Source organism: Kordiimonas marina (assembly GCF_023006325.1).
GTDB lineage: Bacteria > Pseudomonadota > Alphaproteobacteria > Sphingomonadales > Kordiimonadaceae > Kordiimonas > Kordiimonas marina.
In genome coordinates, this window is sequence record NZ_JAINDF010000002.1 from 564427 (window position 1) to 620183 (window position 55757).

Annotated in this window: 55 protein-coding genes, 1 tRNA gene and 1 pseudogene (2 of these 57 only partly in view); 35 read left to right on the plus strand and 22 right to left on the minus strand. The window is 61.4% G+C overall.

What is annotated here, in order from left to right; all coding sequences use genetic code 11:
* Together K6118_RS05915 and K6118_RS05920 are read right to left on the minus strand one after the other, a co-directional pair.
* Positions 1 to 622 carry the 5' end (the start) of a TonB-dependent receptor plug domain-containing protein gene (locus K6118_RS05915; protein WP_247119304.1) on the minus strand. 1994 nt of this gene lie to the left of the window's left edge, so the window shows 622 of its 2616 coding nt (coding positions 1-622); it begins with the start codon at positions 620 to 622; the stop codon falls past the left edge of the window.
* A gap of 391 nt (positions 623 to 1013) precedes the next feature.
* Positions 1014 to 1940, minus strand: a complete 927-nt coding sequence (locus tag K6118_RS05920) for an N-formylglutamate amidohydrolase (RefSeq protein ID WP_247119305.1) — start codon at positions 1938 to 1940, stop codon at positions 1014 to 1016.
* A gap of 209 nt (positions 1941 to 2149) precedes the next feature.
* Between K6118_RS05920 and K6118_RS05925 the strand changes: the two genes are divergently transcribed.
* Positions 2150 to 2225, plus strand: a tRNA-Val gene (locus tag K6118_RS05925).
* An 80-nt stretch (positions 2226 to 2305) separates the two neighbouring features.
* Here the strand turns inward: K6118_RS05925 and K6118_RS05930 are convergent.
* Together K6118_RS05930 and K6118_RS05935 are read right to left on the minus strand one after the other, a co-directional pair.
* Entirely contained in the window at positions 2306 to 2869 is a 564-nt protein-coding gene (locus tag K6118_RS05930) for a hypothetical protein (RefSeq protein WP_247119306.1), read from the minus strand.
* Between the two features lie 90 nt (positions 2870 to 2959).
* Complete coding sequence (locus K6118_RS05935) at positions 2960 to 5590, minus strand: cation-translocating P-type ATPase (RefSeq protein WP_247119307.1); 2631 nt, start codon at positions 5588 to 5590, stop codon at positions 2960 to 2962.
* Positions 5591 to 5845: 255 nt separating this feature from the next.
* Here K6118_RS05935 and betI point away from each other — a divergent pair, with 255 nt between their 5' ends.
* From betI to K6118_RS05950, 3 genes are all read left to right on the plus strand, one after another.
* The gene (gene betI / locus K6118_RS05940) at positions 5846 to 6430 is read left to right on the plus strand and encodes a choline-binding transcriptional repressor BetI (protein ID WP_247119308.1); all 585 of its coding nucleotides are present in this window, start codon (positions 5846 to 5848) and stop codon (positions 6428 to 6430) included.
* Positions 6431 to 6685: 255 nt separating this feature from the next.
* Positions 6686 to 9013 (plus strand): TonB-dependent receptor domain-containing protein, encoded by a 2328-nt coding sequence (locus K6118_RS05945; RefSeq protein WP_247119309.1) that lies wholly within the window; start codon positions 6686 to 6688, stop codon positions 9011 to 9013.
* Between the two features lie 63 nt (positions 9014 to 9076).
* Positions 9077 to 10177, plus strand: coding sequence for an alkaline phosphatase D family protein (locus K6118_RS05950; RefSeq protein WP_247119310.1), 1101 nt, complete (start codon positions 9077 to 9079; stop codon positions 10175 to 10177).
* 199 nt (positions 10178 to 10376) lie between these two features.
* Here K6118_RS05950 and K6118_RS05955 read toward each other — a convergent pair whose 3' ends face one another.
* The 4 genes from K6118_RS05955 to K6118_RS05970 form a co-directional block, all read right to left on the minus strand.
* On the minus strand, positions 10377 to 11537 hold the full coding sequence (locus tag K6118_RS05955; protein ID WP_247119311.1) for an alkaline phosphatase family protein: 1161 nt from the start codon (positions 11535 to 11537) through the stop codon (positions 10377 to 10379).
* Positions 11538 to 11689: 152 nt separating this feature from the next.
* Positions 11690 to 12364 (minus strand): nitroreductase, encoded by a 675-nt coding sequence (locus tag K6118_RS05960; protein ID WP_247119312.1) that lies wholly within the window; start codon positions 12362 to 12364, stop codon positions 11690 to 11692.
* A 346-nt stretch (positions 12365 to 12710) separates the two neighbouring features.
* Entirely contained in the window at positions 12711 to 13523 is an 813-nt protein-coding gene (locus K6118_RS05965) for a ferredoxin--NADP reductase (protein WP_247119313.1), read from the minus strand.
* A gap of 327 nt (positions 13524 to 13850) precedes the next feature.
* Positions 13851 to 14273, minus strand: a complete 423-nt coding sequence (locus tag K6118_RS05970) for a MarR family winged helix-turn-helix transcriptional regulator (RefSeq protein WP_247119314.1) — start codon at positions 14271 to 14273, stop codon at positions 13851 to 13853.
* Positions 14274 to 14359: 86 nt separating this feature from the next.
* On the opposite strand from K6118_RS05970, the gene K6118_RS05975 reads away from it, so the two are divergent.
* Positions 14360 to 14938, plus strand: coding sequence for a class I SAM-dependent methyltransferase (locus K6118_RS05975; RefSeq protein ID WP_247119315.1), 579 nt, complete (start codon positions 14360 to 14362; stop codon positions 14936 to 14938).
* Positions 14939 to 14960: 22 nt separating this feature from the next.
* Here the strand turns inward: K6118_RS05975 and K6118_RS05980 are convergent, their stop codons facing one another.
* Positions 14961 to 16652 carry a monovalent cation:proton antiporter-2 (CPA2) family protein gene (locus tag K6118_RS05980; protein ID WP_247119316.1) on the minus strand — a complete coding sequence of 564 codons (1692 nt, stop codon included), beginning with the start codon at positions 16650 to 16652 and terminating at the stop codon, positions 14961 to 14963.
* Between the two features lie 91 nt (positions 16653 to 16743).
* Complete coding sequence (locus tag K6118_RS05985) at positions 16744 to 17325, minus strand: glutathione S-transferase family protein (protein WP_247119317.1); 582 nt, start codon at positions 17323 to 17325, stop codon at positions 16744 to 16746.
* 220 nt (positions 17326 to 17545) lie between these two features.
* On the opposite strand from K6118_RS05985, the gene K6118_RS05990 reads away from it, so the two are divergent.
* Positions 17546 to 18034, plus strand: a complete 489-nt coding sequence (locus tag K6118_RS05990; RefSeq protein ID WP_247119318.1) for an RrF2 family transcriptional regulator — start codon at positions 17546 to 17548, stop codon at positions 18032 to 18034.
* Between the two features lie 99 nt (positions 18035 to 18133).
* Complete coding sequence (locus tag K6118_RS05995) at positions 18134 to 19246, plus strand: SMP-30/gluconolactonase/LRE family protein (RefSeq protein WP_247119319.1); 1113 nt, start codon at positions 18134 to 18136, stop codon at positions 19244 to 19246.
* A gap of 11 nt (positions 19247 to 19257) precedes the next feature.
* Here the strand turns inward: K6118_RS05995 and K6118_RS06000 are convergent, their stop codons facing one another.
* The gene (locus K6118_RS06000; protein WP_247119320.1) at positions 19258 to 19626 is read right to left on the minus strand and encodes a hypothetical protein; all 369 of its coding nucleotides are present in this window, start codon (positions 19624 to 19626) and stop codon (positions 19258 to 19260) included.
* Positions 19627 to 19784: 158 nt separating this feature from the next.
* Between K6118_RS06000 and K6118_RS06005 the strand changes: the two genes are divergently transcribed.
* Complete coding sequence (locus K6118_RS06005) at positions 19785 to 20957, plus strand: pyridoxal-phosphate-dependent aminotransferase family protein (RefSeq protein ID WP_247119321.1); 1173 nt, start codon at positions 19785 to 19787, stop codon at positions 20955 to 20957.
* 73 nt (positions 20958 to 21030) lie between these two features.
* Here K6118_RS06005 and K6118_RS06010 read toward each other — a convergent pair whose 3' ends face one another.
* From K6118_RS06010 to K6118_RS06020, 3 genes are all read right to left on the minus strand, one after another.
* Entirely contained in the window at positions 21031 to 21219 is a 189-nt protein-coding gene (locus K6118_RS06010; RefSeq protein ID WP_247119322.1) for a hypothetical protein, read from the minus strand.
* A 123-nt stretch (positions 21220 to 21342) separates the two neighbouring features.
* Positions 21343 to 21558: a helix-turn-helix transcriptional regulator gene (locus K6118_RS06015; protein ID WP_247119323.1), complete on the minus strand. Its 216-nt coding sequence runs from the start codon at positions 21556 to 21558 to the stop codon at positions 21343 to 21345.
* Positions 21559 to 21560: 2 nt separating this feature from the next.
* Entirely contained in the window at positions 21561 to 22052 is a 492-nt protein-coding gene (locus K6118_RS06020; protein ID WP_247119324.1) for a hypothetical protein, read from the minus strand.
* 209 nt (positions 22053 to 22261) lie between these two features.
* Here K6118_RS06020 and K6118_RS06025 point away from each other — a divergent pair, with 209 nt between their 5' ends.
* A complete protein-coding gene (locus K6118_RS06025; RefSeq protein WP_247119325.1) occupies positions 22262 to 22906 on the plus strand; it encodes a glutathione S-transferase N-terminal domain-containing protein in 645 nt (214 codons plus the stop codon).
* 6 nt (positions 22907 to 22912) lie between these two features.
* Here the strand turns inward: K6118_RS06025 and K6118_RS06030 are convergent, their stop codons facing one another.
* On the minus strand, positions 22913 to 23350 hold the full coding sequence (locus K6118_RS06030) for a hypothetical protein (protein ID WP_247119326.1): 438 nt from the start codon (positions 23348 to 23350) through the stop codon (positions 22913 to 22915).
* Between the two features lie 2 nt (positions 23351 to 23352).
* The gene (locus tag K6118_RS06035; protein WP_247119327.1) at positions 23353 to 24477 is read right to left on the minus strand and encodes a fatty acid desaturase family protein; all 1125 of its coding nucleotides are present in this window, start codon (positions 24475 to 24477) and stop codon (positions 23353 to 23355) included.
* Between the two features lie 302 nt (positions 24478 to 24779).
* Between K6118_RS06035 and K6118_RS06040 the strand changes: the two genes are divergently transcribed.
* The 6 genes from K6118_RS06040 to K6118_RS06065 all read left to right on the plus strand — a co-directional run bounded on the left by K6118_RS06040 (position 24780) and on the right by K6118_RS06065 (position 31946).
* Positions 24780 to 25697, plus strand: a complete 918-nt coding sequence (locus K6118_RS06040) for a glutaminase (protein ID WP_247119328.1) — start codon at positions 24780 to 24782, stop codon at positions 25695 to 25697.
* A 177-nt stretch (positions 25698 to 25874) separates the two neighbouring features.
* Entirely contained in the window at positions 25875 to 27770 is a 1896-nt protein-coding gene (locus tag K6118_RS06045) for a hypothetical protein (RefSeq protein ID WP_247119329.1), read from the plus strand.
* Positions 27767 to 28966, plus strand: a complete 1200-nt coding sequence (locus K6118_RS06050) for a hypothetical protein (protein ID WP_247119330.1) — start codon at positions 27767 to 27769, stop codon at positions 28964 to 28966. The genes K6118_RS06045 and K6118_RS06050 overlap by 4 nt, the downstream gene beginning before the upstream one ends.
* Positions 28966 to 29424, plus strand: coding sequence for a hypothetical protein (locus tag K6118_RS06055; RefSeq protein WP_247119331.1), 459 nt, complete (start codon positions 28966 to 28968; stop codon positions 29422 to 29424). The genes K6118_RS06050 and K6118_RS06055 overlap by 1 nt, the downstream gene beginning before the upstream one ends.
* 189 nt (positions 29425 to 29613) lie before the next feature.
* The gene (locus K6118_RS06060; protein ID WP_247119332.1) at positions 29614 to 30813 is read left to right on the plus strand and encodes an acyl-CoA dehydrogenase family protein; all 1200 of its coding nucleotides are present in this window, start codon (positions 29614 to 29616) and stop codon (positions 30811 to 30813) included.
* A 14-nt stretch (positions 30814 to 30827) separates the two neighbouring features.
* Entirely contained in the window at positions 30828 to 31946 is a 1119-nt protein-coding gene (locus tag K6118_RS06065; RefSeq protein WP_247119333.1) for an acyl-CoA dehydrogenase family protein, read from the plus strand.
* Positions 31947 to 32020: 74 nt separating this feature from the next.
* Here K6118_RS06065 and K6118_RS06070 read toward each other — a convergent pair whose 3' ends face one another.
* On the minus strand, positions 32021 to 32341 hold the full coding sequence (locus K6118_RS06070; protein ID WP_247119334.1) for a cupin domain-containing protein: 321 nt from the start codon (positions 32339 to 32341) through the stop codon (positions 32021 to 32023).
* A 114-nt stretch (positions 32342 to 32455) separates the two neighbouring features.
* On the opposite strand from K6118_RS06070, the gene pdxR reads away from it, so the two are divergent.
* The 6 genes from pdxR to K6118_RS06100 all read left to right on the plus strand — a co-directional run bounded on the left by pdxR (position 32456) and on the right by K6118_RS06100 (position 37243).
* Positions 32456 to 33928, plus strand: coding sequence for a MocR-like pyridoxine biosynthesis transcription factor PdxR (gene pdxR / locus K6118_RS06075; RefSeq protein ID WP_247119335.1), 1473 nt, complete (start codon positions 32456 to 32458; stop codon positions 33926 to 33928).
* A 133-nt stretch (positions 33929 to 34061) separates the two neighbouring features.
* A complete protein-coding gene (locus K6118_RS06080; RefSeq protein ID WP_247119336.1) occupies positions 34062 to 34784 on the plus strand; it encodes a cytochrome c biogenesis protein CcdA in 723 nt (240 codons plus the stop codon).
* On the plus strand, positions 34781 to 35314 hold the full coding sequence (locus tag K6118_RS06085; protein ID WP_247119337.1) for a cupin domain-containing protein: 534 nt from the start codon (positions 34781 to 34783) through the stop codon (positions 35312 to 35314). The genes K6118_RS06080 and K6118_RS06085 overlap by 4 nt, the downstream gene beginning before the upstream one ends.
* On the plus strand, positions 35311 to 35817 hold the full coding sequence (locus tag K6118_RS06090) for a TlpA family protein disulfide reductase (RefSeq protein ID WP_247119338.1): 507 nt from the start codon (positions 35311 to 35313) through the stop codon (positions 35815 to 35817). Before K6118_RS06085 ends, K6118_RS06090 begins: the two co-directional genes overlap by 4 nt.
* Positions 35814 to 36347, plus strand: coding sequence for a TlpA family protein disulfide reductase (locus tag K6118_RS06095; RefSeq protein ID WP_247119339.1), 534 nt, complete (start codon positions 35814 to 35816; stop codon positions 36345 to 36347). The genes K6118_RS06090 and K6118_RS06095 overlap by 4 nt, the downstream gene beginning before the upstream one ends.
* A gap of 320 nt (positions 36348 to 36667) precedes the next feature.
* Positions 36668 to 37243 carry a PAS domain-containing protein gene (locus K6118_RS06100; RefSeq protein ID WP_247119340.1) on the plus strand — a complete coding sequence of 192 codons (576 nt, stop codon included), beginning with the start codon at positions 36668 to 36670 and terminating at the stop codon, positions 37241 to 37243.
* A gap of 62 nt (positions 37244 to 37305) precedes the next feature.
* Here K6118_RS06100 and K6118_RS06105 read toward each other — a convergent pair whose 3' ends face one another.
* Positions 37306 to 38223 (minus strand): type 2 periplasmic-binding domain-containing protein, encoded by a 918-nt coding sequence (locus tag K6118_RS06105; protein ID WP_247119341.1) that lies wholly within the window; start codon positions 38221 to 38223, stop codon positions 37306 to 37308.
* 750 nt (positions 38224 to 38973) lie between these two features.
* On the opposite strand from K6118_RS06105, the gene K6118_RS06110 reads away from it, so the two are divergent.
* From K6118_RS06110 to K6118_RS06125, 4 genes are all read left to right on the plus strand, one after another.
* Positions 38974 to 39462 carry a hypothetical protein gene (locus tag K6118_RS06110; RefSeq protein ID WP_247119342.1) on the plus strand — a complete coding sequence of 163 codons (489 nt, stop codon included), beginning with the start codon at positions 38974 to 38976 and terminating at the stop codon, positions 39460 to 39462.
* Positions 39463 to 39473: 11 nt separating this feature from the next.
* The gene (locus K6118_RS06115) at positions 39474 to 39716 is read left to right on the plus strand and encodes a DUF4926 domain-containing protein (RefSeq protein ID WP_247119343.1); all 243 of its coding nucleotides are present in this window, start codon (positions 39474 to 39476) and stop codon (positions 39714 to 39716) included.
* Between the two features lie 455 nt (positions 39717 to 40171).
* On the plus strand, positions 40172 to 40759 hold the full coding sequence (locus K6118_RS06120) for a LemA family protein (protein WP_247119344.1): 588 nt from the start codon (positions 40172 to 40174) through the stop codon (positions 40757 to 40759).
* Between the two features lie 115 nt (positions 40760 to 40874).
* Complete coding sequence (locus tag K6118_RS06125; RefSeq protein ID WP_247119345.1) at positions 40875 to 43775, plus strand: M16 family metallopeptidase; 2901 nt, start codon at positions 40875 to 40877, stop codon at positions 43773 to 43775.
* 30 nt (positions 43776 to 43805) lie between these two features.
* On the opposite strand, the gene K6118_RS06130 is transcribed toward K6118_RS06125, so the two are convergent.
* From K6118_RS06130 to K6118_RS06140, 3 genes are all read right to left on the minus strand, one after another.
* Positions 43806 to 44618: a type 2 periplasmic-binding domain-containing protein gene (locus tag K6118_RS06130; RefSeq protein WP_247119346.1), complete on the minus strand. Its 813-nt coding sequence runs from the start codon at positions 44616 to 44618 to the stop codon at positions 43806 to 43808.
* 226 nt (positions 44619 to 44844) lie between these two features.
* A complete protein-coding gene (locus tag K6118_RS06135; RefSeq protein ID WP_247119347.1) occupies positions 44845 to 45645 on the minus strand; it encodes a type 2 periplasmic-binding domain-containing protein in 801 nt (266 codons plus the stop codon).
* 91 nt (positions 45646 to 45736) lie between these two features.
* Entirely contained in the window at positions 45737 to 46549 is an 813-nt protein-coding gene (locus tag K6118_RS06140; RefSeq protein ID WP_247119348.1) for a substrate-binding periplasmic protein, read from the minus strand.
* A 261-nt stretch (positions 46550 to 46810) separates the two neighbouring features.
* Here K6118_RS06140 and K6118_RS06145 point away from each other — a divergent pair, with 261 nt between their 5' ends.
* Genes K6118_RS06145 through K6118_RS06160 form a run of 4 tightly spaced genes read left to right on the plus strand, consistent with a single transcriptional unit; the run spans position 46811 to position 49656 of the window.
* Entirely contained in the window at positions 46811 to 47710 is a 900-nt protein-coding gene (locus K6118_RS06145; protein WP_247119349.1) for a DUF6662 family protein, read from the plus strand.
* 29 nt (positions 47711 to 47739) lie between these two features.
* Positions 47740 to 48288 carry an FMN-binding protein gene (locus K6118_RS06150; protein WP_247119350.1) on the plus strand — a complete coding sequence of 183 codons (549 nt, stop codon included), beginning with the start codon at positions 47740 to 47742 and terminating at the stop codon, positions 48286 to 48288.
* Positions 48281 to 49105, plus strand: a complete 825-nt coding sequence (locus tag K6118_RS06155; RefSeq protein WP_247119351.1) for an FAD:protein FMN transferase — start codon at positions 48281 to 48283, stop codon at positions 49103 to 49105. The genes K6118_RS06150 and K6118_RS06155 overlap by 8 nt, the downstream gene beginning before the upstream one ends.
* Positions 49102 to 49656: a hypothetical protein gene (locus K6118_RS06160; RefSeq protein WP_247119352.1), complete on the plus strand. Its 555-nt coding sequence runs from the start codon at positions 49102 to 49104 to the stop codon at positions 49654 to 49656. The genes K6118_RS06155 and K6118_RS06160 overlap by 4 nt, the downstream gene beginning before the upstream one ends.
* Here the strand turns inward: K6118_RS06160 and K6118_RS06165 are convergent.
* The gene (locus tag K6118_RS06165) at positions 49628 to 50374 is read right to left on the minus strand and encodes a class I SAM-dependent methyltransferase (protein WP_247119353.1); all 747 of its coding nucleotides are present in this window, start codon (positions 50372 to 50374) and stop codon (positions 49628 to 49630) included. The two genes, K6118_RS06160 and K6118_RS06165, sit on opposite strands and share 29 nt — an antisense overlap.
* A gap of 551 nt (positions 50375 to 50925) precedes the next feature.
* On the opposite strand from K6118_RS06165, the gene K6118_RS06170 reads away from it, so the two are divergent.
* The 6 genes and pseudogenes from K6118_RS06170 to K6118_RS17620 all read left to right on the plus strand — a co-directional run.
* The gene (locus K6118_RS06170) at positions 50926 to 51666 is read left to right on the plus strand and encodes a TetR/AcrR family transcriptional regulator (protein WP_247119354.1); all 741 of its coding nucleotides are present in this window, start codon (positions 50926 to 50928) and stop codon (positions 51664 to 51666) included.
* 466 nt (positions 51667 to 52132) lie between these two features.
* Positions 52133 to 53005, plus strand: a complete 873-nt coding sequence (locus tag K6118_RS06175; RefSeq protein WP_247119355.1) for a substrate-binding periplasmic protein — start codon at positions 52133 to 52135, stop codon at positions 53003 to 53005.
* A gap of 410 nt (positions 53006 to 53415) precedes the next feature.
* Positions 53416 to 53862, plus strand: coding sequence for a hypothetical protein (locus tag K6118_RS06180; RefSeq protein ID WP_247119356.1), 447 nt, complete (start codon positions 53416 to 53418; stop codon positions 53860 to 53862).
* 287 nt (positions 53863 to 54149) lie between these two features.
* Positions 54150 to 54554, plus strand: a complete 405-nt coding sequence (locus tag K6118_RS06185; RefSeq protein WP_247119357.1) for a hypothetical protein — start codon at positions 54150 to 54152, stop codon at positions 54552 to 54554.
* A gap of 757 nt (positions 54555 to 55311) precedes the next feature.
* A complete protein-coding gene (locus tag K6118_RS06190; protein WP_247119358.1) occupies positions 55312 to 55671 on the plus strand; it encodes a cupredoxin domain-containing protein in 360 nt (119 codons plus the stop codon).
* A gap of 5 nt (positions 55672 to 55676) precedes the next feature.
* A pseudogene (locus K6118_RS17620) lies at positions 55677 to 55757 on the plus strand (FTR1 family iron permease); its annotated part runs 753 nt beyond the window's last position; the annotation flags it as partial.

A 55757-nucleotide genomic window follows, 5' to 3' on the forward strand; every position in this document is an offset into this window, starting at 1 on the left:
TGGCAGAAAGCTGCCGCTGGGCGCCGTCACCTGCGTAGGTTTTACCCCATTTGGCTTCTACGGAACCGCCTTCAGCGTCGTCCTTCATGACGAAGTTCATAACACCGGCGATAGCATCCGAACCGTACTGAGCGGCAGCGCCGTCACGCAGCACTTCAACGCGCTTGAGCGCGATGGTCGGAATAACGCTGATGTCCGGGCCTTGCGCGCCATCCGACAGACCACCACCCAGGAAGGTGATGACGGCGGAACGGTGTTCACGCTTGCCGTTGATCAGAACCAGGGTCTGGTCGGATGCGAGACCGCGCAGGTTCGCCGGGCGAACCAGGGTCGAGGCATCGTTGATCGGCTGCGTGTTTGCGTTATAGGACGGGACCATCGTGCGAAGCATGTTGGTCATGTCGCCCGTGCCTTGGTTCGCAAAATCGTTGCCGGAAATAACGTCGACCGGGGCCGGCGTATCGGCAGCGGAACGGCCCATACGGCGCGAACCGGTTACGACGACTTCTTCAATAGCCATATCGCCTTTTTTGGCTTCGGCTTTCTTTTCCTGGGCGATCGCGGCGGTGCTTGCGCACGTAGTAACGGCGATCAGTGATACACCCCAGAGATAATGTTTCATGGTACCCACAAAACTCCTCCATTTTTTATTTGTGGCAGTGAAAGCGCAGCCACCCCCCAGTCATTCGGGCTACGCCGCCTTTATCAGGCACCCTCGATACTGCTTTGGTTTAGCGGGGGCAGGAAGGTTGAAACGGGCATCAGATTGGGCTGAAACGGAATAATGTTTCAGTGTTGTGACAAAATTGGCACAATTCTAACAATATAGATGGTAATATTGAACTAATATATCAAGGTGAGTTTATTTGCTCCAAGAACAGATGGTCTTGGAGAATGTTTCCGGCGGAAACGACGGCAGGTCACTTAACCTTAAGACGATCCGGGGCGCGGCTTTGGGAATCATTCCTGAATTTTTTGTGGAAAAGAGGGGGCTAAGGGCAGCCTGGGCGGGCCTATTCGGCGGCGCGGGGAAGTGCCCCGGGGGTGCGGTCCGGGAAGGCCTGGGCGGCGTTCCGGGTGAAATCCGCCATAAAGCGGGTCAGTCTCTCCTGGACGTCCCCAAATCCGTCATGGGGTTCGATCGTTTCTTCATCCATGTAAAGCGCGCGGTTGAGCTCTATCTGCAGGGCATGAACATTGTTGCCCGGGCTGCCGTAATGCTGGGTGACAAAGCCGCCGGCATAGGGGACGTTGCGCCGGACGCTGAAGCCCGCGCGCACCAGCATTTCTTCGGCCATGCTGGCAAGTTCCCGGCCACAGGCGGTGCCCCAGCAGTCCCCAAGCACGATATCGGGGCCAGGCAGGCTGGTGCGTCCGCGTCCACTGCCGCCTTCGGACGGCATCGAATGGCAATCGATCAGGATGGCGTGGCCGAACTGGCGCCTTCGCGCGTCCACCAGGCTTCTCAGCCGGGTATGGTAGGGCTTGTGGATGGTATCGATCCGCTGCCATGCCTCCCGCTGGGGCAGGGGGGCGTCATAGATATTCAGGCCTTCAGCCACCTGTTTCGGAATGGTGCCGAGCCCAGCCTTGACCCGGTGGCTGATATAAAGCGCGCCGGTATCGAGCGTGGGGCTGAACATCATCGGGTCCAGCTCATTTTCCGCGCGGTTGAGGTCCAGGTAGGACCGCGCATGAGTGGCGACCAGAAGCGCGGCCCCGAAACCCGGCGCCTCAGAAAACAGATGATCGACATAAGCGTCTTCGCAAAGCCGCAGGTTATGGGGGGTGAGCGCCGCATTCTTCACAAGCGCGGGCGGATAGTAGCGACCGCTGTGCGGCACGGCGAAGACAACACATTTCGGCGCCCCGACCGGAGGGCGAAGCAGGAATGGCGGTGGCGCCGGGTCGGGTCTTGCAATGTCCGATATGTCGCTCATGCCATGACCCTAGCGTTTTTTCAGAGCAGAGTCATGAGAAGAGTCATTGGGAGAGTCGGGACGGCAGGCGCAAAGCCATTCCGGCAGCCGCCACCATGCCCTCGAAAAGCGTGTTATTTTAGTCTTGCGTGCCAGGCGTGGGCGGTGTAAACAACGCCCGTCCCGCCGGGGAGACCCGGTCCGCGGACTTACCATCGCTGAATTGGTACGGTCGGTTAGCTCAGTTGGTAGAGCGTCCCGTTGACATCGGGGAGGTCGTTGGTTCGAGCCCAATACCGACCACCATTCATCAGCTTCTTCCTGACATGATGATCCAGACATGCGAGCCCGCCCGGGGCGGCTGTGCGCCATTCGCTGATTGGTGCCTATTCGGCGGCTGAGTCCTGTTGGGTCGGTTGGTTGCCGCGTTCGGCCAGCGTGGTGCGGACGATCCGCTCCAGCGAACCGAGGATCGGCCCCTGTTCCCGGTGCAGGTCAAACCCCGCCGCGACAATCTCGAACAGATAGCCATGCATGGCGAAGATGAAATGGCTCAGGCTTTCGGGGTAGACATGTTGCTTGATGGCGCTTTTGGCGTGGCGGTCTGTCAGTTTTTCGACAAGCTCGGAATTTTCCACTTGGACCTGGCAGAAGGGACGCAGGCCCTTGTCCGCCATCCGGTGGTCCTCGATCGTGTCGTCCTCATACATTTCGGATGAGAAATAGACCGTCTTGCGGAAGCGGATCACGGCGTGGGGTTCACCGGTAATCTTGCCTGCCGGGTCGCGGGAGACTTCGGTCGCCCAGGTGTCGCTGTTGTTCTCGATATAATAAGCGAGATAGACATCGTCGCCGACGCGGGCGTAGGCCGGAATCTGGAAATTATGGTTGGAATCGGGGATATGCCCCAAGGGTTTCAGTTTTTCCCCGTTACTGAATAAGCCGCTCATCGCCTTGCCTTCTTTGCCCCAATCCCCACCATAATAAGCCAAATTTCCGAAAAGTGGTTGTGTTAATTCTTACTCTCCGGGAGCCCGGGGTCAGCTGGGGCCGGTCTTGCGTCTGGTAAGCTTGCGTCTGGCTGCGATGATTTTCGCGATCTGGGCAACCATGAGCGGGATCAGGCTGGCCATCAGCACGACCATCCAGCCCGCGCGGTCGAGCACGGCGATATGGAGAACGGCGGCAACAGGCGGGATCACCGCTGCCAGCAGGATGATGGCGAGGCACAGGACAATCGCTGCCCACACGAACGGGTTGCTACTGATCTGGTTCCGGAAAATCGGCGCCTTGCGGCTGCGCATGTTGAACACGTGCCAAAGCTGGCCCAGCGCCATGGTCATGAAGGCGACGGTACCGGCGTAATCCGGCCCTTTTTCCGTATGCTCCAGCGCCCAATAGAAGGCGCTGACGACGCCAAGAGTCATCAGGCAGGCATAAACGCAGATGGCGGCCCAGTGGCGGCCCTGCAAAAGCCCTTCCGAGCGTGGGCGCGGTGGCCGGTGCAGGATTTCCCGGTCGCCCTTGCCGAAGCCGAGCGCGAGCGCGGGGAACACGTCGGTCACCAGGTTCAGGAACAATATTTGAAGCGGCAGAAGCGGCAGCGGCAACCCGGCCAGCATACAGAGGGTCACGGTCAGCACTTCGCCGATGTTGCAGGACATCAGATAGATGACGAAGGTGCGGATGTTGGCGAAAATGACCCGGCCCTGCTGGATCGCCACGACGATGGAGGCGAAGGCGTCATCCTTCAGGATCATCGCTGCCGCTTCCTTGGCGACTTCCGTTCCGCGCTGGCCCATGGCGATGCCGACGTCGGCCTTTTTAAGCGCGGGTGCATCGTTTACGCCGTCCCCTGTCATCGCGACAACCGCGCCCGCCTGCTGGTGCAGGTCAATCAGTTCCAGCTTCTGTTTGGGGCTCATGCGCGCGAAGACGCTGGTGTGCAGAAGCGCGGTGCGTTCGGCCTCGGTCTCCGCGTCCATATGCACGCCTTTGAGGGAGCGGGCCTCCCCGTCCGCCACGATCCCGACCGAGCGCGCGATGGAAAGCGCAGTGGCGGCATTGTCGCCCGTGGCCATCACCACATTCACTCCGGCGTCGTGGGCGGCCTGAACCGCGGGTGCGGCATCGTCCCGGGGTGGGTCCTCAAGCCCGACGAGGCCGAGGAAGGTGAGGCCGTCATAGGGCGCGGCACCCTCGGTGTCCGCGGTCTTTTCCGCAAGCGCCAGCACGCGGTGGCCATCCTTGGCGAGGGCGGCGGTGCGGCGGAGCCAGTCGGTGCGCATGCCCGGGCTCATCGCCGTGTCACCCATGTCGTCTGCGATATGGCTGGCCTTCTCAAGCACGGCTTCCGGCGCGCCCTTGACGGCATAGAGGAACTTGCCTTCCGCCTTATGGATGGTCGCCATCATGCGGATATCGGGATCGAAGGCTTCTTCGCTCAGGCGCGGGTAGCTGGCCTCTACTGTCTTGGTTGGTGTCCCGGCCTCTTCGGCGGCGGTGACGAGCGCGCGTTCCATCGGGTCCGACAATTGGGCCGCGTCCGCGCCGCTGTAGCAGAGCGCGCAGACCCGCAAGGCGCGTTTCGCAGGCTCGCTGTCGGCCATCACCGCATCCCTCTCCGGCGCGCTTGTGGTCAGCAGCGTGGTGACGGTCATGCGGTTTTCAGTCAGCGTGCCGGTCTTGTCGGTCAGGATGACCGTGACGGAGCCGAGCGTTTCCACCGCCGACAGCCGTTCAATCAGCGCGTTTCTTGCCGCCAGCTTCCACATGCCGCGGGCGAGCGCCAGCGTGGCGACAATGGGCAGGCCTTCGGGCACGGCAGCGACCGCCAGCGCAATCGCGGTCTTGACCATCAGAAGCGCGTCCCGCCCGAGCGCGATCCCCATGAGGCTGAGCGCGGCCATCAGCATCAGCACGACCACGAGCAATTGTTCGGACAGCTTTTGCAGCCGTTCCTCAAGCGGGGAGCTGCCGCCCTTGGCCTCATCCGCCAGGGTGGCGATCTCGCCAAGCCGGGTTTTCTGCCCGGTGCCGATCACCATCCCGGTGGTAAGGCCGCGGGTAACGGCCGTGCCTTTATAGACCATGGCCGCCGGGCATGTGGCATCATCCAATTGGTCCACGTAGGCATTTTTGTCGACGGGGACCGATTCCCCGGTCAGCAGCGATTCGTCCACCTGCAGCTTGGCGCTGTCCATGAGCCGGATATCGGCGGTGACGATGTCGCCTGCTTCCAGGAGCACGATATCCCCGGGGACCAATTCCTCCGCCGGGACGGTGAGGATTTCGCCTGCGCGCCTGACCCGCGTGGTGGTGCGGCCAAGCGCGCGCAGGGCCGCCATCGACTTTTCCGCCTTCATCTCGGCCCAGAAGCCGATCATGGCATTCATCAGCACGACGATCAGGATGGCGATACCTTCGGCCATGTCATCGAACAGGAAGGACAGCCCGGCCGCGCCCACAAGAAGCGCGGTCAGAAGGCTCTTGAACTGGTCGATCAGGATATCGGTGACGGATTTCTCACGGGCTTCAGCCAGCGCGTTGCGGCCATAGGTTTCCAGCCGCTCCGCCACCTGGTCCGGGCGCAGGCCCGTGTCAGGGCTCACGTCAAAATAACGGCCGAGTCCCGCCACTGAAAGATGGTCATAGCCGTCGCGCTTGGTCATGCTGTCGTTCTTCCCCCGTTCGGCGGTATATTATAAGTGTGCGCACGGTGGCACAGTTTGGCCCTCCGCCCTTTGATGACGGTCAACCTGAAGGCCTTGGCAGTGTGTCATAAAAAGGGGGCGCCTTACCAGCCGGGAACCGCATGGAGGGGGCGCCCACGCGCAAGCCGATTGACCCCGTCGCCGCATTATGGCAGCAGAGGCAGGCACGTTCCTGGCCCATCCGGGGGCGTCTATCAAGAAAGGTCACTGCCTGTGCCGAAAGTCGGGATGCAGCCTATCCGGCGTCGCCAGCTTATCGATGCCACCATCCGCACCATTGCGCGTGTCGGCTATCCGGATGCCACGGTGGCGAAGATCGCCAAGGACGCGGGGCTGTCGGTCGGGATTATCTCCCACTATTTCGGGGGTAAGCAGGCGCTGCTGGAGGCCGCGATGGCGCAGGTGCTGTTTGACCTGCACACAGCCTTCGTCGCCCGGCTTGAGGAAGCGGAAACCCCGCGGGCGCGGCTGAGCGCCATCATCGCCACCAATTTCGATGACGACCAGTACCAGCCGGAAATCGTCCGCGCCTGGCTGGCCTTCTGGGCGCAGGTGCCCTTCTCGCCGGGCCTGGCCCGCCTGCAGGCGATTTACAGCAACAGGCTTCTGTCCAACCTCCGCCATGCGCTTCGCGCGCTCGGGCCGGGGGTGAATGTTACAGCCGCGTCGGAGCTGGTCGCCTCGCTGATTGACGGATTCTGGCTTCGCTCCGTGGTGACCGAGACCCCGCCCACCTTGCCGGAAATCCGTGCGACTATCGAAAAAGTCGTCGACCACTGTATTTCCGATTTGGCGTAAGCCGACCGGGTCTTATTGACTGAATTGTCACTAATCCTTTGACTTAACACGCTTTACGCGCTTCCCGCCTTGCGCGTGCGCCCCAGCGCGCCTGCCTCCTGTCAGGGAAACTTCCTCGAAGACTCATATTTCTGTCACTGAACCGTAATGGTTCCGGGGCATTAAGACGGCTGCATGATTTTTGTTGAATGAATGTTCAATAAAAATTGGCAGCAATTTTAGCAATTCAAGGGCGCAGATATTATGACAATCGATATGAAAAAAGTGCTGCTGGGGGCGTGTAGCGTTTTCGCCTTCGCAATGACAGCACACGCGGAGGAAGCGGCCACTGTAGCAAGTGCTGACACGGCTGATAGCAATCTCGAGGAAATTATCGTTTCCGCTCGCAAGACCACCTACGCGAACAACGCGACGGACCAGGTCATGCTGGAAGCAACGCCGGACGCATCGAGCGTTCTGGCCACGGTCGATAAACTTCCTGGTATCTTCATTTCCGAAGGCGGCACCTTCGGTTCGGATGACTGGTCCACGACCATCTCGATCCGCGGTTTCAACGTTGGCCTTTCCGAGCAGCAGATCGGCATGACCATCGACGGCCTGCCGAACGGTAACTCCAACTATGGCGGCGGTGCCAAGGCCAACCGTTATCTCGATAACGAAAACATGGAACGCGCCGAAGTTTCGCAGGGTACGGCTGACATTTCTTCGCCGTCGCACGAAGCCCTGGGCGGCACCATCAACTTCATCAGTAACGATCCGACTGAAAACCAGCGCTTCTGGGCCGGCATCAGCGCGGGCCAGAACAACGCCCAGCGTTACTTCATGCGCTACGACACCGGTGAGATCTTCGCCAACACGCGCGCTTACTTCTCCTACTCGCACCAGAACAACGATGCCTGGATCGGCACCGCTGGCGGCACTAAGCGTGACCACGCCGCGTTCAAGATCGTATCCGAGCAGGACCAGTGGAAATTCACCGGCCGCCTGTCCTGGGATGATGCCTGGGAAAACAACTACCAGCGTATTTCGCTCGATCAGTTCAAGAAGGACCCGAACTGGGACCGCCTGACCGACACCATCACCGGCATCCCGTATGTCGACCAGGTTTACCGTCCGGGTTGGGGTACGCTCCGTACCAACTGGTTCGCCTATGTGAAGGCTGAATATAAGGGCGACAACCTCGATGTAACCGTCGCACCTTACTACCATGACAACTGGGGCCGTGGTGACTGGACCCCGCCGTATCTCGTACAGGTTGCCGGCGGCACCCAGCAGGCTGACGGCGCCATCTATGGCGGTAGCGCTGTGGGTTCCTACACCTACACCGACCCGAGCGGCAACCCGATCGCGCCGATCGACGGCTGTACCGCGACCCTGTCGTTCCCGTATGGCGGCGGTTCGCCGGCCAACAACCCGGCCTGTTACCCGGCTGGTTCGCTGCCGGTTGGCTCCTACCGTCACACCAACTACGGCAAGACCCGTATCGGTGTAACCGCGGACGCCGCTTATCACCTCAGCGACACCAACACCCTGCGTGCTGGTCTGTGGTGGGAAAACAGCGATCGTCACGAATACCGCACCTGGCACAAAGAAATCGACCCGACCGTCGGGATCGAGTTCGAATACACCGAATACTGGCGCCAGTATGACCGCAACTTCAAGACCAACACGCTCATGATGTATGCGGAAGACACGGCCGAATTCGGCAAGCTGCAGGTTCGTGGTGGTGTGAAGAAGTTCCTGGTTGACCTGACCCGGGTCGACAACTTCGGCAACGATGCCAACCAGGGCCTGAAGTCCAACTCCAAGCTCCTGTTCACGGCCGGTGCCATCTACAGCGCCACCGACAACATGGATGTGTTCGCGGGCTTCTCGCAGAACTTCGCCGCCATCAAGGATACGGTAATCGAAGGCCGCGCCAGCGTGACCAACCCGAACATCCCGGATCTTCAGGGCGAAACCGCAGACAACTATGACTTCGGTGTCCGTTTCTCGAACGCTGCCGTCAAGGCAACCGTGACCGGCTACTACATCAAGTTCAACAACCGCATCACCTTCGTCTCCGCAGGCGACGGCACCACGGGCGTTGACTATCTTGAAGTTGGTCAGGGCACCTACCTGAACGTTGGCGGTATCGAATCGAAGGGTGTCGAAGCCAGCCTGTCGGCCGACTTTGCCAACTACTTCAACTTCTACAGCTCGCTGACCGTCAACAGCTCCAAATATACCGAGACCACGGCCCAGGTCGTTGCCGGTAACAAGGTGGCCCTGTCGCCGGAGTTCCAGTTCGTCGGGACGCTCAGCTACCACAAGGACGGTGTCCGTGCCGGTCTCTCCGGTAAGCACGTCGGCAAGCGTTGGGGCGATTTCGCCAACACGCAGCGCCTGCCGTCCTTCACGACGTTTGACCTGTGGCTCGGTTACACGGTGGCGCAGAACGCCATTCCGGGTATCGACACGATCGACCTCAGCCTCAATGTCACCAACCTGACCGACAAGCGGTATCTGGGTGGTGGTACGCCGGGCTCCTACTTCATCGGCGCTGGCCGTGAAGCGATCGCAAGCCTGACGTTTAAGTTTTAAGCCTCCCACTAAGGGCGGGTGCCTCCGGGCGCCCGCCTCTTTTTCTGTTTAGGGGACACGACCATGATCAACCGCCGTACCACGCTCAAGATGATGGGTGCCGCAGGCGCGCTCGCCACTCTCGGGGGCCCGCTTGGCGCCCAGGCCGCCACCGGCGTTCATAATGCCGACAAGGGCACGCGGCTTCAGCGCATCCTGTTTGGCTCCTGTGCGCATCAGGACAAGGACCAGCCGATCTGGACCCCGATCAATGCCATGAATCCCGACCTTTTTATATTCCTCGGTGACAATATCTATGCCGACACGCGCGACATGGATGTGATGGCCGAAAAATATAAAAAGCTCGCCCGCAAGCAGGGCTTCCAGGACCTGATTGCCAAGACCCCGGTCATCGCCACCTGGGATGACCATGACTATGGCGAAAACGATTCCGGCTTCGATTATCCGATGAAGGAACCGTCCAAGGCCCAGTTCCTGGATTTCTGGGATACGCCGAAGAGCAGCCCGCGCCGCCGCGCCGATGACGGTGTCTATATGTCCTATGAATATGGCCCGGCCGACCAGCGGGTGCAGGTGATATTGCTAGACCTGCGCTGGAACCGCACGCCGCTCAAGGCCGTCAGCAAGGCCGAAGCCAAACGGCGGGACCAGATGGCCTTCGGCCCCTATCTGCCGCAAAGCGGGCCGGGCATTACCATGCTGGGTGAAAAACAATGGGCCTGGCTTGAAGGTGAGCTCCGCAAGCCCGCCAAGGTCCGCATCATCGGTTCCAGCCTGCAGTTCATCTCCACCTTCCCGGGCTGGGAAGGCTGGAGCCTGTTCCCCGGTGAACGCCAGCGCATGATCGACCTGATTAACCGTACGGGCGCGGAAGGTGTGCTGTTCATCAGCGGTGATACCCACTGGGCGGAAATCTCGCTGCAGGATACCCATGTCCCGTACCCGCTTTATGACTTCACGTCCTCGGGCCTCACGCAGACCTGGTATAACATGAGCCCGAACGTCTACCGGATGCCCGGCTGCATGTATACGGACGTCAATTTCGGCATCCTGGAGATCGACTGGAACGTGCCCGACCCGCAGATCGTGATGCAGGCGCGGGACGTGAACGGCAAGCCGGTCTTCGAGAAATCCATCCTTCTTAGCGAACTTTCGCGCCGCTAACCTCCCCGGGGTCCTCCCCCCATATAGAGCGGCGCGCGCCGTGCCTGTGTCTGGCGCAACCAGGACAGGGCAAGGTGAATGGCGGGGTCCAGTGTCCGGACCCCGCCATATCTATGTCTGCGGTATTTTGGGAAAGGAAGGAACAGGCCGGACGGGGAGAGGCCGCCCGGCCTTAAACGCTGGGAGTTTTTCGCAGGCCTTACTTAGCCGCGCCCAGCATGGTCAGGACCGGCTTGCCCGCCTTCAGGGTCGCATGGTCGGATTTGTAGTTCTTGTAGCCAAGGAAGCGTGCCGCTGTGGCCGCCATCTGGCTTGAGGTTACCTCACCGCCGGAGATTTCGCCCAGCGCCGGGGTGTCGGGGCCAAGGGCCGCCATCCAGATCTGGCCGTCGCCCGGGAAGTTGCTGATCGCCTTGGTGCCGTCCGCCTTGGTGTAGGGGAAGTGGCCATGGCTGCGCCAATGCTCCAGCGTGTCGCCACCACGGCCGTGGTCACAGGTGATCAACAGCGTGGTGTGGCCGGCGTAGCGCGGGTCGGACTGCAGCCATGCCCACAGCTTGCCGATGAATTTGTCGGCGCGGTGTGCGGCATTGGCATACTGGTCATAGAAGCCTTCGTGGGCGAAATCATCGGTTTCGCCAAGGCCGATAAAGACCATGCGCATCTTCTTGTGGCGAAGGGCGGCACGGGCGAAGCCCATGGTGAAGGCGTCCAGGCGCACGGTGTCCCACGGGCTGGGGATGTCAGCCTGAAGCTTGTCCAGCATCGCGACTTCCTGGTCACCGTTGGCGGGGTAGGGTTCGAAGCCCGCGTTCACCGGCACGCCCGAACGGCCTTCATTGATGATGAAGGGGAACACGTCCCACGAGCCGAAAGCGGCGACCTTGCCTTTGTTTTCCGGCTTGTGAATCAGCCATTCCAGCACGGTGCGGTTCGGGTTCAGCACCTTGTCGTTGCTGTTGACCCGCGGGTCCGGGATACCGGTCAGGATCTCGCTATAGCCCGGGTAGGAGAAGTGGTACGGGTTGGTGACATGGCCTTTGCTGCCCTTGTCGCGGTTGCCATAAAGCTGGCCCTGTTTCGCGATCACGGACCAGAAGAAAGGCATCAGCTTCTGCCGGCGTTCCTCCGGCGTTTTGCCGCCATAGTCACGCTTGAAGTCGGCATGAGTGTCTTTGTAGGCCATATAGTTCATATGGTCGAAGAAGGCCGGGTCCACGCCCCGGAACACTTCCTGCCAACGCAGGCCGTCGATGGTGACAAGAACCACTGTGTCAGTAACGGGTTTCTTGTCGGCAGCAGTGGCCGGCACCGACAGGGCGGTGAAAAGAAAGATGAATACGCTTAAGGCTTTACGCACGGTTTTACCCCATGATGTTCGTGTGATGGGAATGCCGGCAGAGAGCTCGGCAGAATGGGGTGAAGTCTGCCGCCGTTTGATGACAGTTCAGTGTCGGAACAGGAATTATTTTGAACAAATGTTCAATAACCGGGTGTTGGGCTTAGCCCCGCTCAGAAACCGTGGAAGCTGGTGAAGTCATCTACCTCGACCCGGTCGGTGCGCAGGCTGTTGATCGGCGCGTCCTCATCGGCATAGCCAAGCGCCATGCCGGCATAGAGCATCTGGTCTTCGGGCAGCTTCAGGAAATCGCCCACGGTTTTCGGCAGCACCGACCAGGCTTCCTGCGCGCAGGTGGCCAGCCCGCGTTCCTGGGCGAGCAGCATCACCGTCTGCATGAACATGCCCATATGTGCCCACTGCGGCCGCCCCATGCCGCGGTCGATACAGAAGAACAGTCCCACAGGCGCGCCGAAAAAGCCGAAATTGCGGGAGAATTGCATCAGCCGCGCGGGTTTGTTGTCACGGCCGATGCCGATGGTGGCATAAAGGTCCTCACCGTTTTTGAATCGACGGGAGCGATAAGGTTCCCACAAGGCCTCGGGGTAGGGGCTATAATCACCGCCTTCACCCATCGGATTTTCGCTGAGGACTTTAAAGACGCGCCCGAGAAGGTCGCTGAGCGCGTCGCCCGTCAGCGCATGGACGATCCAGGGCTGGAGGTTGCCACCGGACGGCGCGTAGCGTGCGATATCCAGGATCTCCCGCACGACCTCAAGGGGCACGGGCGTGTCCTTGAAGGCGCGGATGGAATGGCGGCCCCGGACGGCCTCGGTCACGCTGGTCATCTGATTTATCCCCCTGTTGGCAGGTCTTTCCATAAGCTTAGCCCGCGCACGCCCGGCGTCAAAGCGCGGCTGCGAGATGCGCGTATGTCGGGTGAAAATCCCGGCATGGGCGGCATCTTGTTTCAGTTCCTTGAATTATTTGTGACCTGACGGATGCCTGATTGACTGCGGCTGTCCCGCGGCTACTATCGCGTTGTTTCTAAAAAGCATCTGACTCATCAGCCGCAGTCCTCCTGCGGCTTTTTTTTGCCTGCATACCAGAAGTCTGCACGCCAGTCCCAGACAGCGAAAAGGCGCCGCCCGGGGGTAGGGCAGCGCCTTCTCTGATCGCGTTCCAGTGCGGCGGTTAGCCGACGAACGCTTTCTCATAAACATATTCGGCGGGGGCCGCGTTCGAGCCTTCGCTCAGGCCGAACTTCTGGCACAGCTCGCGCGTGTCTGCCAGCATGGCGGAGGAGCCGCAGATCATCACACGGTCACGCGCCGGGTCGAAGGACGGCAGGTCCAGGCTTTCGAACAGCTGGCCGTTTTCAATCAGCGTGGTGATGCGGCCGTGGCGGAAGTAGGGCTCGCGCGTGGCGCTGTCGAAATAATTCAGCTTGCCGTCCACCAGTTCACCGAGGAATTCGTGGTTCTTGGTCTCGGTCACCACCTGCTTGCTGTAGGCCAGCTCCGCCACGTGGCGGCAGGTGTGGGTGACGATGACGCGGTTGAACTTCTCATAGGTTTCCGGGTCGCGGATGATGCTGGCGAACGGCGCGAAGCCGGTGCCGGTGGAGAGAAGGTAAAGGTTCTCACCCGGCGTCAGCGCGTCGAGGACCAGCGTGCCCACGGGCTTGCGGCCCAGCATGACGGTGTCGCCCGGCTGGATTTTCTGCAGGCGGGACGTCAGCGGTCCGTCCGGCACCTTGATCGAGAAAAACTCAAGCTGGTCGTCCCAGCTCGGGCTCGCGATCGAATAGGCGCGCATGATCGGCTTCTTCTCACCCTCAAGGCCGAGCATGACAAACTCGCCGGAGCGGAAGCGGAACCCCGCCGGGCGGCTGATGCGGAACGAAAACAGTGCGTCGGTCCAGTGATGGACGGAAAGCACGGTTTCATAAGTCGGGCCGGTGGCGGAGGCGGGCTGGCTTTGGGCCAGGGTCTGTGTCGTGGTCATAAACTACTCCGTTACGGGACCGGGAGCTGCTCAGGCGACAGGACTTCCGGGAAGCAAGCGGGTGATACCACGGCTCCTATGCTAAGTCACCAGCATTTAATCTTAAGGATGAGGAAAAATATTTTTTATAATGCATTAATTTGAAAAATTATTCTCATTAATGCGAGTATGGGGATTGGATTTAGGAAAAAGCCACTGTTATGCGGTTGGCGCAACGCTGGGCTGTCGTGGGGGCAGGTGCGGCCACGTGCCTCATGACCTACCCGCTGGAGGGGGAAAGTCAACTGCTTTTGTCGTGGCGTGGGACCTTGTGCCGCGGGAAAGGGCTCAGCCGTCTTTCGGTAGCGCCTTCTGGAGGAGGGTGACGACCTTCTGGGCTTCATCAGGTTTGAGGTCGAGGAAGAAGCGTTCGGCCATCTGGACGCGCAGCTTGGCAATGTCGCTCACCGCCTGTTCGCCCTTCTTCGTCATCGCCACATGGTTGGTGCGCTTGTCGGTGGCGTCCTTTTCCCGCCGGATATAGCCGTCCGCTTCCAGCCGTTTGAGCGCACGCCCGGCGTTGCTGCGGTCGATCAACAGTCCGGCGGACAGCTTGTCCTGCGTGGTCTTGCCGCCCGCTTCATTTAGGAGGGTCAGGAGCCGCGCCTCGGTATGGTTGAGGCCAAGGACGACGAAGGACCGTTCGGCAGCCTGATAGCGCCGCCTGGCCAGCGTGCCGATCATGTCGAAAAGCGTCAGAAAACTGTCCATGTCCCTATTCCCCACCTTGACAATACTGCCGTTCTCTATAAATATGCGTGCGCACGCATATATTGTCAATCAAGAAGGTGGCGAAAATGGATAGAGAAGAAATGGGCGCACTCCTGAGCCCGATGTTTGGAAAAATCGCGCATGATGGTGACCTTGTTCTGAAGGCGCTGAACTTGCCCAAAGATGCCGCGATCCTCGATGTCGGCACCGGTGCGGGCACCTTCGCCATCTTCCTCGCCTCCGAAGGCTTTAATGTGCTGACCGGTGAGCCGGAGACCGATACCTCCCACTATGCGGGCAAAGACTGGGCTTCGAACGCCGAGAAGGTCGGCCTCAGGGACAAGATCCGCTTTCAGGCGTTCGACGCAGGCGCCATGCCGTTCGCGGACGGGGCTTATGACGCCGTCTTCTTCTTCGGGGTGCTCCACCATATCGATGAGGCCATCCGTGCCGATGTGCTGAAGGAAGCGCTGCGCGTGGCGGGCAATAAAGGCTCGGTCGTCTTCTTCGAGCCGCGGCAGGAAACGCTGGAAAAGCTGTGGACCACCGACCCGGACCACCCGCTGGCCGCCAACCCGGCCGACTATCTGCCGGGTAAGGATGTGAGCGAACAGAAGCTCGAAGGCCAGATGATGAATATCTATATCTACCGGAACGCCGCCTGACTTCAGGGTGCTCTCGCTGGGGCTATTTGGCCCCGGCTTCGCCTTCAAGCGCGCGATAGTCGCTTGCCCGCAGGCTGTCCAGCAGCGTCTGGACAGTGTCTGCGTCCGCCCCGCCCGCGCGGGCGACCTCCGCCCCCAGTTGCAGGCTGGCCTCCAATGTTTCCGGCACCGTGTGGCTGGCCCCGCGGGACAGCAGGTGTTTGGCCGTGCGTACATCATGAGCACGGGCATGAACCGGCAGGGCCGGGAACTGGGTGCGGGCGGCCTCCAGCGTGTGTTCCACCGTTTTCGGGTCCCGCATGGTCAACACCAGTAGCGCGGCGTTCTTGGCCCCCACGGCATTGAGAATTTCCGTCCGGCTCGCATCGCCATAATAGGCGCCGATGCCGAGCGCGCGGGCGCGGGCGACATTGTCGGGGTCCAGGTCGATCGCGGTGGCGGGCAGCCCCAGCTCCTTCAGCATCCGTGCCACGGTTTCGCCGACCCGGCCAAAGCCTGCGATCAGCACATGGCCGTCGCGCTCGCCCGCTGCCTCCGGGGCGGGGACGGGCGCGGCCCTGGGGGCCAGCCGCTCCGCGAGCATCACCAGAAGCGGCGTCACGGCCATGCCGAGCGCGATCACGGCGGTGAGGAGGTCGGTCAGGTCTGTGGTCATCACGCCTTCAGCCTTGGCATAGGCGAACAGCACGAAGCCGAATTCCCCGGCCTGCGAGAGGAGCGCGCCGGCCTTGATGGCGTCCGGCAGGGTCAGCTTGCTCAGTCGCATCAGCGGGGTGACGATGACGGCCTTGAGGACCAGCAGCACGGTCAGCAAGGTCAGGATGGTGCCGGTGTGCACCGTCAGCACCCGGATATCGAGCCCCATGCCGACCGAGATGAAAAACAGGCCGAGGAGAAGCCCGCGGAAGGGCTGGATATCCAGCTCAATCTGGTGGCGGTAGGCGGAATCGGCGAGGAGGACCCCGGCGAGGAACGCGCCCATCGCCATCGACAGCCCGGCGTGTTCCATCAGCCAGCCGAAGCCCAGTACCAGAAGGAGCGCCAGCGCGGTAAACACCTCCGGCGTGCGGCTGGAAGCCACAAGGCCGATGACCGGGTTGATCAGAAGCCGCCCGCCGATGATGGCGGCGGCCAAGATCGCCACCGATTCCAGAAACGCGAGCCCGAGCGACATGCTGAGGGTAAACTCGGCATGGCCGAGCGCGGGCACGAGCGCGAGCAGCGGCACCACAGCCAAATCCTGGAACAGCAGCACGGAGAAGCTGGCGCGGCCCCACTGGCTGGAAAGCTGGCCCTTGGTCGCCATCAGTTGCACGCCAAAGGCGGTGGAGGAGAGCGCGAGGCCAAAGCCGATGATCACCGCGGGGCCAACCCCAAGGCCGAGGCCGAAGGCGGCGAGCAGGGACAACAATGCCCCGGTGATCAGAAGCTGCAGGCTGCCAAGGCCGAACACATGCCGCCGCATCACCCACAGGCGGGAGGGTTTCAATTCCACGCCAATCAGGAACAGCAGGAACACCACGCCGAACTCGCCAAGATGCGCGATGCCTTCGGGGCTTTTGATCAGGCCGAGGCCGAAGGGGCCGATGAGGGCGCCGCCGACCAGATAGCCGAGGATGGCGCCGAGGCCGAGGCGGCTGAACAGCGTGGCGGCGGTTACAGCCACAGCCATCAGGCTCAGGATTTCAATGAGCAGCGTGTCACCGGGCATCATGGGCGGACGGGGGCCTCCTTCCCCTAAAGGTCAGGTTCCCCACCAGTGTGCGGTCTCCCCCACCGGAAGGCAAGGGAATGCGGTTTGGCCTCTAGCTGATACCGATCTCCGCGTGGCAGCGGTCGACCCAGGCTTTCACATTGGCCCGTCCTTCAAGGCTGAAGCCGCCTTCGTGCGCGAACTGGGTGTAGGCGAGAAGTGCTATGTCGGCGAGGGTGAAGCCGCTGTCGGTCAGCCAGTCCTTACCCTCGAGCGCGTCTTCCATGAGGTCGAGCGCCGCGTTGCCGCGCTCCACGCGCCAACCGTCCAGCTCATTGAACGGCTTGCCGAGATATTTATGGTGGAAGCGGCAGACGGCGATATAGGGCTCGTGGCTATATTGCTCCCAGAACAGCCATTCATCGACCTTGGCGGCGGCGAAGGCATCGTCCGGCAACAGGCGGCTGCCGCGCGCCAGGTAGCGGATGATGGCGTTTGACTGCGCCAGCGTGCGGCCGTCATCCAGCTCGATCATCGGCACCTGGCCCTGCGGGTTCTTGGCGAGATAGTCGGGCGTGCGGCTGTCACCCTTCAGGACGTCCGCCTCGACCCATTCGTAAGGAATGCCGAGCAAATCGGCGGTATATTTCACCTTCAGGCAGTTGCCTGAAATCATGTCGCCATAGATTTTCATTATGGGGTTTCTCCGTCGCTGTCGCCCTCAAAAAATACAGGGGCGCGCGGGGGCGGGCAAGCCAGCGGCAGCACAAGATTTTATGCCGATGATGGATCAGGTCAGGTTGTGTGATGGGCGGGCATGGATATGATGTCGCACCTGCCTATCTCCGGACAAGATTTGACCCTATATTTGTTTGGGATTGACCCGGTAGCTGTATGAGGACTATAGCCGCGCCATGAAACTCAATGAAGGCATCGAATGGGGCATCCACTGCTGTGGCCTTCTGGCGACCCTGCCGGAAGGGGCGGCGCTGCCCACCACCAAGCTGGCTGAGTTTTTCGACCTGCCGAAGGACTATCTGGCCAAGCATCTGCAGCATCTGTCCCGCGCGGGGCTGGTGAACAGCAGCCGTGGGCCCGGGGGCGGTTACAGCCTTGCCCGCCCGGCGGACAAGATCCGGCTTCTCGATATCGTTGAGGCGATCGACGGCAAGGGACCGAGCTTCCGCTGCGCCGAAATCCGCCGCCGTGGGCCGTCCGCTGTCGGCAGTGAATGCTACCAGAAGGACTGCTGTATCTCCCGTGCGATGCTGAGGGCCGATGCCGCCTGGCGCCAGTCGCTTGCGTCCGTCACGCTCGCCACGCTCTGCGATGAGTCGAAAGAGGACATGCCGTCCGAGCAGTTCCAGAAGGCCCAGGCCTGGATCGAACAGGAAGTCGGCTAAGCGCTTCCCGGGCTTCCCGCTATCTCCAAGATTGAAGAGTGCAATTCTGCCTCACCTGTCATACGCTTGTAAGGCTTATGGCAAACGGGGAGGTGTGTGATGGCTGGGAATAAACGCATCAAAGGCGGCCGGGTCGCCCGGCGCTGGGTGATCGGCATGGCGGCGGTGGTACTGGTCGCCGCGGGCTACGCCTATGACATGATGTCGGACGCCGGGGTCTTCCGCACGCTCCACCCGCACTTCTCAGGCAAATGCACCGCGATTGGGGGCGTGGTCGGGGTGGAGGACATCACCATCGACGGCGGCGGTATCGCCTATCTATCCAGCCATGACCGCCGCCTTTGGATGAAAACCGGCAAGGCCGACGGCGCGATCTACCTGTACCGCGCCGGCAGCCACGCTGAACCGATCAAACTGCCGAACGATTACAAGAAGCCATTCCACCCGCACGGGCTGAGCCTGTGGAAGGGCCGCGACGGCGCGCCGGACCGGCTGTTCGTCATCAACCACCCGGAAGAAAGCCAGAAGGCGATGGACCCCAGCACCATCACCTCCCAGGTGGAGATTTTCGACATCCGCGACGACGGCCTCCATCATATCCGCACGATGAAGCCGGATGAGAATTACAGCCTCAATGACGTGGTCGCCGTCGGGCCGGATACCTTCTATGCCTCCATCGACAAGGGCAGCCTGTCGGCGATCGGCAAGAAGCTGGAGCTGTGGGGGCGGCTGCCCAAGGGCGGCATCGCCTACGGCACCATCAACGGCATGCGCTTCCTCAAAGACGGGCTGACCTACGCGAACGGCATTCAGGCAAGCCGGGACGGCAAGTGGATATTCGTCTCCGAAACCACGGGCCAGCGCGTGCGTGCCTATGCCCGCGATGCCGAAACCGGGGCGCTGACGGAAAAAGCGTCGGTGGATATCCCGTCCGGCCTCGACAATATCGAACTGGCCGATGACGGCACGCTCTATATCGGGGCACACCCCAAGCTGTTCGCCTTCACCGCGCACGCCAAGGACCCGGCCAAGCGCTCGCCCTCGCAAGTGTGGAAGGTCAGCTTTGACGGCAAGGCATTCGGCAAGCCCAAGGAAGTTTACTTGAGCGACGGCAACCCACTGTCGGGCTCCAGCGTCGCGGCCCCCTATAAAGGCGGGATGCTGATCGGCGGGGTGTTCGACCCGCTCATTCTGGATTGCGACGCCCGGTAAGGGCAGGCTAGTTATACGGCCGGGTAGGCGGCCTTGATTTCGCCCATGCGGGCGCGGGCGGCGGCCAGCCAGTCGGCGTCTTCCTCGGCCTGCTCGGCAATTTCACCGGCCTGGTCGCTGCCGTTTTCCTGCGCGATCATGTCCCACGCGGCGGCTTCGACGTCAAAGTCCCACGCTTCGGCCTCCTCGCCGAAGGTGTCTTCTTCAAGGTCGGTGCACAGATAGAAGGCGACCATGGCCTGCGCGTCAGCATACCCTTCGCGGGCGAGGGTCAGGAACGCGCGGAAGGCGGCCACATGGTCCTGCGCCACATCCTCCCCGTCCATCAGTTTTTCGGCGGCCTCGAAGCGGGCGGTCTGGTCCTCAAGGGTCTTGGTCACCGGCGTCTCCTCTGTCCGTTCTATTCAGTCTGGCTGGCCACCTTATGGCCAAGCTTGCCGCCTTTCGCCATAGAAAAAGTTCCATTTGCCATCATATGCCCTATATCTGCTGTTCATATATTCATGTGAAGCCAATTTCCTTTGAGCCGGAGACGACGATGCAATCTTTCCATCCGCCCCTGCGCACCCTGATGGGCCCTGGGCCTTCTGACGTTCACCCCCGCATTCTGGAAGCCATGGCACGGCCGACCATCGGCCACCTCGACCCCGCTTTCCAGGGCATGATGGAGGAGCTGAAGGAAGGCCTGAAGGCGCTGTTTAAAACCGAAAACCGGCTGACCTTCCCGGTCTCCGCCCCCGGATCGGCGGGCATGGAAACCTGCTTCGTCAACCTGGTGGAAGAAGGCGACACCGTCGTCGTGATCAAGAACGGCGTGTTCGGCAACCGCATGTGTGAAAACGTCACCCGCGCGGGCGGTGTGGTCGTTGAGATCAACGTCGAGTGGGGCAAGGCGCCGGACCCGGCGGTGGTCGATGCCACGCTGAGCGACCATCCGGAAGCCTGCATCCTCGCCTTCGTGCACGCCGAAACCTCAACTGGCGTGCTGGCCGATGCCGCCGCCCTGTGCGCGATCGCGCAGAAGCACAAATGCCTGACCATCATGGACGCGGTCACCAGCGTCGGCGGTGTGCCGGTGCTGATCGACGAGTGGGGCGTGGATGCGGTTTATACCGGATCGCAGAAATGCCTGTCGTGCGCGCCGGGCCTGTCGCCCGTGTCCTTCTCCGAACGCGCGCTTGAGCGCGTGCGCTCCCGCGCCACGCCGGTGCATAGCTGGTTCATGGACCTGTCGCTCGTCATGGCCTACTGGGACGGGCAGGGCGGCCGCAGTTACCACCACACAGCCCCCGTGAACGCGCTTTACGGCCTGCATGAATCGCTGGTCATGCTGTTCGAGGAAGGGCTTGAGGAAGCGTGGGATCGCCATGCGGCCATGCATAAAAGCCTCGCCGCCGGGCTTGAGGCCTTGGGGCTTGAGTTCCTGGTTGCCGAAGATATCCGCCTGCCGCAGCTGAATGCCGTCAAGGTGCCGGAAGGCGTCGATGAAGCCAGCATCCGGGCCTACCTTCTGGACGCCCACAATCTGGAAATCGGCGCCGGGCTCGGCCCGATGGCCGGCAAGGTCTGGCGGATCGGCCTGATGGGCACCAGTGCGTGCGAGAAGAACATCGACCTGTGCCTGACCGCGCTTGCCGATGCGCTCACCCGCCATCAGCATCCGGCGGATGCCGCCAAGGCGCTTGCCGCCGCCAAGGCTGTTCGTGGTTAAGACTGGGCGCGGCTGAAGATAAAAATTCTCTGAAAAGAAATGGGGCCACCCTTTGCCGGGGTGGCCCTTTTTCTTATTTGCCGCCTTTGTGGAATAGCCGCCGGAACAGGCTGCGCTTACACCTGCTGCCCCGGCTGGTGACCAGGAAGCTGGTGAAGCCCATGGCGAGGATCAGCATGAACATGTCGTCCTTGTGCCCGCTTTCCCGCATGAGATAGGCGGCGATCAGCATGGCGGTGGCCCATATGAGGGCGACTGCCACATTCCTGCGACCGGAGGGGGATGGTTTTTGGCCAGAGGGTTTTTGGCCAGATGTTTTTGGGTCTGTCATGACTCGGGTCCTTTCTTGGTTTTATTGGGTTTGGTATCAGCTTCAGTATCAGCTTCAGGCGGCGTCTTCGGGCAGGGAGAAAATCTCCTCCACCGGCACGCCGAAATGCCGGGCCAGCTTCAGCGCGATCACGGTTGAGGGCACGAAACGCCCCACTTCGATGGTGCTGATGGTCTTGCGGCTGACACCGATGGCATCGGCCAGTTCGCCCTGGCTCATGCGGTGTTCGGCGCGGAAAACGCGGATGCGGTTATGGAGCTCATCCGACATGCTCAGCCCTCCAGCGCGTCGTCGTCTTCGTCATCCGTATCGCGGGTGAGGAAGAAGTAAGCCGCGGCGAGTGAGCCGATGCACACCGCAACGGCGATATTCAGGAAGAAGGCGGCGGGCAGGTCCTGCAGGGCCTTCTGCGTGACCAGCACCATCACCAACAGCGTGACGAAGGTGATGGCGAAGGCGCGGGCCGCGGCTTCCTTGAACATCTGGCTCAGGAACCCGTCCGACTTGATGCAGACGCTCGGGTCGCTCCGGCGCAGGCGGAAATAGCGGAAAAAGGCCGGGAACAGCAGAAGGACGATCATGAGGCTGATGGCGTTGTTGCCCCAGCCGATCCAGTGCGAAACCTTGTCGGAGACCAGATACTGCACGGCATTGCCCGCGTGTTTGAGCGCCAGAAGCGCCACGCCGATGATGGTGCGCTGCATGAACTGGTCGACAACCTGTGCTGGGTTTACGGGCTTTTTCTCGTGCTTGCTCTCGGGCATTGCTCGGGTCCTTATCTGATCCGTTTGGGTTCCATAATGTAACCTTTAGGTATCAAATAGGGTAATATATTGCCCATGTCAAGAGGGTCGCTTCACGGGCGGTGCACGTCCCGCACAGCAATGTGATCGCCCGTAAGGCTTGCGCTTGACGCCCACGGGGGCGATTTCCTACCGTGCGGCATAATCATAGACACGAGGGAGAGAACGCCATGTCCGTCATCCAGCTTTATTCACTCGGCACGCCGAACGGCCACAAGGTGCATATCGCACTTGAGGAAATGGGCCTCGCCTATGAGGCGCACAAGATCGACATTGGCGCGGGCGACCAGTTCACGCCCGAGTTTCTGGCCATCAACCCCAACAACAAGATCCCGGCGATCACCGACCCGGACGGGCCGGACGGCAAGCCGATGAACCTGTTCGAATCCGGTGCGATCCTCCTATATCTGGCGGAGAAAACCGGCAAGCTGCTGCCCGCCGACCCGCGGAAGAAATGGGAAGCCATCCAGTGGCTTTTCTTCCAGATGGGCGGCGTCGGGCCGATGTTCGGCCAGCTCGGCCATTTCTTCAAATACGCCAGGGACAAGTGTGACCACCCGTACCCGGTGGAGCGTTACACGAACGAGGCCAAGCGGCTGTTGGGCGTGCTGGAAAAACGCCTGGAGGGCCGGGATTATATCGTCGATGAATATTCCATCGCCGACATCGCCATCTTCCCGTGGGTCAACTGCCTGGAGGAATTCTACGGCGTCGTGGAACAGGTGGATCTGTACAGCTTTGGGAACGTTGAAGCCTGGCGCGCCCGCTGCAACGCCCGCCCCGCCACCATTAAGGGCCGCGCGCTGTTCAGCTAGGAAGGCTCAGGCGGAAAGGCCTTGCCACGCCCGGCGGGTGCCAATCAGGTAGGCGAGGCCGTAGCCGAAGCAGATGGCGGAGCTCCAGATCCAGAAGGGCGTTACCGGGCCGAGCGCGAAAAGCCACAAGCCCAGGGGTGCCAGGCTGCGGATCAGGTAAACGGCGGTGATGGCGGTGAGTGCGGTGCGCATAAGCGGCAGCCGCCTGATCAGCCCCGCGCCTGCGAAAGCGTAAGCCGCCCAGGTGAACAGCACGCTGGCGATGAAGACCGTGACGATGGCGGGGTAAGGGTCACCCTTGGCGGCCATTTGAGCCATCTCTTCGCCGGCACCGAAGAAGCGGTACCAGTCCGGCCCGCCGAAAATAACCCCGATATGAAGAAGCGCGGCCAGCGCGCTCAGGGCCCCGGCCACAAGGAGAGGTCGGTTCGCCCGCGCCGTCATCGTCAGCCCTTGGCTTGCGCGGCTTTGGCCTCATGCCACAGCCGGGTGAGCGCGACCCACAGGTTCTTGCGGCTGGCGGCGAGGTAAAGCCTGTTGTCCGGCAGCTCGGCTTTCAGGCGTTCGTGGGCTTTCTCAAGCTGGTGGTAGGGCATGCCCGGGAACAGGTGGTGTGTGGCGTGGAAGCGGAGGCCCACCGGCGCCCACAGGGGCGTGATGTAACGGTTGCCCGGCACGTCGACACTGTCGAGGAATTCTTCCTGCTGGGTCATGCGGCGGTCACCCGGGTTCCGGTAAGCATGGGCGGCCAGCGTGCGCAGGCCATTCAGCAGCAGTACCAAAAAGGTCATCACATACCAGACGCCGAGGAAGGCGACGGGCACGATGCCAGCGTAAATCAGCCCGAGGCCGAGGAAGGCATAGGCGGCGGCGCCCAGGTCCTGCAGGAACCAGCTTTTGCCCTGGCCGGGGCGCGGCGCCGGACGGTCATAGGTGAAGTCGATCACCAGTGACGACAGGTGCCGCCACATGAAGGTGCGCACCGGCGGCACGATGCAGGCGATCAGGAAAATCACGGTCGAGCGCACCAGCAAAAGCGCCGGGGTGATGGCGGTGCCCGCAAGGAAAGCCAGGATCTTCCACGGCTTGTCCACCGCGAACGGCAGATACTCGCCATCTTCCTTGGTGCCGTAAACCTGCGGCTTGTGGTGGTCGATATGCACATCCGTGTAGCTGTAGGACGGCACCAGCATCGGCATGCCGCAGGTGGCGTTCCACACGGCGCGGAACAGGCCGAAAGTGTTCTTGCGGAAGTGCGCCAGCTCATGAATGAAAATCACCGCCCGGTACATGGCGAGGGTGGCGACAATCATCGCGGCAATCTGCAGGAGGGACAGGAACGGCGCCAGCGTCGCGGTGACGATGGCGGCCCAGCCGAGCGTGCAGCTGATCAGAAAGTCAGTCCAATAGATACGCGGGTTCGGCTGCCACAGGTCCTTCACCAACCGGCGCGCTTCCCTGAGCGGAAAGTCAGCCGCGTTGATGGCGCTGGCATCCGTGTTCGCTGCGGCTTTGGGGTCGGCTTTTGCCTTTTGTCCGGTTTCCGGCATGTCCATGGTCAGGTTCTGCATCTGTCTCAAATGTCTTTGGGGCGGGCTGTGCCGCGCCGATTTCTTACCGCCTCTAGTGCCACATTCGGGCCGGTCAGGCAAAGCCTGAATAGGACGGCGGGGCCTTGCGGCCCTTGATTTCGCTCAAGTGTCGCGCTTTTGCCGCCAAGTTTTGGCAAAAATAAGGTCAGCCCCGCACAATGCAAGGGTCTGGGGCGCATATGCCGCACCACTTCCCCACTTTTCTTTTGGGCGGGCGGGGCATAAGGTGACCGTCCTTTTGGCCCCGGGTTATGGGGCGTATGTGACGGACGGTGACAAGCGTGACGGACTATCAGGGCGTTCTGGACCATATCGCCGAGGCGGTTCAGCCGCACTTCGGCAAGGGCAAGGTGGCGGATTATATCCCGGCGCTGGCGTCTGTGCCTGCACGCAAGTTCGGCATGGCCGTGCGCACGACCGAAGGCGACCTGTTCGTGACCGGTGACGCGGCCGAGCGCTTTTCGATCCAGAGCATTTCCAAGCTGTTCATGCTTGAGCTCGCGCTCCAGCACTTCGGCGACATGGTCTGGACCCGCGTGGGCAAGGAACCGTCGGGTGACCGCTTCAACAGCATGATGCGGCTGGAGCATGAAGCCGGTATTCCGCGCAACCCCTTCATCAACCCCGGTGCGCTGGCGATCACCGACCTGATGATGAGCCTGAAGGGTGACACAAAGTTTCGCATCCGAAACTATCTCCGGTTTCTGGCGATGACGGACACGGTGGACAGCAATGCGGACGTGGCCGCGTCCGAGCTGGCGCACGCCCATGTCAACCGCGCGCTCGCCAACCTGATGAAGGGCTACGGCAATATCCACGGCGCGGTCGACGCGCTGATGGCAACCTACTGCTATCAATGCGCGATGGAGATGAACTGCGCCGAGCTCGCCACTGCGGCGCTGCCGCTTGCGGGCGGCGGCTACTCCGCGCTCCATGACGCGGCGGTGATTTCGGCGAGCCAGGCCAAGCGCATAGGGGCCGTGATGCTGACCTGCGGCATGTACGACAGTGTCGGCAGCTTTGCCTACCGGGTCGGCCTGCCGGCGAAAAGCGGGGTCGGCGGCGGCATTGTCGCCATCGTGCCGGGCAAGATGGCCATCTCGGTCTGGGCGCCCGAGCTGGACGCGTTCGGCAACTCCTACGTCGGCACCCATGCCCTTGAGCTGTTCACGAACCTCACCCACACCAGCATTTTCTAGCATTTTCTAGCATTTTCCCCATTCCACCGGCGCATCTATGGGCGGGCTGCTTTCGCGGTGCGCGGGCGTTCGTGTCCTATCTGCTTGAGAGGATTGAGACTTACTCCCGGATAATAATACATTGAGCACGTAATGGTTGTATGGTAAAGCTTATGCTTCCACTGGCTGGGGGCTGCTATGACAAAAAAAGACGCTCAGGAACCCACCGCACGCACCGGTAAAAAGAAAGGCGAGGCCAAGGCCGTCAGTGCCGAAGCCGATGCCCTGGAAGCTGCGACCAGCGAAGCCTCAGACGCGCTATCGAATGCTGAATCGGATGTTGCGAGACGCGTCAGCCGCGTGGTTGAAGGCGTTCAGGCGCGGGACCGCGCCGCCGCCGGGCAACAGGCCGGTACCGGGAAGACATCCGAAAACCCCACAGGTAACCAGGATGCCGGCAGTAGCGCCAGCAGCGGCGGCACAGCGTCGGCGGGGACGCCCCCTGCCGGGCCAGCGCCGGGAACCCCGGCGGATAAACAGACGCCAAAGGGGCGTCCGGGCCCCCGCCAGGGGGCTTTCGGCAGCAGATGGAACGCGCTTGCCCTTTATTTCTCCGACCCGTTCAAGGGGGTCGCCTGGCTGATGGGGGGCTTTGGTGTCCTGACCTTCCTGTATGTGATGGCGCACCTCTATTTCCCCACTGAGCTGCAGAAGGATTGCTGGTACAGCAATGTCGGCGAGGAGAAAGCGACACCGGCTGACGGTAAAACCCCGGACAAGCGGTTGAAGCCGCCCACGCGGGCCGAGGTCTGCAAGGGGAAGGAGCCGGCGATTTACCCGTCCCACGCCGATTTCATGACCGTGATTTTCGACACCAACCGGCTTCTGGGCTTTTTCTCCACCGAACAGATCAACAGCATCAAGGGCCAGATTGACGCCTATTTGAGGGATCAGCGCGACGCGGCGCTGGAAGCACGCGCGGAAATCCTGGGATCGATCGCCGACACGGCGGCGCAGCTTGGCGCGCTTTCCGGCCCCGATGTACCGTCGGTTTCCCTGTCGTCCGCCCCTGGGATGAAGAAGGCGGCGACCCTGCCGACCTATGAATATCCGCTGCCCCCCAAGGTGCTGAGGATGCTGGTTGCTTCTGGCTCCGGCACGCGGACGCCCGCACTCAATGCCGCGCTGGCGCAGACCAACCTCGACAATGTGACCCACTGGCTTCTTTATGTGGCGGCCCGCTACGGCGTGACGGTACCCAACTGGGACAAGCGTGGCCTGTGCTATGGTGGCGGCTGCACCGGCTTGTGCGTGTCAATGATACCCAAGGATATGGGCGCTGCCGCCCAGTCCGTGACGGCGGCGGAAGGCCCAAGTGGGGCCACGCACCGGCAGGTCACGGCGGACAGGCTGATCTATGAAATCCAGAATCTGTCGCACCTGTGCCGGCGCGAACAGACGATCTGGTCCAATGCCCTGTCGCTTGCCAACAATTTCGGCGACAACCTCGGCTTCGGCTGGCTGCATCTGGACAGCGGCTGGTGGGTGGCTGAATTGATTTTCCTGTCCTGGGTCGGCGTTATCGCCAACACGCTGGTGGCGATCCTCACGTCCATGCGGGCGCAGCGGACAGGCGGCGGCAACGGGTATGACCCGCAGATGTTCCTGATGATCCTGCCCAAGCTCGTGCTCGCGCCGATCATGGCGATCGTGGTGGCGGCGCTGGTCGTCGCCGGGCTGACCGACGGCGGCATATCGCTCGCCAACGCCAAGATGTTCCTGGTGTTCGGCTTTATCTCCGGCTTCGCCAGCGAACGCTTCACCACCCTGGTGCGGGCCGCCATCTCCCGCCTGATGCCGCGGCTTGAAATATCGGAAGACAAACTGAAGGCCCAGACCCGCTGGGTACCGCCCCCCAAAAGCCCGGGCCAGGCGCGGACAGTGGCAGAGCTGCGCGGCATCGTCCGCCAGACGGCGACCGAAAGCGCCCGCAATATCATGAAGGTCAGCACCGCGACTGTCGGCAAGGCCGCGCCCGACGCCAGCGCGGGGACAAAGACGGCACCGGCGGGCGGACAAGGAGGGGTATCATGATGCATCGGCAGAAACACATAGTTCGCCATGAGGCGCACCCACCGGCCGGAGCATCCGCCCATGCCCCCAAAGGGCGGCTCCGGCTGGTTCCGGTGCTTCTGCTGACGCTTACGCTGACAGCCTGCGCCGGGCGCCAGGATGCGGTGCAACTGATGTCCAGCCTGTCGGACACGACCGAAAAAGCCGCGGACGCCACGACCAAGATCCACAAGGCCTACACCGATGAGGTGGCGAGCCATATCGCCGCCAGAAAGGCCGCCCTGTCGCTGGAAAAACTGCGCCAGGAGGCGGTGATCGGCCAATATAAGGCGCAGGTGGATGCGACGTTCCAGACGGCGAAAAGCCAGCTCATGAGCGACTATGCCGACTTTGTCGCCTCGGTCGACCAGATGTCGGACAAGGCCGTGATCGATATCAAAACCAAAATCCCCGGTATGATGAAGCCGCTGGGGGATGCGTTCCAGGCGCTCAATACCGCCGCCGTGAAGGCCAAGAATATCGCCGATACTGCCGGGGTTGACCGCACGGCGCGCCGGTCTGAAGCCCTGCTTCTGGCGGTGAGGGCATCGTTCGCGGCATCCGAATATAACCGGATCGAATATGAAGGCTTCGCCAACGCGCTTGACCAGTTGGCCAAGGAAAAGGCCGCCATCCTCGCCCAGGGCAAAACCATCCGGGACCAGAAGCTGCAGGACCTGACGGCTGCGCGCGACCGCTGTAACACGATGCTTGACGCCATGAAGGCCCCGCCGCCGATCGGGCCTGACCCGGAAGTGCCGGAAGAAGCGTTCTCCGCGCTTCAGAATTATCTGGCCAACGTGGAAACCGCGGCCAAGGCGATGCAGCGCTATATGGCGGAAAACAGCTTCAAAAGCCGGTTCATGTCGATCGCCTCAGCCTTCCTTGGCGGCGTGCGCAATGCCGCGATCGGTACCATCACGGGGCAGGGCAATCCGGTGGACTGGAAGTCCTTTATCGGGAGCGGCAAAGGCCTTGCCGATATGGCGCTCGCCAGCGTGAAATCGGAAGCCCAGAATGTGGTCGATGGCGCCAAGTCGGTCTGGAGTTCCGAGAAGAACAAGGCCGCGGGCCAGATCGGCACCGCCGTCAAGGCCGCGTTCGAGGACCGGATAGACGAATGGACCAAAAAGAACGGGGCACAGACGGCGCCTACAACCGGCGCAGGAGGTAACTAATGCCAGTCAGGATCGACCAATCGCTCATCGACGCCTATATCCCCGATGACCTCAAGGACGTTATCAGCCAGGTGGAAACCCATGTCTCTGACGGGGTGGATGCCGCGATCGACCAGTTCCGGGACAGCATCAATGCCCGCGCGGAGCAGTTCGCCAAAGGCACCTATGACAAGGATTTCGAGGCCCAGCTCGATAAGATCAAGGCCGATGCCAAAAACCAGATGCAGGCGACACAGGAAACCTTCAATACCATCAAGGACCAGCTGACGGCCCTGAAGGCGGCTGTGAGCGCGGCGGATGCATCCGGCGCCACCCTGTCCGCCAGCGTCGAGGAGCTGAGCGCGAACGCCGCCAAGCTTGAAGCCGCGCTCCAGGCGATGGATGACAAGATCAACAATTTCGCAAGCCAGGGCGGCCGCCTTGTGGTCAAGGGACTGACCGGCCTTTTGCTGGGCTGACGGGCAGCGGTTTCAGTTCCGGTCTTGGCCCCGCTTTTTGCCTTGTTTCCGAGTTTTTCCAGCCTCTTCATACCGGGGATTCAAATATCCGTGCAGCTTCTGGCTTGAAGCTTCGCGCGGTCGGCCTACCTGACGGTGGGAAAGCCCCCGTGAGGGGGTAGAAATTTACGGGAATGGATGAGGCATATCATGCATCTTGAGTATACAGCCGAAGACGAGGCGTTCCGCCAGGAAGTGCGGGCGTTTTTGAAGGCCAAGCTGCCGGAAAAAGTATCCGAGCGCGTGAAAGCGGGCCAGATGCTCACCAAGGAGCAAATCCTGGACTGGCAGCGCACGCTGAATGAAAAACATTGGGCCGTCCATAGCTGGCCTGAGGAATGGGGTGGCTCCGGCTTCAGCCCGATCCAGAAGCATATTTACGAGGAAGAGTGTGTGGCCGCCGGTGCGCCCGAGCTGCCGCCGTTCGGCCTGACCATGCTTGGCCCGGTGCTCTTGAAGTTCGGCAGCGAAGAACAGAAGGCACACTATCTGCCGCGCATCCTGAATGGTGATGACTGGTGGTGTCAGGGCTATTCCGAGCCGGGTGCAGGCTCGGACCTCGCGTCCTTGAAGACCCGCGCTGTCCGGGACGGCGACCATTATGTGGTCAACGGCCAGAAAACCTGGACGACCCTCGGCCAGTTCGCCGACTGGATCTTCTGCCTCGTGCGCACCGGCACCGAAGGCAAGCCGCAGGAAGGCATCAGCTTCCTGCTGATTGACCTCAATACCCCCGGCATCGAAATGCGCCCGATCATCACCATCGAAGGCGGGCATGAGGTCAACGAGGTCTTCTTCTCCGACGTTCGCGTGCCGGTCGAAAACCTGGTGGGCGAGGAGAACAAGGGCTGGACTTACGCCAAGTATCTGCTGACCCACGAACGCACGGGCATCGCCGGTGTGCCGGCCGCGAAGCAGCAGCTCAAGAAGCTGAAGGAAATCGCGCGTGAGACCGACATGGGTGACGGCACCAAGCTGATCGACGATCCGGCCTTCGCCGAGCGTATCGCCCGCGTGGAAATCGACCTGATGGCGATGGAGCTCACCAACCTGCGCGTTGTTAGCAAGGCGCAGGCCGGTGGCGCGCCGGGTGCGGAAAGCTCGATGATCAAGATCAAGGGCACGCAGATCCGCCAGGAACTGACCGACCTCATGCGCCGTGCGGTTGGGCCGTATGCGCTCGCCTTCACGCCGGAGGTTTATGAGGAAGGCTCCAACATCGCGCCGATCGGGCCGGAGCATGCCGCGCTTTATGCCGGTAAATATTTCAACTACCGCAAGATTTCCATCTATGGCGGGTCCAACGAAATTCAGCGCAACATCATCACCAAAATGGTGCTTGGGCTTTAAGGGAGGCAAGGAAAATGGATTTTAATCTCTCCGAAGACCACAGCCTTCTGAAGGACATGGTCGCGCGCTTCGTGCGGGAAAAATATACCTTTGAAACCCGGGACAAGATCATCAAGTCGGACGTCGGCTACAGCCCCGAAATCTGGGCTGAGATGGCCGAGCTTGGCCTCGTCGCCGCCGTATTGCCGGAATCGGCGGGCGGCCTTGGTGGCACCGGGCTTGATATCATGGTGGTGATGGAAGAACTCGGCCGCGGCATCGTGGTTGAGCCCTATATCGCCACCGCAGTTCTGGGCGCGGGCCTGCTGGCTGAGGAAGCCGCTTCGGGCCGTGGCCCAGGCCTCCTGGATGACGTGGTCGCAGGCAGCAAGATCATCGCGCTTGCGCACATGGAAGCCGGTGCCCGTTATAACGATCAACGGGTGAATGCGGCCCTCGAGAAAGCCGGTGACGGCTTCAAACTCACGGGCGCCAAGTCGGTGATCCTCAATGGCGCTGAGGCTGACACGCTGATCGTTTCGGCCAAGGGGCCGGAGGGGCTCGCGCTTGTCCTCGTCGACAAGGGCGCGGACGGCATGACCGTACGCGGCTTCAAAACCCATGACGGCGGCCGCGCGGCGGAAATCAGCTTCGACGGTGTCGCCGTCTCCGCGGATGACGTGCTCCTCTCCGGTGCGGACGCTGAAGCTGCTCTTGGCCGGGCGCTGGCCCGTGGCACCTTCGCCGTCTGCGCTGAAAGCATCGGCGTGATGGAAGCCGCGCGCGACGCCACGCTGGAATACCTGCGCACCCGCACCCAGTTCGGTGTGCCGATCGGCAAGTTCCAGGCGCTCCAGCACCGTCTCGTCGATGTGTGCCTGGAAATCGAACAAGCGCGTTCGATCGTGCTTCTGGCCGCAACCAACCTCCAGCATGACGCGGCTGAGCGGGACAAGGCGGTGAGCGCCGCCAAGTCGCTCATCGGCCGGGTTGGCCGTCTGGTCGCCGAGGAAGCGGTGCAGATGCACGGAGGTATCGGTGTGACCTGGGAATTCTCGGTCGCGCATATGGCCAAGCGCCTGATCATGATCGACCATCATTTCGGCGATACCGATCATCACCTGGAACGCTTCCAGAAGCTGTCCGCCGCCTAAGGGGCGGACACGCGAAAAACAACAAAGGCCCGTGCCGGTGTGGCGCGGGCCTTTTTCGTAATGGCAGCCAGCCCCTAGAGAAGCTGAACCGTCTGGTCGGTGACTACCAGGAATTCCGTATCTTCCAGTGCTTCGGCATCATGGACCTCACCGGATTCAACCACCCAGTAATCGCCGGCATCAAGCGTGATATCGCCAACACGGAGGCGTCCTTTCAGGACCAGCGCCTGTTCGCGCCCAGGGTGCCGGTGCGGCGGATAACTACTGCCTTTTTCCATGGCGACGAGGGTGGTGCCGCCAGCACCTGCCCCCTCGTTCAGGCGCAGGGTTTTATAAAGAACCCCCTTGATGTTGATATCCTCCCAGGGAAGATTTTTCAGGGTTTTGGTTTGCATTTTGTTTCCTTCGCTGTGGCTTGACATCGGGCCATGGCTGACATCATAGATTTGTAAATGGCCCACACGAAGGGCCATTATAGGCTATATGGCCGGTCCAATTTGGAGGCGATCATGAGCAAGGGATCCGCAGGCGCCGTCTTTTCGGGAATTACGCTCGATGAACAGGCAGACCTGCCGCTTTACCGGCAGATCTATTTGGCGCTGCGGCAGCCGATGCTGGATGGCAGCCTGCCGCCGGGCAGCCGGATGCCGTCCACACGGACCCTGGCAAAGGACCTCGGCGTCGCCCGCAACACAGTGGTCGTGGCCTATGACCTGCTGGCGGCGGAGGATTTCATCGAAAGCCGGGTTGGGGCTGGCGCCGTGGTGCGGGCCGATGCCCGGCGCAAGGGCCCCGTCGGGGGGCGAGGGACGGATAGCCCCGTTACACGCCCGCAGTCGCAGCCGTCAAAGCGGGCGGCGACCACCAAGGCAGCGCTTGGCCATGTGATGGAAGGAAAGAACCTGCGCATGGCATTCGGCGTGCCGGATATAAGCGCTTTTCCGGCGCATCTGTGGCAGGGGATTATCGGCCGTACGCGGCAAACGCAGGCGGGCTGGGGCCTTGAAAGCGGGGATCTTCTCGGCCTTAAGAACCTGCGCCGGGCGATTGCTTCGCACCTTGCCGTCTCCCGCGGGACCGTATGCGACCCCGCGCAGGTCATCATAACGTCAGGGACACACCGTTCGCTCGACTTCGCTCTCAAGGTCACGACCGATCCGGGGGACCGGGTCTGGGTCGAAAACCCCGGCTACAAATATGCCTATGGCGCCATGGCGTCGGCGGGGGTGAAGACCATCCCCGTGCCGGTGGATGCGGATGGATTGGACGTCAAGGCCGGGGTGGCGCTTGACCCGCATGCCCGGGCGGCATATGTGACGCCGTCCCATCAGTTTCCGCTCGGCATGACCATGGCGCTCAGGCGCAGGGTTGACTTGCTGGCCTGGGCGGAACGCGAAGGCGCCTGGGTTTATGAGGATGATTATGACAGCGACTACCGCTATGCCGGGCGGCCGCTCGCCGCGCTCCAGGGGCTCGACAGGGCGGGGCGGGTTATCTATATGGGCACCTTCAACAAGGCGATGTTCCCGGGGCTCAGGCTCGCCTTCATGATTGTCCCCGAGGCGCTGGTCGATGCCTTTGCCACGGTTATCAGCGCCACGGATGGTGCACCACCGCCTTTCATGCAGAATGTTCTCGCGCAGTTTATCGAGGAAGGGCACCTCGAAAGCCATTTGCGGCGGATGCGGACGCTCTATGCCGCGCGTTATGCTCATGCGCTTGAGGCCGTCGCCGCCCGTGTGCCGGAGGCCACTTTTCTTCCGTCCGGCGCAGGGATGCATGTGACGCTGCGGCTGCCGGCGGAGACCGATGACAAAACCTTGTCGGCGCAGCTTCTGCAGGCAGGCTATATGATGCCGCCTTTGTCGTCCTATTGCTTTGCGCCCAGGCGGCAGGCAGGCCTGATGCTGCCCTTCGCCGGGGTCCCGGAAACGGTGACCGATGCTGCCCTTGATGCCCTAGCCAGGCTGCTGCGGCACTAAACTGCCTGCCTTCAATATTGGACTACTTATCCCATCCATAATGGACCTTTTTCAAAGCCAATTGGCCGCCTAGCGTGCAGCTAACGGCCGGGTGTTCCGGCCTCTGTTCGGGTTCCTTGGAAGGGGTAATTCCATGTTTGATACGTTTGAAGCGGGCTTGCGCGCGGGGGCTGGGCTGGATTTCGGTCCGGCGATGATCGCGGCGCTGGCCGCTGGGGTGGTGACCAGCCTCACGCCCTGCGTTTACCCTGTGCTGCCGATTACCATCGGTGTTCTGGGCCGCGCCGGGCGGGATGCGTCCGAGGCCTACAGCCGTCTCCGGCACATCGGCAATGCTGGGCTATATGCACTAGGCCTTGCCGGTACCTATGCCGGGCTTGGTTATGCCGCCGCATCGGCGGGCGTCTTTTTTGGCGCCGTCGCGACCAATCCGGTAACGCTTATTCTGGTTGCGAACCTTTTGTTCCTGTTTGCGGCCTGGTCCATGGGTTGGGTCAGCTTGCCGGGGTTTTCCCTGCAATCCGTGGCCGGGACCGGTGTCCCGATGAAGAAGTATCAGCTCGTCCTGATGGGGGCGGTTTCGGGCCTGGTGATCGGCCCTTGCACGGCGCCGGTTTTTGGCGCGCTGATGTTTTATATTTTCAGCTCGGGGGACCGCATCAAGGGCGCGCTGCTTCTGTTTACCTTTGCACTCGGTATGTCGCTTGTCCTGGCGGCGGCGGGGTTTATCGCCGGTGTGGCTGGCAGGCTTCCCCGGTCCCCGCGCCTGATGAAGGCTGTCAGCCGTTTTCTGGCGCTGCTGGTTGCCATCACTGCTGAATATCTGCTGGTGCAGGCGGGAAGGGGGCTGCTGTGAAACGTTTGCTTTCCCTCTTCGCCGTTTTGATGCTGGCACAAACAGGCCACGCCCATGACAGGGCGGGGGAGCGACCCCAACGCTGTCCGGCCAACGGCCAGGCCGTGGCTGGGCCTGATGTCAGCTACGGCGCCTATAAATTGATGCTGCCGGGCCGGGCGCTCATCACGGTGCTGGCGGACTGCGGCACGCTTAGAGGCGCCAATCTGGAAGTGGCGGAAGTTACTTTGATGCCGCGCAAGGGCGGGGTGGCTGTCACCCCCAATCATACCCATCCGGGGTATGAGCTTTTCTATGTCCTGTCCGGGACACTCCGTTACGGCGTCGCGGACCGGGTCTATGAGGTGCGGCCGGGCGGTCTTGCCATCATCCGGCCCGGGGTCCGTATCTTCCATGATGCCATAGGCGGGAAACCCGTGAAGCTTCTCGCGATCTGGAGCCCGGCAGGCGCGCTTGAAGACCTCAAGGACCGTTTCGGCTTTGTGCCGGTTTCCGATTTTCCGACATCAGTAGAAGGGAACAAAAAATGAAGTCATTTCTCGTCGCCGCCGCTTTGGTGGCAGGATTGGTCTCTGCCCCGGCCGTGATGGCGGAGGCCACCCAGGCCAGCCCGCTTGTGGCCCATATGGAGGACGGAACGGCTGTACCGCTTGCCGGGTTCCCGGCCGGTCGGCCCGCCGTTGTCAAATTCTGGGCGACATGGTGTGTGGAATGCCGTCATGAGATGCCGGAACTGCAAAGGATGTACAGGCGCTACGGCGACAAGCTCAGTTTCGTTCTGGTCGATATCGGCTTCAATGAAACACCGGCCAAAGTCGCCGCGTTCCTGAAGCAACATGGCTATAGCTTCCCGTTCGTGTTCGACAAAAATGCCCAGCTCTTGCGGGCCATGCATGTGTTTGGGACGCCCACGCATATCCTGCTGGATGCCCGCGGCGATGTGATCTACCGCGCAGGCGCACTGGATGACCGGCTGCGCGCCCAGATCGCCAGCCTGGCGGACGGGCGTACCGGCCAGGGAGGGGAGCAATGAAGGTCCTCCGCCGCTTTTTCGCGCTTGCCTTGATGCTGCTGTCATGGCCCGCATCTCTGGCATACGCCGCGTCCATCCCTGTGCCCGCTGTGGCGGCAACGGCGCTTGACGGACGGCATGTCGATAGTGCCGCCTTCCGTAGGCGAAAACCGGTTTATCTCTATTTTTTTGCCCAGTGGTGCGAGACATACCTGATGAACACGGACAAGGCGGCGGCAGGGCGCTGCGCTGAGGCCACGAAAGCCATGCAGGCGCTGGAAGCCAGCTATGGGGACCGCATCGCGATTATCGGCATCGCCTCAAGCCTGAGCGCGACCCCGGATGGCGTGCGCGCCTTTATCAAAAAACATGATGTCCGCTATCCGGTCGTGTTTGACGAAGGCGGGCGTCTGTTCTCGGCCTTCGGCGTGATGGCCTTCCCAACCTCGGTCCTGATTGGGCAGGATGGGACCCTCTCCGCCCGCCTTGTTGGCACTGCCGGGGTGGACCGGTTGGAGGGCCTGCTTTCCCACTCGCCAGCGTTGCGATAAACTGTTCGTGAACTGCGACGAATGACAGGTGTGGGGGCTTTAAGTCCGCCGCGGCGTCCCCATATATGAAACATCCGGGGTGCCCCACTCCTCCCCCCCCTAAGCCCCGGACCAACGACCCGCGCGCCGCCCCCCCCTAATGACGCGCGGGTCTTTTCTTTTCTGGGGTCAGCCTTTGCTTTCCGGGTACTCAAGGTCTTATTATTGCTCGATAAAGTAGCAAAATATCCACTATTTACGATTGTTAAAGGTTTCCCCGGGTACAGTGTCGGTCCTTGGCGCTCAGGGGGAGCACCAAGCGAAAAGACAAGCGAGAGACCATGGTGCACGGTGACAATCAGTCAGTTTCTTCCCAGCTCACCGCGCAGGATATGGATGACAGCAAGACCCTCAGGAACGTGAAACCGTCCGATGCGGCGCTGAAGCTGGTGTCCGGGTTCGAAGCTGTGTCCGATGCCCTCAAAAGCCGTTATCTCGCCGAGATGCTGGATTATTACGCCAGCCTGAGCGCGGGCACGTCGGGCCTGCCGTCCCCTGCCCAATTCGATCCGACCGTTTTGCCGCACCATATGCCGAACCTCTATATGGTAGAGCTTAGGCCGCGCCAGGATGGCGGGACAGAGTATCATTACACCATGTTCGGGACCGGGCTGAGGCTGCTTTTCGGCGTCGATATGACCGGGAAGCTGATTGGCGAATTCCCGGATCATAACCGGGTCGAGCGTACCGCTGAGGTGTTCCGCCATATTGCCGAAACCGGGCTCCTTACCCGCACGGCGGGCGAATTCCAAAGCCGCAACGGCATGCCGGTGTGGGGCGAAGCGCTGACCATGCCGCTGGGGGACATGGGCACCGTGACCCATATTGTCGCCGACCTGGATTACGACAATCGCTAAGCCGGGTTCCGGCTTTTTTCATTTTTGGATGTGTGCTTTCCCCACGTGTAATGCGCCTGGGGTCAATGGTCTTTGGGCGCCAAGAAGATGCTGGGCTCCAAGCCGTTCAGGCGGAAGAAGGTGGCCAGTGCGCCGCTTTCGGTCGCCTGCTTCAGCCGGGCGTTGAACCCGCGCAGGAAGGCCCGGTTGGCCGGGGTGTCATGGCAGACGATGCGGATGATCGGCGTCGGCACCGGGACATAATTCGGGTCATAAGGCGGCAAGGGTTCCTGGAGGTGCCGGAAGACAAACAGCACATCGGGCAGGTTGGCGACAATGGCGTCCACCGTGCCGGTTCTCAAAAGCTTGGCTTTGTCCACCTCGTCAGCGATGGGGATGAAGGTCACATCCGGCACCTTCACCGAATGCGGGATTTTGGCCCCCATGGCGAAGGCGATGCGCTTGCCGGTCAGGTCCGTTTCCTGGCTGATCAAAGGTTTGCCGGGGGGCGTGAAGATACGGATTGGCGAGCGGAGAAGCCCGTCGCTTTCAATCAGCCTGTCATGCTCATCCCAGTCGCCGGTGCGGTAAAGCGTGTCGACATTCTTGGGGTAAACGCAGCTCTGCCTGTCTTCAAGGAAGGCGCGCATGGCCCGGCGGTAGGGGATAACGTCATAATGCTTCCGGGCGGTTTCCGCATCCAGCAGAAACCGGATCAGATCGTTATAGAAGCCGGTTCTATCGGTTGCGAGTGTGATACCCCAGCTGGTGGCATAGATATGGGCCGGGCTATTGCCTTCAGCAAGTTTCGTGGCCGCGTCGGGGGATGTTTCCCCTGGCACCAGCTTGTGCAGGAATAGTGGTTCCCCGGAGGTGTCAGGGCCAGGGGTGTCACGGACAACAGAGGCTGCAGACCGCCCTGCGGATGGCTCAGCCCCCGCCGACAAGCCGATAGCCAGCATCAATGCTGCGATCGCCGCGCCGAAACCCCGGATGGTCATGTTACCCCTTTTGCGCAAATCCCCAGGTGCGGATAAGAAGCTGTCAGCCTCTTATCGCGCCTGGTTACACTCTCCCTAAGCGAAAGTGTAAGCCGGAAAAGGTTAGAACTTGCTTAACACGGGGCCTGATGCCGGGCTCTCTTGGCCCTATATCATGATAGCCCGGCGGATATGCCATAAGGTTGCGTAATAAAATTTTACAGATGGCGCATTTCTCTTATTGACAATTGCGCGGTTCAGCAATTAAAGAAGCAGACAAGCGAGCCCGTGGTGGGTTCAGCGAACGGATTTTGAAACATGACTTACCTTTGGACCATCTCGAAAGCAGTGAAGGGCGCACAAATGTTTATTTGTGTCCGTCACGCGATCGTGCCCAGGGGTGGAGCTGCCGAGATCTAGAGCAGCGAATAGAAACAAAAGTTTCAACCCCTCCTGGGCCAAGGCTCCGGAGGGGTTTTTCGTTTTGGGCCTATACGAAAAACCAAGTGAAGCGTTGAGGCCCCAGTGAGTGATGCGTTGAAGAGAATGCCCCGGGTTGGGGCAGTGAGGAACAAGGCCGAAGGGCCGGTGACATATCAGACGCTGCCGCATAGGTACGCCCCACGGGGACGCCGAAGGTACGCAAAGAGACATCACCGCCCCGGATGCCGAGACTGAAACGAAACTAGGGTCGATAAGACCAGATACGAGCTACGGAGAAAGTCAAAGGGGCGTGCAGCCCCGGAGAAAGAGGCGTATAAGGAAAGAACCATGAGCGCGATTTTCCAATTCAGCCCAGCAGCTACGGGCAAGGAGAGATTTGAAGCCTTCAAGGCGGCATTGCCGCTGGCCGTAAGGCGCGCCCGTCGCGGCTTCGGCGGCTTCATCACCCTCGACCTTGGCCACCCCATGGAGCCGGACGCCATCACGGGGGAACCCCAATGGCAATGGCACCTGTGGGTCTATACCTGCGACTGGGACCTGAAGCGCGGTGGGGAACGCCTGCTGTGGCGGCGCGAAAGCGACAATGCCCATGCCAATCTGGTGCTTGAACGGCTCCAGGGCGAGGATTTGGTCGCGATCGAGTTCGCCGAAGCCGACGACTGCTTCATTTTCCGCTTCTCCGGCGGCTACGACCTGCATGTCGACCCGAACTTCTACGGCTATGACGCCGGTGACGACATGTTCATGCTGTTCAAGCACGGCGAGCGCGATGTGCTCAGCTATTCGCCTGAACGGCGGTTCTACAAAGCAGCGTAAGGAGCAGGACTATGGACTTATTTCACGACGTAAAACTGCCGGCCGACATGCCGCAGTATGGTCTCCGCAAAGGCTCCACGGGCGCGATTGTGTCTGAGGGCCGCTCGCACCGCCGGATTTATACGGTGGAGTTCCCGCAAGGGGCGATGCGCGCGTCGACCATGCTCGACCTCGATGCCGATGCCTTCGACCTGACCGGTGAAACCGTGGTCGTGGCGTCCTGGCGGCAGGCAGCCATGGTGCTCGAACGCTGAGGCACGACAGGCCGTAAGTGGGCCCGGTTTTCCAGAAGAAAATCCCGGGCTCCAGGTCACAAGCCCTGACCTTTAGCCGTTAACCCCCTCCGGGGACCGTGTTTTCTGTTTTTCAGCAACCAGGCAGATTGACATTCCCGGACCCAAACCATTGAGACCCCTGGCGCCGCCTCTCCTCCCCCTTACCCCTGAAGGCGGCGCTCCCCTCAAGCCCCACGTCCCTAAGCGTGGGGCTTTTTTTTGCCCTCATCGCGGCCGGGGCTAACTCCCCGCTTTCGTTTATGATTCTGGCGTGTGCCGAGGTCTGACAAGTCATCCGGGCGCACTTTCATCTTGCAGTTGGCCGGTGGGAACGTCAGGCTATAGGGGAGGGTTCGGCCTTGGGAAGGGAACCGAGCTCGGGGGACAGAACTGCAAGGGTGGCTTACGGCTGCCCAACATGGGAGGGGACTGACATGATCGCAGCATATAGTGTGATTGGACTTCTGGGCTTTGCCGTCATTTGGGCGGTCGTGGCCTATAACGGCCTTGTCGAGGCGCGGGTCAAGAAAGACAAGGCCTGGCACGAGATCAGCGCCCGGATGAAGCGGCGCTATAACCTGATTCCGATCCTGGTGGAAACCGTGAAGCGCCATGCTGGCTATGAGCGGGAAATCATCGAAAATGTCGTGCTGGCGCGCAATATGGCGGCGACGACAAACGGCAGCCCGGCAGCCCAGGCTGCGGCTGAAAACAGGCTGACGGAGTCGCTCCGGCTTTTGTTCGCGGTGGCGGAGACCTATCCGGAATTTAAGGACAACCAGGTCTACATGGGTATTCAGGCCCAGCTTGCTGAAGAGGCAGAGCATATCCACGAGGCGCAGGCCCGGTATAACGACGCTGTCCGCAGCCTGAATGACAAGATCGATACATTCCCGTCCAGCCATGTGGCGGACATGTTCGGCTTCGAAGCGTCCGAGTCTTTCGATCTGGACGAAGGCAAGCAAGCTTCCGCGCCCGCCGCACCGATGGCCATGATGCTGAAATTCGGCGGCAGCTGGTAAGGCCGCGCTAAGGCTGTCTCGCGGAACGCGGTCCCAATTTCACCTTGCCCCGGCGTGAGCCACGGGGCAGGGTGTAAAGAAGGGGCGAAGGTTTGTTTGTTATCGGAGTTAGGTTTTGACCTATCCTGCTGTGCTGGCGCGGCGCGCGCTGTTTGTTCTCGTCATTTCCCTTTTTGCGCATCTGGCGCTTCCTCCCAACCCGGCGATCGCCGCCCCCAAAACGGGCTGGCCGCAGGACCATAGCGACCTCAAGCCGGACCCGAAGCTGCATTTCGGCACGCTCAAGAACGGCATGCGCTATATCCTCATGCATAACGAAACCCCGAAGGGGGAACTTTCGATCCGCCTCCGGATGAATGTGGGGTCGCTTTCGGAACATAAGGACGAGCGCGGCTACGCCCACTTCATCGAGCATATGGCCTTCAACGGCACCAAGAACATGCCCGAAGGCCAGTTCGTCAAAACCATCGAACGGCTGGGCATCGCCTTCGGGGCGGACGCCAACGCCTACACCAATTTCGATGAAACAGTGTTCCAGCTCGACCTGCCGAACCTCAAGAAAGAAACGCTGGATACCTCCTTCATGATCATGCGGGAAATCGCCGGGAACGTGCTGTTCGAAAAGGGCGCGGTGGACCGGGAACGCGGCGTGGTCATGTCCGAATACCGGCTGGATCAGTCGGTCTCCTCGACCGCGGGGCGCAAGGAAACGGAATTTCTGGTGCCGGGCTCGCGCGCGTCGAAGCGCTTCCCCATCGGCACGGCAGCGGCTTTGAAGGCGGCGACGCCCGCCAAACTGAAAGCGCTTTACCATGCCTTTTACCGGCCGGAAAACGCGCTCCTGATCGTGGTGGGCGACATGCCGGTGGACGCCATGAAAGCGCGGGTCGAGAAGACATTCGCGGACTGGAAGGCCTCGGCGCCTGCGCGCGATACGGCCTATATGAAGGAAGTGCCCTATAAGGCGAATGCGAAGCCTGAGGTCAAGATGATGGTCGCCGAAGGGCTCGGCAACGCCATCGGCATCAGCCAGGTCGCGCCCTATAAGCGGGAGCCGGACAACCGCGCCACGCGGCTTAACGCTTTCATGCGCAATGTGGCGCTGTCCATCGTGAACCGCAGGCTGGACCAGCGCCGCACCGAAGGCGGGGCCGGGATGCTTTCGACCGGGGCCAGCTATTATCACCTGTATCAGGCTGCCGATGTTGCGGGCGTAACCGCGGGCATGGAGCCTGCCCTGTGGCAGAAGGCGCTGACCACGCTGGTGGAGGAATATCGCCGCGCCTATCAGTATGGCTTCACAAAGGCGGAAATCCATGAGGCGCTTCTTAATGAAGAAACCGCCGCCCGCCACGCCATCGACGCTGAAGCCAAGATGAAGAACGCCACCATTGCCCGGAGCCTGGTGCAGGATTTCGGCGAAGACTGGGTCGCGATCGACGCCCGCGCCAACCTCGCGCTGGTGCATGAGGCCGAGAAGGCCCTGACGCCTGCGAAGCTTCTTGAGGCCTTCCGCGGCATCTGGGGCACCGGCGCGCCCAAACTGTTCGTGACCGGCGGCAAGGACTTCAAGGCCACGCCGGCGGATATCCGCGCGGCGTATGACAAAGCGGCGACCATGGCGGTGGCCGCGCCGAAGGAAGAGGCGGAAACCAAGTTCGCCTACACCCACTTCGGCACGCCGGGCAAGATCAAGTCCGAACGCAAGATCCTGGGCGGCAAGGCCACGGAAATCCGGTTTGAAAACAACGTCATGCTGACGCTGATGCCGACCAAGTTCGACAAGGCCAGTGTTTACGGCACGCTGCGCTTCGGCGGTGGCCTCGCGGCAATGGACGCCAAGGACGGCGCCGCCCGCTTCCTGTTCGATAATGCCTTCGCGGTCGGCGGCCTGAAGGCCCATGACCGCAACGCGCTGATGCGGCTTCTGGCGGGCAAGACGGCGGGGCTCTCGAGCTCCACCCACGGCATCGCCTACCAGTTCAGCGCCGGTTTCCGGCCTGAGGACATGCTCCTGCAAATGCAGCTTTGGGCCGCCTATCTCACCGCCCCCGGCTACCGCGAGGAAGCGGTGCGCTGGTTCCGCCGCGGCTTGCCCGGCTATTATGAGCAGATGACCTCCACGGCCTCGAACGTTGCCTATGCCCAGGGCGCCAACATGTTCTACGGCAAGGACTACCGCTTCGTGATGCCGCCGCTGAAGACGCTTGAAAGCGTGGATATGGGGGACGTGAAGGCGCTGATCGACAAGGCCCGTACCCACAGCGCCATCGAAATGACGCTGGTGGGTGACTTTGATGAAAAGGCCGCGATCGACGCGGTTGCCCGCACGCTCGGTGCGCTGCCCAAGCGTGCGGCGGAGCCCGCGTATCTGGCGCATTCGATATCCATCCCGGCCCAGGCGCCCGAGCAGGAGACGCTCTATCACAAAGGCCCGGCCGATCAGGCGACTCTGCGGCTCAGCTGGCCGACGGATGACAATACCGACATCAAGCGTACCGCAGCCCTGAACCTGCTGTCCGACGTGCTTGAGTCCCGCCTGCGGGACAAGGTGCGGGAAGACATGGGTGCGGCTTATGCGCCGGGGGTCAGCCACTCTGCCTCCAGCTTCCTCAAAGGGTTCGGGCTTTTCATCGTACAGACGGATGCCCGCCCGAAGGATGTGGGCACGCTTGAAGGCATCATTGAGAAGCTGGCCGAACATGTCGGCACCATCAGCGCCGATGAGATGAAGCGTGCCCGTGCGCCGGTCCTCGCCGCGCACCATGCCGCCTTGGAGACCAACCGCTATTGGCTTGGCCGTCTGCTGCTGGCCCAGTCCGACCCGCAGACGCTAACCTACAGTGACCGCTACTATGCGGCTTTGAAGGCGCTGACACCGGCGGACCTTGAAAAGGTCGCGGCGGAATATCTGAAGAAGGATGAGGTCAGTGTCCTCAAGGTTCTGCCTGAGGCGAAAACGGTTGAAGCAAAGGCCAAAGCGGGCACCCAGCCCAAGCGGCCGGACGCAGGCTAAGCGCGTGATCTGCTGGCTTTGCCGGTGGCTTTAGCGGTCGCCGCCCGGCAGATAGTGCGTGGCATCCAGACCCTGACTGTTGAGGAAGCCGGCGAGCGTACCGTCGGCTTCTATCTTTTTCATGTGCGCGTTCAGCTTGCCGATGAAAACACGGTTGTCCGGGGTGTCGTGGCAGACGACGCGTACCTGGGTGTTATTCAGCTCAAACGCCGGGTTGAAGGGCGGCAGCGGCGCGCCCAGCCGGTCCATCACGAACTTCAGGTCCGGCATCGCCGCGCTTATCAGGTCCACCCGGCCCGTAAGCAGCATCTGCGCCTTGGCGGCCTCATCGGTGACGGCAATGAAATCGATATTGGCGTCGCGCAGGAAATAGGGCACGCGGGAGCCCATGGCATAGGCCAGCACCTTATGCTCGATGGCGTCGGCTGAAGCGGGCGGTGTGGTGCCGGGGCGGGAGAAAACATAAACCCGGACCCGGATGATGGGCGCGCTTTCGATCAGCCCGTCGGTCTTCTCAATTTCCTTGCCGTCCATCAGAAGTTTCAGGTTGCTGGGGTAGAGGCAGCTGGTTTTCTCATCGAAGAAGCGGGCCTTGGCACGGCGGTAGGGCTGGATCTCGTAATCCGAGCCCATGTCGGCTTCCATGATGGTCCGGCGGGCGAGGTCATTATAAAAGCCGCTGCCGTCCGACTTCAGTGTCATGCCCCAATCGGTGGCGAGAACATGGGTGAGCCGCGTGCCGACCCCGTCCATTTCGGACCTGTCCTTTGAACCAATATGGATCGGAATGGCTTGGACGGGGGGCGCTGAGGTCATGAGCGCGAGGAGACCAAGGCTGGCCATGGTCTTACATGCCCAGCGCTTAAGCTGGGGGGACTTCGTGTAGGTCTTGCCCGTCCGGCTATGGGTTATCGCAGTAATCAAATCCGGCCACTCCTGTCTGTGACCCCCCACCTACGTCGGTTAGCATGGGCTGGCGGCCCCTGACAAACATTATCGCAAGGGGACGGGCCAGAAGGATTTCCCGATGAAGGCTTACTGGGAACAGGCAGGGGGGACGCGCCTGTCGTCAGGGGGCTGAGGGCATGTAGGCCGCGGGCTCAAGCCCACTGTTTTTCAGGAAGGTTTCAAGCTTACCGGACCGCACAAGCGCATCGACGCTTTGGCTCAGCCCCTGAAGGAAAGCCTTGTTGGCCTCGGTCGCATGGCAGGAGACAGTAAGCGCGGCGGAGCTGACATCAAACCCCGGCGCGAAGGGCGGCAGCGGCTGCTTGAGCGCGCGGAACACGAACAGGGCATCCGGCAGCGCCGCCACGATCATGTCGACACGGTTACCCAGCAGCAGGCGCGCCTTGTCCAGTTCATCGGAAACCGGAATGAAGAGGGCGTGGCCGTTTTTAAGAAGCGTCGGTATTTCCGCGCCGGACGGGTAGGCGATGGTTTTGCCCGCAAGCCCATCCATGGTGGCGACCGCCTGCTCGCCCGGGCGGGAAAAAACATGCATCCGCGCCTTGATGACGGCATGTGCCTCAGTGAAGCCATCGGTCGTGGGGATGAGGTTGCTGTCCTTCAGGAAGGCCAGGTTGGTCGGGTACAGGCAGGCGTTCTTATCCTGCAGGAAACGGCGGATCGCCCGGCGGTAGGGCAGGATTTCATAGTTGGCGGCCATGCTGTTTTCAGCCAGCACAAGACGCGCCAGGTCATTATAGAAACCGCTGCCGTCGGCCTTCAGGGTCAGCCCCCAGTTGGTGGCATAGATATGGGCGGGCGGGTCTTGGCGTGGGGCCGCAAAGGCCTGCGTGGCTCCACCGGCCAAGGCCAGCACCACCATTAGTATGAGCCGAGCTGTCATGCGCTTAAAACGGTGCATGAAACGCTGTCCTACCCCCGCAATAAGAAATGCAATAGCAGCAAGTATAGCGTGAAAAGGTTAATGGAATTGCTACTGTATCGGTATGGTTTTAACCGTTCCTGGGCAGATATAGGTCCGGGTCCAGCCCGTGCTTTTTGAAAAAGGCCCTGAGCGCGCCGTTTTTCAGTAAATGGTCAACCCGGGCGTTGAGGTGGGTAAGGAAGCGGATGTTCTGGGGTGTGTTGTGGCAATCCACGCCCATGGGCGATGTATCCAGCACCAGTGTGGGCGCATAGGGCGCCATTTTCACGCCCAGCTTGCGGAAGACGAATTCCGCATCCGGCAGGGTGGCGGTGATCATGTCAACCCGGCCCGAAAGCAGCATCCGCGCCTTGTCCACTTCATTGGCGACGGCGATGAACTGGACATCATGGCCGCGAAGGCGTGCTGGCGTGCGGGCACCCATGGCGTAGGCGATGGTCTTGCCGTTGATGGCAGCCTGGTCGGTGATGGGAGGGTCGCCAGGGCGGGAGAACAGGTGCAGGCGTGTCAGCACGAACGGTTTGCCGGTGACATAGCCATTCGCGGAGGCCATCGTCCCGCCCTTAATTGTGAAGGTCAGGTTGGAGGGGTATTTGCACGCGGTTTTGTCTTCTATGAAGCTCCGGTTTGCCCGGCGGTAGGGCAGAATTTCATACTCCACCGGACCGATGTCCGGCGCGCTCAAAAGAAGGCGGGCGAGGTCGTTATAGAAGCCGGTGCCGTTGGCCTTCAGGGTCAGGCCCCAGTCAGTGGCATAGATATGGGTGGTTGGCCCCGCAGGCGTCTTGGCGGCGCCCGCAGATGCGCCCATGCGGTAGGTGGTCTGGCCGGGGATACCGGCAGGCCGGCCGCTGGCATGTGCCGCCGAAAACCCTGCCATAAATCCCGCTGCAACAAGTGCTGCAGACACCGCAATTCCCTTGGTCGCTGCCCCAAAGGACATCGGCTAACCCCCAGTCAGTCATTCCTATCATTTTGGAGTGTAACGCGAATTCCGGACAGAAGCATAGCGAAAGATTTTTAGTTGAGAATGTTATTAAGAATCACTTGCAAAAACTATTTAAGGCGGTTTATGGTCCCCTCGAACACAAACACCGAGTCACGACACACCCCGAAAAGGGGACAATCAGGGAGCTTATGAATGACCCGTATCCGACCGCTTGCGACCGCCGCCCTTATGGCCGCTACCTTCGGAACCATCAGTGCCGCGCACGCCGACGAAAGCCTGCTCGGCCGTGTGAAAAGCGCTGAAGTCCTGCCCAAGGGGGCATATGACCTCACACTCGGCACCACCTGGCGCCAAGGCAAGGACCGGGGCAGCTATGACGGCGTCGATGTGAAGGCCGAGCTTGAATATGGCCTCACCAACCGGTTCCAGCTCGGCTTCGCCGTCTATGGCCGCAGTGTGCGTAACCGCGGCCTTTTGGTCGATGGTTACCTGCCGCAAGAAGGCACTTTCGGCCCCAAGCTCGCCGCCATCGAGGTGGACAGCAAATATAATTTCCTGAGCCCGGCGAAGGACGATTTCGGCCTGTCGCTTTATAGCGCGCTTTCCTACGGCTGGATGGACCAGCATTCGGGCCAGGACAAGAACACGCTTTCCTTGGAGATGAAGCTCCTCGGCCAGAAATATTTCATGGAAGGCCAGATGATCTGGATGGGCGGCATCGGCTTTGAAGGCACCTATGCCGACCGTGCCTATATCCCCGGCCTGCCCGAAGGCTTCGACTGGCCGATCGACCCGGAAACCGAGCTGGAGATCACCGTCAACACCGGGCTTTCCTACCGCTTCGCCCCCAGCTGGTACATCGGCGCGGAAATCGAATATCAGACCGAGTTTGAAACCGAGGTCGGGCAGGAACGCTGGTCGGTCTTCGCCGGTCCCTCCATCCACTATGGCGGGGAGAAATTCTGGATGACGGCGACCTGGCTGCCGCAGCTGGACGGCGGTGGGGAACGCTACCCGGGACAAACCTCCGGCCTGCATCTCATCGAGAAAACCAAGAACGAGTTCATGTTCAAAATCGGCATGAACTTCTAAAGCCCGGTTCCCGGAACGAGGAAAGCCCCATGACTGACGCACGCACTTTCGGCTTCATGCTCACTATGCCCGTCCTGGCGATCAGCCAGTCGGTTTACGCGAAGGATTATCTTTCGGTCCCTCAGGCGCAAAAGCTTCTGTTCCCGGATGCCGAAAGCTTCGCGCCCCATACGGTGAGCCTCACGAAGGCCCAGAAGAAGGCGATCAAGAAGCTCTCCGGCGTGCGTCAGCGCTGGGATGAACAGAAGGTCTGGAAGGCCGTGGCCGGGGGCAAAACCCTCGGCTGGTTCATCGTCGATGAAGTGGTGGGCAAGCATGAGTTCATCACCTACGCGGCGGCGCTGTCGGCGGACGGCCATGTGCTGGGGCTGGAGGTGATGAGCTACCGCGAAACCCACGGCGATGAGGTCATGCAGGCGGACTGGCGCGCCCAGTTCAAGGGCAAGACGCTCGGTGATGTTTTCAAGCTCGATGAAGACATTGCCAACATCTCGGGTGCGACGCTTTCCTGCCGCAACCTGACGGACGGCGTCCACCGTCTGCTCGCGCTTGAAAAGCTGGTGCTGAACCGTGGCTGAGCACCTGCGCAGCCGCCCGCTTCTCGGCACCTATGTCGAGATCGGTGTTCCCGGTGACGGGAATGCCGCCACCGACCGCGCCATCACCTGCGCGTTCGAGGCGGTCGGCCATGTGCACAGCCTGCTGTCGTTCCAGGAAGCGGGCAGCGCGCTTAGGGCCGTGAATGCGGCGCCGATGGTGTGGCATGACCTGCCGCCCGCCTTCGCCCGCGTGCTCCGCCTGTCGCTTCTGATGATGCGGCGTTCGGGCGGGCTGTTTAACCCCACGGTCGGCGGCGCGCTGATCGCGGAAGGCGCCTTGCCGGGGTGCGGGGATGACCTGCCGCTCCCCTACGGCACGGCGGACGATATCGAGCTTATCGGTAACTGCGTGCGGCTCCGGCGCCCGCTCGCGCTGACGTTTGACGGCATCGCCAAGGGCTATGCGGTTGACCGCGCGGTGAAGGCGCTTCGCCAAGCTGGCATGAGGGCAGGGTGGGTCAACGCGGGCGGGGACATGCGCGCCTTCGGGGACCATGCCATCCCTGTCAGCAGGCGTGAGGCGGATGGCAGCCTCCGCCCTATCGGCGCGCTTCAGAACGGTGCTATCGCAACCTCCTTGGTCGCCCCGCACGCGGGGGACCGTTTCCCCAGCCTGACCGTATCGGCAGGCGCAGGCGTGCCCATGCCCGGTGTCTGGACCGTGTCTGCCCGCTACGCCTGGCAGGCTGATGCGCTGACCAAAATTGCAGCCCTCGCTGCCCCTCAACACCGCGTGGCGCTCATCCGGGCGCTTCACGGTGCGCTTATCGCCGGACCGCAGGAGGTGGCGGCATGAAGGGCTATCCGAAACTGTTCGGCTGGACGCTGATCCTCACAGCATTTGGGCTTCTGCTCAGCGGGCTGCTCCTCATCCCCAGCATGCTGGATTTCCGGCTGGAAATGGATGTGCCGTGGCGGCTGGGGGCATCGGCAAGGCTGATGACTGCCGCGCTGCATGCCGGGGTCGCTTTCCTGATGCTGATGTTCCTCGGCGCCCTCTGGTCCGTCCATATGCGCGGGCACTGGCGTAAGGGCAAGCACCGGGTCTCCGGCAGCCTGCTTGTCTCCAGCTTCGTCTTGATGGCGCTGACCGGCCTTGGGATCTATTATTTCGGGGGGGAGGGCCTAAGCCTCGGCGCCAGTATCGCGCATGTGGGTGCGGGACTTTTCGGCACCGGCCTTTTCCTGTGGCACGGCATCCGGGGTTATCGTGCCCGCACCGCCAAGGACGCCCGCCATAAGGCGCGGCAAGTGGCGCGGAAAACGCCGCTCACGCTCGTGGCCTCCCGCGCGGAAGAGGCGGCGGAGGAAGTAGGCGTCAAAGAGGTTTCCGGCCCCAGCGCATGAACAGCGGCCAGCGGATATGCCGCGTCTCCACATCGCCCCACGCTTGCCGGAGGGTGGGCGCATAGGCGTCCAGTGGGTTTGCCCCCAACTGCCGGGTCGCGCGTTTCACCGACGACCATGTGTTCATATAATTGATCAGCTGCTCCACCGACCAATCGGCGGTCAGCGCATAGCCGGGGTCCGGGTCTTCGGCGTAGGGGAAGCTGAATTTGCTGTAGCGGGTTTCGATATGCGCACGGTCCGCGGGCCAGTAGGGGCCGATGATATCGCGGTAGAAATGCAGGAACGGCGCCTCCAGCTCGGGCGGCAGGTCCATCAGGCCGTACCCCACCAACGCCAGCCGCCCACCCGGTTTCAGCACCCGGTCAGCGGCATGGTAGAAGGCGGGGAGGTCGAACCAGTGCGCGGCCTGCATGGCGGTGATGAGGTCGACGCTTTCGGGTGCCGCGTCCAGCGCCTCGGCGGTGCCGACCCGGTAGTCGATGTTGGGACGCGCCTCCGCGTGTTTGATCTGTTCCGCGCTGCCGTCATAGGCGATGACCTGGTCGAAATGGTCAGCCAGATGCACGGAAAACTGGCCGTTGCCGCAGCCGACATCGATGGCGAGCGCGTGCCCCGGCAGGTCCTTGGCGAGTAGGGCGGCGAGCCCGTCGTCATAGACCGGGCGGAAGGCCTTGTAGCCGGCGCTGTCAGCGGAAAAATGATCCTGGAAACTCATGGAAATATCCCTTGGCTGCGGGGATGACACCATAGGCCCAACCCGCCTCCCGGTCCAGTCGGTCCAACCCACTGGGTGCGATTTTCCGCCCGGCAGCTCTGCCCCTAAAGCCCGCGTGCCATCCTGCCTGCTTTGCCCCGGCCCCCATGCCACAGGGCCTCCGCCGCCCATCCTTTCATTCCGCTCACCTTCCGCTCCTCATCCAGTCTTCCCTTAGCCCATTATTTTTATTCTATTTTCCTCTTGTAATAGAATTAGAATTCTGATTCTAATTAAGGGCCGGAAAAATGAAGAAAACGGTTCGGCTTTTTGCTGGCGCGTCTTGGGTGGCGGGTTGGCGATGTATCTTTGGGTGCGCCTTTTGGGTGTGGCTGAAGGGGCCGGTCGCGGCCGTGCGTTGATGCGACGGACGGTCGGTCGCTTGTGGCTGCCTTTTGGCGGCGGGCACGGGTGACACTGGTGAACGGCGTACTGGGACGGACATGCGGACGTCCGGGGCTTTGGCTTCGGGCGGTGAGAGATGAATTTTGGGCAATGCCGAGGGGTGACGTATGAGCTCTGTTTCTGGGGTACAGTCAGGTTTTGGGGTAAGCACGGGCGCGATCGGTCCGTGGATCTACGGGCGCTGGGCCGAACCGCCAGCGCAAAGGCGCAGCCGCCGCACTTTCTATAAGTTTCTCGATGCCGCCGAGGCGCTTCTGGGTGAACGCCCGTGGCATGAGGTTTCGGTGCAGGATATCGTCCGTTCGGCCGAGGCGTCGGTTGGGGCCTTCTATAATCGTTTTTCCGACAAGGCGGCGCTTTTGCACTGCCTGGATGACCGGCTGGCTGAAGAATGCGAGCGCACGGTCGACGGGTTGATCACCGAAATGAAAGCCGCGCCCGTGCTCGTGTCCGAGGCGCCCGCGATCATGGTCAGCCTGTTCATGCGGCTGTGCGCCCAGCATGGCGGGGTGATCAGCGCGCTGGACCTTTCGGCCAAGATGGCGGCGCCCAAGGGGGCGAAGGCGCAAAAGGCCAAACAGCAGAAGGCCGGTGATGCGGCGGAGACGGCAGACAGCGTCTTCGGGCTCGGTGCCCGGTTCGATGGTGCGCTGACCCGTTTCGCCACCTTCCTCAGTGAAGAGGTGCTGGCCTACAAGGGGCACACGGCGGCGGCGCTTCTCGGCGCGTTCCAGGAGACCTTCTGGCTCACGCGGGAGCGGATCATCTACCGCCGGCAGGACGAAGGCGCGCGCCAGGGGCTGCATGATCTGCTGATGCGCCATTTTGCGGCCAGCCTGCACCGTTGACGTCAGGCCTGGGCTGAAGTCAGGCTTGGGCTGAAGCTGGGCCCGGGCCGAATGTGCCCGGGTTGACCGGCCTGAAATTGAATTCGGGCCGGTAGGGTTGAATGCGGGGTGCCGTCGCCGCCGGGTGCTGGATGGCACCCGGTCTGGAAGGGCGACTCTTCCTTATATTTGGCGCGCTTTTCCTTGCAGACGATTGCAGGATTTTGGCCCTTCACAGCCTCAGGGTGTGACGTGATTCCCATAGCGCGAGCAGGCACCCGGTTGGGCTATAATTTTGGTAAAATTTTCAGTTTTCCGCCAATCTGTCATTGCGCCGTGGTCGAAAGCTTGCGACCGTCACTGGAGGGAGAGGACGGGGCAAGACTGGTCGTGTCCTGTGGGTGCGGGGGCACCTTGAAAGGATACGCAAGAAGCCAGCTGTCTCAGCCTTGGGTGTAATTCAGGCTTGGGTGACTTTTTGTTGCGTTTGAAATCTATTTTTATTTCCGGCCTTTTGGCGGCGGCCCTGACAGGCGGGTCTGCATTTGAGGCAGGGGCCCTTGAAGCGAAAGCTGAGACCGCCCCGGTTATCTATGCCACCGCATGGGGCTATACGCTGGCGCAGGACGGCAGCGGTTTCTATAACGATGTGGCCGCGGCGCTGACCAAGCGCGAAGAGGGCCGCTCCTTCTATAAGCTCATGCCCTATAAGCGGGCCAAGGCGAAGTTCCTGGCGGACGCCGGCGGGTGCTTGTTTCCGTCATCGGTCGATGTGCTGAAGGCGGGCGGCCTCGCGGATGAGAAGCACCCGATGGTGCAGACCGAACCCCTGTTCGAGGCGAGAACCCATCTGTTTGCGGCGCCGGGGGAGGAACCCCCGCACACCATGGCGGACCTGAAGGGCAAGCGGATCGCGCTGCCCGCAGGCTCGATGATGATGGATCTCCTCAAGGGGTCCGGTGCCAAGATCATCGGGGTCAATGATGAAGAGAGCAAGGCCGAGATGCTGATGAGCGGCCGGGTGCAGGTCATGTCCGGGATGATGCCGGATACCGGCCTTGTCTTCGCGCATATGGGGCGGCAGTTGCCTGCCTTCGACGGCCGCTTCAGTTTCCTCAATGTCGGGCTTGCGGTGGTGTGCCGCAAAACGCCGGAGACGGAAGCGCTGATCGGCCGGCTCAATAGCCGAATCGCCGAGCTGGAGACCGACGCGGCCTACCGCGATATGCTTCACAGGGCAGGCGTCAAACCCGTGGGGGCCGGTGCGGAAGCCATGAATGCCATCATGCCCGCGGGCGGTGCCGATAGGCTTTTGCCGGCGCCGGCGGGGCGGCGGTTCCCACACCTCAAATTACGCTAAGCCGTAGCGTCATATACCTTTCTGCGCCGTGTCGGCCCTGTGCAGGCGCTGTACTGGCCAGGGCGCGCGCACAGCGTATCGCTGCCGAACTTCGGTTTATCGCTCGCATCGACCGTTTCGTCGCACAATCGATGACGACGAAGCGCGAGAGCGCTACGCCCATGGAGCTCACAAAAGAGTTCGGAATCAGAGACTACACTCCTCCTGATCCGAGAGACCGTCCCTGGATGCCAGTCCCCCCAAGTTCATGTATCCAGGAGCCCGGCGGTCTCCTCTTTTGCGGGCTCTTCCCCTTCCTTGAAACAGCGTCTCAGGCCTTGCCCTGGGCGGCTTTGGCGTTGTCGCTACTCTCCTGGCCGGATTTGCGGTATAAGGGGCCTCTTGGGGGCAACATTTAAGGGAGAAGAGAAATGGCTCACCCTGTTAAGTTGTTGACTGTTGCGTTGGTAGGTTTGGGACTTTTGGCTGCACCTGTTCAGGCGCTTTCGGCGCCGCCGGGGCACGCCAAACAGGACAAAATGGAAAAAGCCGAAAAGATGAAGTCCGGCAAGGGCGACATGGAGCGCATGAAGGACATGGACAAGGATCGCGATCGCGACAAGGCCATGGACCAGAAGATGAAGATGATGAAGGACCGCCAGCATCAGGAATGGTCCGATCTCATGAAAGCGCAGAAGGCTGCCAGGGCGAACAAGGAGCTGACGAAAGAGGAGCGCAAGGCGCTCAAGGCGCAGCAAAAAGAAGAGCGCAAGGCGATGAAAAGTCGCCATCGGTCAGAAATGAAAGCCGCCGGGTTCAAGGCAGAGAAAAAAGAAAAGAAAGAAAAGAAAAAGTCCAAGGGCGATGACGACGATTGAGGTCGCTGAGCTGAAGACTCGCCAGGGGGTGTGAGGCCAACTCAAGCGCCCCCTGATGATGAAGATACGAACCGGGATGCCCGAGGGCCGCAACATGCGGGGCAGGGCTTTCCGGTTTTTTCTTTGGGCTGGTTTTTCTTTTCCTGATGGGAGGTTGGCTGGTTCCGGGCGCGTTTTGCTGAACGCCAGATGAACAATTTCGCCGCCTTTTTGCCCTTTTCCCGCCGCATTTCCTGCGCGGGCATTTCCTATAAAATCAGTGGGGCTAGGATTGCGGGAGATGAAAGATGAACCAGCATTCCAAACCGTTTGTTGCTTTTACGTTTCTTGCCGGTGCTTTGACGGCTGTGAGCCTGGTGGCGTCGTCACCAGCCATGGCGGCGGGTACCGCGGGTGCCAAGGATACAAAGGCCACGGCACAGCATGAAACGCTTCTGGCCTATGCGCCTGATGCGGTCCGCAAAGCCTATCTCGATAAGGTTGAGGCTTTGAAGAAACAGCAGAAGGCCGAGTGGCAGCAGCTTCAGCGGGACCATAAAACCTCGCTCTCCAACCCGCTTCTGTCCAAGGATGACAGAGCGATCATGGAGAAGCAGCAGGCTGAAGAAAACAAGGCCGCGAAGGAAACCTACGCCGGTCAGCTTCAGGTGCTGCGCGAACAGTATGCGGATGAAACCGCCTCTCCGGCCTAAGCCGCGCGGCTGAACCCGGAAGACGGCGCGGCCTGTACCCCCTGGCAGCATAGTCTGCCGGGGCGGCCGCATGTCTGCCCCCCCCCTGGGCGCAGGCTTTGCGTCTACCGCGGCGCATACACCGCTGACCGCCGCCTGCAGCTTTATTCCTGACAGAAAAAGATATGGAAGTCCCCGAAGGCCGGCACCTCAGGGAATGCTATAAGGGGCGCCGGTACCCTCGGGGGAGGACACATTCAATACCTACGGAGAGGAGGGGGCCGGGGGCAACATGGTTGGTTGGGCTGTTGCTCCCGGCCACTGGTCGGTGCCGTCCGGCATTCCTTTGGGGGGCCAGCTCGCCAAGCATCCTGGGGGGACAACGTTGACAGGCACAGGGCCAAAAATCCATCGGTGCCTTGGGCACGGCAAGAGGAACTCCACCGCTGACCAAGTGTCTGATACTGAGACGACGGGGTTGCGGAATTTGAGAATGCTTCGACCATTTTTTTTGAAAAATCTTGGCGAATATTCCCCAAGCCATTGAATATAAATAATAATATTTTTCTGTTTTGCCGGGGAGAATGCCGGTTGTCCCCGCCAAGCGCCTGATATTCCAGATGCTTTTCACGTGTGTGTGCCCGGGTATGGCCCGTCCGGCACAGGCCTTTCCGTGCCTGGAGGGGACCGCGATAAAGCAGTTGACGGCTTCCGCGCCTTCAGTTAGAGAAAGACGTAATTGAGAATCATTATTATTCTTATTATCAAGGAACCGCCGATGATCCGCTACATGTTCTCCCCCCGGGCCGCGCTCTTTTCGCTGTTCGCACTTATGCTGCCTCTGGGCGCGCTGTCCGCGCCTGTGTCCGCCGAGGTGCCGGAATATGTCATCGTGATCAAGAATCACCAGTTCGAACCGGCGGAGTTGAAGATCCCGGCGGGGACCAAGGTGAAGCTGATTGTCCGCAATGAGGACCCGACGCCGGAAGAATTCGAAAGCTATGACTTCAACCGCGAGAAAATCGTGCGCGGCAACAGCCAGATCAAGGTCTTCGTCGGCCCGCTCAAACCCGGTACCTACAAATTCTTCGGTGAATTCAATCCTCAAACGGCCCAGGGCCGCCTGATCGTGGAGTAAGGCTGATGTTTGCCACCGCCATTATCGTGTTCCGCGAAGTGCTTGAAGCCGCGCTCATCATCGGCATCGTGCTGGCCGCCACCCGC

Bases quoted from the DNA above. Each gene is read 5' to 3' on its own strand.
- K6118_RS05920 (WP_247119305.1), bottom strand. From the start codon at position 1,940: ATGAGCGACATATCGGACATTGCAAGACCCGACCCGGCGCCACCGCCA.
- K6118_RS05930 (WP_247119306.1), bottom strand. From the start codon at position 2,869: ATGAGCGGCTTATTCAGTAACGGGGAAAAACTGAAACCCTTGGGGCAT.
- K6118_RS05935 (WP_247119307.1), bottom strand. From the start codon at position 5,590: ATGACCAAGCGCGACGGCTATGACCATCTTTCAGTGGCGGGACTCGGC.
- K6118_RS05945 (WP_247119309.1), top strand. From the start codon at position 6,686: ATGAAAAAAGTGCTGCTGGGGGCGTGTAGCGTTTTCGCCTTCGCAATG.
- K6118_RS05950 (WP_247119310.1), top strand. From the start codon at position 9,077: ATGATCAACCGCCGTACCACGCTCAAGATGATGGGTGCCGCAGGCGCG.
- K6118_RS05960 (WP_247119312.1), bottom strand. From the start codon at position 12,364: ATGACCAGCGTGACCGAGGCCGTCCGGGGCCGCCATTCCATCCGCGCC.
- K6118_RS05965 (WP_247119313.1), bottom strand. From the start codon at position 13,523: ATGACCACGACACAGACCCTGGCCCAAAGCCAGCCCGCCTCCGCCACC.
- K6118_RS05970 (WP_247119314.1), bottom strand. From the start codon at position 14,273: ATGGACAGTTTTCTGACGCTTTTCGACATGATCGGCACGCTGGCCAGG.
- K6118_RS05975 (WP_247119315.1), top strand. From the start codon at position 14,360: ATGGATAGAGAAGAAATGGGCGCACTCCTGAGCCCGATGTTTGGAAAA.
- K6118_RS05980 (WP_247119316.1), bottom strand. From the start codon at position 16,652: ATGATGCCCGGTGACACGCTGCTCATTGAAATCCTGAGCCTGATGGCT.
- K6118_RS05985 (WP_247119317.1), bottom strand. From the start codon at position 17,325: ATGAAAATCTATGGCGACATGATTTCAGGCAACTGCCTGAAGGTGAAA.
- K6118_RS05990 (WP_247119318.1), top strand. From the start codon at position 17,546: ATGAAACTCAATGAAGGCATCGAATGGGGCATCCACTGCTGTGGCCTT.
- K6118_RS05995 (WP_247119319.1), top strand. From the start codon at position 18,134: ATGGCTGGGAATAAACGCATCAAAGGCGGCCGGGTCGCCCGGCGCTGG.
- K6118_RS06005 (WP_247119321.1), top strand. From the start codon at position 19,785: ATGCAATCTTTCCATCCGCCCCTGCGCACCCTGATGGGCCCTGGGCCT.
- K6118_RS06015 (WP_247119323.1), bottom strand. From the start codon at position 21,558: ATGTCGGATGAGCTCCATAACCGCATCCGCGTTTTCCGCGCCGAACAC.
- K6118_RS06020 (WP_247119324.1), bottom strand. From the start codon at position 22,052: ATGCCCGAGAGCAAGCACGAGAAAAAGCCCGTAAACCCAGCACAGGTT.
- K6118_RS06025 (WP_247119325.1), top strand. From the start codon at position 22,262: ATGTCCGTCATCCAGCTTTATTCACTCGGCACGCCGAACGGCCACAAG.
- K6118_RS06030 (WP_247119326.1), bottom strand. From the start codon at position 23,350: ATGACGGCGCGGGCGAACCGACCTCTCCTTGTGGCCGGGGCCCTGAGC.
- K6118_RS06035 (WP_247119327.1), bottom strand. From the start codon at position 24,477: ATGCAGAACCTGACCATGGACATGCCGGAAACCGGACAAAAGGCAAAA.
- K6118_RS06045 (WP_247119329.1), top strand. From the start codon at position 25,875: ATGACAAAAAAAGACGCTCAGGAACCCACCGCACGCACCGGTAAAAAG.
- K6118_RS06050 (WP_247119330.1), top strand. From the start codon at position 27,767: ATGATGCATCGGCAGAAACACATAGTTCGCCATGAGGCGCACCCACCG.
- K6118_RS06055 (WP_247119331.1), top strand. From the start codon at position 28,966: ATGCCAGTCAGGATCGACCAATCGCTCATCGACGCCTATATCCCCGAT.
- K6118_RS06060 (WP_247119332.1), top strand. From the start codon at position 29,614: ATGCATCTTGAGTATACAGCCGAAGACGAGGCGTTCCGCCAGGAAGTG.
- K6118_RS06065 (WP_247119333.1), top strand. From the start codon at position 30,828: ATGGATTTTAATCTCTCCGAAGACCACAGCCTTCTGAAGGACATGGTC.
- K6118_RS06070 (WP_247119334.1), bottom strand. From the start codon at position 32,341: ATGCAAACCAAAACCCTGAAAAATCTTCCCTGGGAGGATATCAACATC.
- pdxR (WP_247119335.1), top strand. From the start codon at position 32,456: ATGAGCAAGGGATCCGCAGGCGCCGTCTTTTCGGGAATTACGCTCGAT.
- K6118_RS06080 (WP_247119336.1), top strand. From the start codon at position 34,062: ATGTTTGATACGTTTGAAGCGGGCTTGCGCGCGGGGGCTGGGCTGGAT.
- K6118_RS06090 (WP_247119338.1), top strand. From the start codon at position 35,311: ATGAAGTCATTTCTCGTCGCCGCCGCTTTGGTGGCAGGATTGGTCTCT.
- K6118_RS06095 (WP_247119339.1), top strand. From the start codon at position 35,814: ATGAAGGTCCTCCGCCGCTTTTTCGCGCTTGCCTTGATGCTGCTGTCA.
- K6118_RS06100 (WP_247119340.1), top strand. From the start codon at position 36,668: ATGGTGCACGGTGACAATCAGTCAGTTTCTTCCCAGCTCACCGCGCAG.
- K6118_RS06105 (WP_247119341.1), bottom strand. From the start codon at position 38,223: ATGACCATCCGGGGTTTCGGCGCGGCGATCGCAGCATTGATGCTGGCT.
- K6118_RS06110 (WP_247119342.1), top strand. From the start codon at position 38,974: ATGAGCGCGATTTTCCAATTCAGCCCAGCAGCTACGGGCAAGGAGAGA.
- K6118_RS06115 (WP_247119343.1), top strand. From the start codon at position 39,474: ATGGACTTATTTCACGACGTAAAACTGCCGGCCGACATGCCGCAGTAT.
- K6118_RS06120 (WP_247119344.1), top strand. From the start codon at position 40,172: ATGATCGCAGCATATAGTGTGATTGGACTTCTGGGCTTTGCCGTCATT.
- K6118_RS06130 (WP_247119346.1), bottom strand. From the start codon at position 44,618: ATGGCCAGCCTTGGTCTCCTCGCGCTCATGACCTCAGCGCCCCCCGTC.
- K6118_RS06135 (WP_247119347.1), bottom strand. From the start codon at position 45,645: ATGCACCGTTTTAAGCGCATGACAGCTCGGCTCATACTAATGGTGGTG.
- K6118_RS06140 (WP_247119348.1), bottom strand. From the start codon at position 46,549: ATGGCAGGGTTTTCGGCGGCACATGCCAGCGGCCGGCCTGCCGGTATC.
- K6118_RS06145 (WP_247119349.1), top strand. From the start codon at position 46,811: ATGACCCGTATCCGACCGCTTGCGACCGCCGCCCTTATGGCCGCTACC.
- K6118_RS06150 (WP_247119350.1), top strand. From the start codon at position 47,740: ATGACTGACGCACGCACTTTCGGCTTCATGCTCACTATGCCCGTCCTG.
- K6118_RS06160 (WP_247119352.1), top strand. From the start codon at position 49,102: ATGAAGGGCTATCCGAAACTGTTCGGCTGGACGCTGATCCTCACAGCA.
- K6118_RS06165 (WP_247119353.1), bottom strand. From the start codon at position 50,374: ATGAGTTTCCAGGATCATTTTTCCGCTGACAGCGCCGGCTACAAGGCC.
- K6118_RS06170 (WP_247119354.1), top strand. From the start codon at position 50,926: ATGAGCTCTGTTTCTGGGGTACAGTCAGGTTTTGGGGTAAGCACGGGC.
- K6118_RS06180 (WP_247119356.1), top strand. From the start codon at position 53,416: ATGGCTCACCCTGTTAAGTTGTTGACTGTTGCGTTGGTAGGTTTGGGA.
- K6118_RS06185 (WP_247119357.1), top strand. From the start codon at position 54,150: ATGAACCAGCATTCCAAACCGTTTGTTGCTTTTACGTTTCTTGCCGGT.
- K6118_RS06190 (WP_247119358.1), top strand. From the start codon at position 55,312: ATGATCCGCTACATGTTCTCCCCCCGGGCCGCGCTCTTTTCGCTGTTC.